We start from the raw sequence: 55,902 nt of genomic DNA on the forward strand, positions 1-55,902 counted from the left end.
CCCTCTATCGAGGGCGCGCGCAAGAACCTGGCGAGCTCTCTCGATTCCCTGCTAGCGCACAATATGGACGGTTCGAAGGTGATAGCGGTTAGCCTCGCTTCGATTGACCGCCGAGCCCGAGATCGGCTCAAGGGCGCTGCGAGCGCCCGCGGCTTCGTCCTCGTGCAGACATACGATCGAAACTACTTTGGCGATCGCCTGCTCCGCCTCGGTGACTGGCGCGAGAAGCTCCTGGGTCTCCGTAGTGGCCCATACGCGCTGTCCTCGAAATCGCCGCGCGCCGTCTCAGTGACGCAGGACGATTTGGTTGGCCGAGAGGACCTCGTGGCGCGAATCGCCCAGGCAAATGGGGATGTGATCGTGGTCGGCCCGCCAGGGATTGGCAAGACAGCAGTCGTGGAAGCAGTCCAGGGCATCCGATTCATCGCGGACGAGGAGGCGACGACTGCGCAACTTCTAGGAGACATCATTGACGATGCGCCAACGGTGATCGCTGTCGATGATGCCGCGCGGATCACTACGATGCTTGCCCGACTCGACACGCTCCGGCGGGCTGAAAAGCTTCGATACCGTATAGTCGCCATCTGCTGGCCACAGCAGCTTGAAGAAATCGCGAATCATCTTCCCGGTGCGGAGCCAGTCGTGATCGATCCGCTCCCCCGGAGTTTCATTGGGGAGATCTGTCGCAGTCGCGGCATCCGGCGTCATGACCTCGTGGGACGCGTCGTCCTGCAAGCCCACGGTCGTCCAGGGTGGGCTGTCCGGCTGATCGAGACGTTTCTCGCCGACAAGACACGCAGCGACTTCTTCACTGGGCAAGCCGTCAACGGATGGGTCCGCGCCTACTTGCTCAGAGCTGGACTGCCCGCTGATTCGCTTTCGCTACTTTCGGTACTGAGCATGGTCGAGTACGTCGAGACAGACGATGTAGATCATCTCGCCAATCTGCTCGGCATGACCAGGCGTGAGCTCGCCGCCGCAGTCAACGCGCTCGCCGCTGGCGGTCTACTCGACGTTGAGGATGGACGCAACCAGACACTTCGCTACTCGGTCGTGCCTCCTCAAGTGCGCGCAAACCTGATCGCCGACGCCTATCTCGGCGAATTCATCCCCATCATCAGCGCTCGGACGCTCTACGACAGCTGGCCTGACCGACGTCTCGCAATCGCAGCGGGCATGGCGCACGCAGCGCGTGTGAGTGGCATGCACGACCATCCCCTAGTCACCGAGATCGCCCTCGCCGGACTAGTCGACGCAGCGCTTCCAGGTGATACTGGCCGCCTCATCCAGCATTGCCTGCTGCTCAACACGCCTACGGCGTCAGCCGCACTCGACGTTGTTGAGCGGGCCGTAGCCTCGATCAGCGTCGAGCACGCGACAAATCACTATGCTCTCGCCGTGATTGGCGGCCATGAACCGACGGCAACTGCACGATTCCTCGAATCTGTGCTGACTGGAGCATCGGTGACCACGAAAGTTGCCGGCTCCAGTGTCCAACGATTCGTGCAAGGTGTCCGCCAATTTGGCCCCGTCCCAGAGCCCGATATTGAAACCCTCCTGCGAACGGCAAGAGATGCGCAACGCTGGGCCTCTACTCACTCAAGCTTGCGCTCCGGGGAACTTCACGCGCAGATGGTCGCGGCTCTGCTCGCTCCTGTCTTCGACGCCACTTATCAGGCCCCCGATGCCGTCATGTCGATCAGTATGATCAGCGGTGTCCACAGCGTAGCGGGTATGGACACACTAGTCAGCGAAATCTGGCACCCATACTGCGCGGCCATCCCCGGGCAGCTCAGCCCCGGAGCAGCCCTCTCGTTGATCGCACTCGTCGGTGCGTGGGCACGTGCGGGGCGGGGGCACGGGGTGGCCCATAACGGAAAGATTCCTCGTGCCCAGCAGACAAGAGCGCGAGTGCACGGACGCTCTATCGGCAGATGGGTTCGCGACCATCTTCCGGATAACCCGTTCATCCGAGACAAGTTTCGCCGTAACGCGCTCCTGCTCGGCCTTGATCTTGTTGAGCCCGATTCCCTTGTCGCACGACTACTGCCGCCGCGCCACAAATCAGCGGACCGGTTGTCGGCGTTCGAAGAGCAAGCCACAGCAATCCGTTCGGCCATTGCGGATATGTCGATCGCTGAGGTTATGAACGAGGTCGTGATGCTCAAGCGCTACGAAGCTGAGGCACTGGGTGCGTCCGGCAGCCTTTGGAGGGTATGGCGCGCCGTCACCGACCTCCACGAAGATCTCTTACCTTGGCTCGGCGCCATTGAGTCGGCAGACCTTCTTGACGACGCCGCAGAACTAATCGGAGCTGCACACACACGATCCCAACTCAGCCGTGCTCGAATCAGCGAGTATATGGGGCACCCTGCCCTTCGTGGCGCTTTGGTGAGCGCAGCCCTGACAGGCGACGCCGAACATAGCGCGATCATCATGGCTGACATACTTCCGACTGACCTTCTCGGGTTCGAGTACGACATGGGTCGCATTGCGCCGACCGCGCTTCATGGTCTTCTCGGGCATGACAACGACGTGACGGCGGCGACCGCCGCTCTTCTAATGGCGGACCCTGAGCACGCAGAGCTCGTTGGGCTCAGACCCAGTACTCACGAATTATGGCGTTGCGCGGCATCCAAAATACGTCTGCCCTTTGCCGGCGCGACCACGGACACCGCTGCCCACTTACGCGGTCTCGCTTCTCTCGCACCCGATCTCTACGCCGAGTTGCTGCTCCGGCCCGATGCCACTGATCTAGACATCGGATATCAGATCCCGTGGAATGACGTCCAGCTGTCGGCCCCAGATCTACCAGGCAGCCTACGCAGGGCAATCTACCTTCACTGGCGAGAAAGCGTCGTATCGCACTATGCCCTTGCAGCCGTCACTGGCGCTGACATTGACTGGCTGCGAGGGTGCGTCGAGGACGGCATTGTCACGCCTAGTGCCGCGACTTGGCTGCAAGGTAGTGATGGTCCCGAGCCAACACTCGAGGAAATTGCTGCGCTCCTCATCCCGCACGGAGTCGCACCGCTCGCCATTGCGACGTCGATCGAACTGGGCACGCAGTGGGGAGAGGACTATGAACGAATCGAGACATACCTTGACCGATTCAACGGGATGTCCGACCATCAGGATGAAGGTGTCCGGGCAATGAGCGTGGCGGCCGTCGCTCACTACACTCCTAAGCTCGAGAAGGCACGCGCAGATGCTCGCCGACGTGCAATCTGACACAGCCTACGTAAGTGAAATCAAGCAGATCGCTACCTTCGCTCAACCGCATCCACACCGGCAACCGAGACCATTCCCCACGAGCCCCACCGGGCCACCGCGCTTATCACCGCTTCCTGCCGTTCTACTTCTCCATCATCTATCCCTTCTCATTTCAGCCCCTCTTCTCGCCTGTGCCACTGCCACCCCTTTACTTCCCAACCTCCGTCAGACAGCAACGATGTTTGGGGGAGGTTGGGAAGCGCGCTCTGCGCGGGGGTGGCGGTGGCACAGGCGAGAAGAGGGACAAACCGTTCCATTACCTATTCCCGCCCGAGGAATAGGTAATGGAATATCCACAAGCATTGAACCGAATGCGGAAATTCGATCCAGAGTCGAGCACACAACCTGCTTCCGTGCACTGCAGGGGGCCAAATACATGCCCCCTACGGGCGCCGCTCAGATGTCTCCCGTCCGTTACAGAATTGACCAGAGGGATCAGAGTCGAACCGCGGCGACGATAGCGTTTGGCGACAGGTAGCGGAGAAGGCAGAGGTGGCTAGAGATGGCAGGCAGCGTGACCCCGTACAGCACCTCGCAAGGCAAGCGATACCGCGTGCGGTACCGGAAGCCGGATCGCGCCCAGACGGACAAGCGGGGGTTCAAGACCAAGCGCGAGGCCGAGCTGTTCCTCGCCTCAGTGACGGTGTCAAAGGCGGCCGGTGACTACATTGATCCAGCTCTGGCTCGCGTCTAGGTCGGCGATCTCGCTCCTCTGTGGCTGCGCTCGAAGTTTTGGTGCTCAAGCCGTCGTCGTCAAAGCCGCTTGAGGTCGCATGGGGCGTTCATGTGTCAGAGCGATGGGGGCACCGCGAAATCTCCACCATCGTTCCCTCCGAGGTGCAGGTCTGGGTGAGCGAGCTGGCGGGTCGCCGGTCGCCTTCCGTGGTGATCCGAGCGCACGGAGTGCTCGCGGGCATCCTCGACATGGCCGTCATTGACCGTCGCCTTCCCCGGAACCCGGCGCGCGGAGTGAAGCTGCCCCGCAAGACCGGGAAGCTGAATCGCGTCTACCTCAGCCACGACCAAGTTCATACGCTCGCCGGCCTGTCTGCGCATCCGACGCTCGTGCTTTGCCTCGCCTACACCGGCATCCGTTGGGGAGAGGTGACCGCGCTGCGCGTTCGGCACATCAACTTCCTTCGGCGCCGGCTGAACGTCGAGGAGAACGCTGTGAAGGTTGGCGCCATCATCCACCTCGGCACGACCAAGGGGCATGAGCGTCGATCCGTGCCCTACCCGGAGCTGCTCAGCGCGGGCCTAGCCGAACAGTGCGCCGACAAGGGGCCCACGCAGCTCGTGTTCGGTGGCGGCACCTTCCACATGAAGTCGCCGGACTCCGTCGACGGATGGTTCGTGAACGCCGTCCGCCGCGCGCAACAGGCCAACCCCGACTTCCCCTTCCTCACCCCGCACGACCTTCGGCACACGGCCGCGTCGCTCGCGATCAGCAGCGGTGCGAACGTGAAAGCGGTGCAGCGGATGCTCGGCCACGCCTCGGCCGCTATGACCCTCGACACCTACGGGGATCTGTTCGACGACGACCTCGAGCTGGTGGCCGCAAAGATGCAGGACGCAGCACGCGAGGCGAGTGTCGGCAAGAGCTGGGCGATCAACCTGGCGTAAGCGAGTGCCGCGGGACTCGACATCTCTACCGCCGTGGCGAATCACTCGCCTTTCCTCCCCAGTGCTTACAAAATAACATTTGGGTGTAATATTAGAAGCGCGAGTGAGGAGGTAAAGCTATGCGTGCTGTTGATGCTCTGGAAGTTCTCGAACTGCTCGGTTCGACGCAGCGCGGTCTCGTGACGACCGCTCAGGCTCGCGAATCGGGCCTGTCGGGCGTAGACCTGACCCGCCTTACCGACTCCGGGAAGCTTCTCCGTGTCCGCCACGGCGTTTATGCGCTGCCCTCAGCGGGCGTGGACCGGCTGCAAGACTTGCGTGGGGCATGGCTAGCGGCCACGGCGAATGGGGACGTCGTCGTTTCTGGCGCCTCTGCGGCCGTTGTGCATCGGCTTGGTGACCTTGTCCCCGCGGCCCACGAGTTCACTGCCCCGGTGCGACGCCAGAGCACGCTGCCAGATCTCCGCTTCCATCGCGCCGAGTTGACAGACAACGATGTGACCGTGGTCGACGGGCTTCCGGTGACCACGGTGGTGCGTACGGCCGCTGACCTCGCGGCGGCGTCGCTGGATTCCGATCACCTCGCCAGCGTTCTCTCTGCCGCGGTCGAGGATCAGGATGTCGACGTAGAGGAACTCGCGCGGGCGCTCTCCCCATACGCCACGCGCTACGGGTTCGATTCGGGGCGAGCGCTTCTCGCAGAGGTCGCACCCGGATACCTGGCATCAGCACTCCGCAGCGTTGTTCGCGCGGCGGTCACTCGCTCACCCCAGTTTCGTAAGCAAGCTTTGAAGCTTCTCGAAGAATCAGATGGCGCGAAGACGCTGGTGTCACTCCTCGAGCAACGTTTTGCGTCATAGAGCGCCCCAACATTGGAGGAGATACAAGTGACGCTAACAACAGTGCAGTTGGCGAACCTCGCGCGGTCGCTTCGGTCAAAGCTGAACAACGAAGCACGTCGGCGTGGTGTCACCGCGGATGTCATAAGGAAGCAATACATCTTCACGGTCTTCCTGAGCAGGTTGTTTTCTACGAAGCCGCAACCACCATGGATCCTCCTCGGCGGGAACGCGCTGCTCATTCGCACCGGCACTGGACGCTTCACACAGGACATCGACCTGGCCCGCGAAAGCGAGTGGAAAACGACCGAAGACGCACGTGCCGAACTGCAATCACTCGCTGACGCCAGCGCAGACAGGGATCCATTCAGCTTCGTGATCGTCTCAGTCGAACCGCACTCTGATCCTGACCCGGACGGATACGGTGCGAAGACGGCGAAGGCGAGGGTGCAGGCACTCCTCGGCACCCAGGCCTTCGAGACGTTCACCATCGACCTCACCGAAAGGCGTCACGTCGATGCACCCGTCGACCAGGTGCCCCTCCGCGCGATCATCGACCACGACACCCTCGCTGATCTCCCTTCTGTGCCGACTACTCCGCTCGAGAACCATCTGGCCGATAAGGTGTGCGCGATGTACGAGCGACACGGGAGCGCCGGCGACTCGCCCTCCACCCGCTACCGCGACCTCGCCGACATCGTTCGGATTCTGGACGTCGGCCCCATCGATGCCGCTCGCCTCAAGGAAGTGCTCGACCGCGAATCGGGTCGGCGGAGCACCACCCTACCGAGCCGCATGGAGGCGCCTGCCGAAGAATGGCGGACCGCGTTTCCCCGCCAGGCACGAACGTTCGCTGAATACCCGAGCAAGCTCTATGAACTTGAGGCCTCGCTCGACGAGACACGGCCGTGCCTGGATCCCATTCTTTCCGGCGAGCGGACCTCCGGCACGTGGGATCGTGAGAAGCGCACCTGGTTCGACTGACACCGCACACGGCCGAGTATGGGCAAAGTGTGGGCAAACACGATATCGGAGCGAGAGTGGAAGGCTCCAGATCCGCGGAATCACGCGGATCTGAGCACCTGGCAGAACGGTGCCCCTGGAGGGACTCGAACCCCCAACCCTTTCCTTAGGACGGAACTGCTCTTCCATTGAGCTACAGAGGCTGACGTGTCGAGTTTAGCGGCCCGGCAGGGGTAGCGGCGCTAGACGACTGGTCTATTCGGGCGTAGGGTGGGGTGCATGACCCTCACCGCCAAAGCCGAGCAGACCCGCGGCTCGATCCTCGCCACCGGCGAGGAGCTGATGCTCGCGAAGGGCTTCACCGGCGTCGGCTTGCAGGAGATCCTCACCACCTGCGGCGTGCCGAAGGGCTCGTTCTACCACTACTTCTCCTCGAAGGAGGGCTTCGGCGTCGCCGTGCTCGAGCGCTACGTCGAGACCTACCTCACCGCGGTCGACGCCCTGCTCGCCCGGCCGGGCACGGGGCGCGAGCGCATCCGCCTGCTCGGCGACGCCTGGGCCGCGCGGGCGGGCAGCGCCTCGGCCGGGCGGTGCCTCGTGGTGCAGCTCTCCGCCGAGGTCTCGGGCTTCTCCGAGCGGATGCGCGTCGCCCTCGCCGACGGCGTCGCCGCCCTCGTGGCGCTGTTCGCCGACGTCGTCGCCGAGGGCCAGGCCGACGGCTCGATCGCCGCCGGGGCATCGGCCCGCGAGCTCGCCGAGGCGCTCTACCAGCTCTGGCTCGGAGCCGCCCTGCTCGACCGCCTCGCCCGCGACGGCTCCCCCTTCACGGCGGCCCTCGCCGCCACCGACCGCCTGCTCAACCACCCCTGACCCACCCGAACCCGAACCCGAACCCGACGAGCCAAGAACCGACCCCCAAGGAGACCCCCATGCGCGCCCTCACCCACGCCACCTTCGGCGATGCCACCGACGTCCTCGACGTCACCGAGCTGCCCACCCCCGAGCCCGGGGCCGGCGAGGTGCGCGTGCGCACCGTGCTCTCCCCCATCCACAACCACGACCTCTGGACGATCCGCGGCACCTACGGCTTCAAGCCCGAGCTGCCCGCGCAGTCCGGCACCGAGGCCGTGGGTGTCGTCGACGCGCTCGGCGAAGGCGTCGACACCCTGAGCGTCGGCCAGCGCGTGGCCACCGGCGGCACCTTCGGTGTCTGGAGCGAGTACTTCGTCACCAAGGCGGCCGGCCTCATCCCCGTGCCCGACGCGATCAGCGACGAGACCGCCGCGCAGCTCGTCTCGATGCCGTTCAGCGCCCTGAGCCTGCTCGACTTCCTCGAGGTGGAGGAGGGCGACTGGATCCTGCAGAACACCGCGAACGGCGCCGTCGGCAAGCTGCTGGCCCAGTTCGCCGCCGCGCGCGGGGTGCGCGTGCTCGGGCTCGTGCGCCGTGACGCGGGTGTCGACGAGCTGGCGCGGGTGGGCATCCACGACGTCGTGTCGACCGAGCACGACGGCTGGCGCGACCGGGTGGCCGAGCTGCTCGACGGCGCGAGCCCGCGGGCGGCCGTCGACTCGGTGGGCGGGGCCTCGGCCGGCGAGCTGCTGTCGCTCCTCGGCGAGAACGGCACGCTCGTCTCGTTCGGCGCGATGGAGTCGGGTCAGCTGCAGATCTCGTCGGGCGACCTGATCTTCAAGCAGGCCACCGTGAAGGGGTTCTGGGGCAGCACCGTCAGCCGCGAGATGGAGCCCGCCAAGCGCAACGCCCTGTTCGGCGAGCTGCTCCAGCGCGTCGGCTCGGGCGAGGTCGAGCTGCCCGTCGAGGCCGTCTACCCGATCGAGCAGGGCCGCGAGGCCGCAGGCGCGAGTGCGGTGCCCGGTCGCCGCGGCAAGATCCTGCTCAGCTTCTGACGACGAGCGGATGCGCGGCCGCCGCCCGAGCGAGCACCACCGCTCAGGCGGCCACCGCCCGCGCCACCGCGACCCGAACCGGCACCACCGCTCAGGCGGCCACCGCGAGGAACGGATCCCACGCCGGCTCGACCCGCTCCGCGCCCTTCACGGTCCAGCCGGCCTGGTGCGGCATCCGCGGCGCGAACCGCAGCGACCACCCCATCTCGGCCGGCGTGCGATCGCCCTTCACGTTGTTGCAGCGCAGGCAGCAGGCCACGAGGTTCTCCCAGGTGTCCTTCCCGCCCCGCGAGCGCGGCTGCACGTGGTCGATCGTGCTGGCCGACGCCCCGCAGTACCCGCAGCGCTGCGAGTCGCGCCGCAGCACGCCCCGGCGTGAGACGGGCATCATCCGATTCGTGGGCACCCGCACATAGCGGGTCAGCAGGATGACGGCCGGTCGGTCGAAGTCGGTGGCGATCCCGTGCACCGGATGCTCGGCATCCCGTGCCAGCACCCGGGCCTTGTCGTTCAGCACGAGCACCAGGGCCCGTTTGAACGACACGACGCCCAGCGGCTCATATCCTGCGTTGAGTACCAGTGTTCGCATGCTCTCCCTTTCGAAGAGACCTGGACGGCTTCCAGGTGTTCGACGTGCATCCGCTCATCAGGCGAACGGGGAGACGGGAGGGCACAAAAAAAGGCGCCGTCATGATGACAGCGCCTTACTCTCAGAACCGGGTATCTGGCTCTGACTCAGCCCACTCGTGTGCCGGCGGACGCGCAGCACGAGGCGATCCGTGGTGGGGATGCTCCTGCCCTGCGTCATCAGGCTCTCCGGGTTCTCGAGACGATCAGAGCGCCAGGATACGACAGAATCGGCGCGCCACCTACAGGTAGCGCGCCGATTCAGGTGCCGGAAACGAAGTGTTCACACTCCGAGAGCGGATGCCCGCCGGTGGATCAGGCCGACTAGACGATCCGCACGAAGTAGTAGCTGCCCCAGAGCGGCCGGTGCTCGACGTAGCGACCCCAGTCGGGCGAGTCGATCGATCCGCCGGCGCCGTCGTAGATGCCGACGTGACCGATCGGCCAGATGATCAGGTCGCCGGCCTGTGCATCGGCGGGCGAGATCGGGATGCCCAGCGCGGCCTGGTTGCTCACGAGGCGCGGCAGGTAGATGCCGAACTGACCGAAGACGTACTGGGTGAGGCCGTCGCAGCCGAAGCTGGTGTCGGGGCTCGCTCCGCTGCCGTAGGGCACCTTGCCGACGAACTGCTCGGCGTACTCCACGACGGCGGCGCCGCTGTAGGCGCCCGACGGCGGGTTCACGGTGAAGGCGCTCGAGGCAGCTCCACCCTTTTCCGCCGCGGCGGCGGCTGCGGTGGCGGCCGAGGCTGCGGCGGCCTCGCGGGCGGCGGCGGCCTGCGTGGCGGCGACCGCGGCGGCGGCGCGCTCACGGCTGGCCTGCAGCTCCTCGGGCGTGGGAGCAGTGTAGTTGTCGCGGCTCACGGCCAGGGCGGCCGAGGCGTCGGGCACCACGAGCGTCTGGTTTCCGGCGAGCTCGCCGTCGGTGGCGACACCGGACTCGAAGTTGCCGCCGCCGCCGAAGGCGTAGGCCGGCAGGGCCATGGTGGCCACCAGAGCGGCGGCGAAGGTCATGACGACCGCGCGCCCGGCGCTCTTCTTCGACGGCTTCGCGATCCGCGGCATCCGGATGCCCGGCCGCTGCGTCGCGACGGGAGCCGGCTTCTTCACCTCGAGCGCGGTCGTGGTGGCCTTCGCTTGGGCGCCCGGCGTCGGAACGGCGAGCACCATGTCCTTCGAGGGAGCGGCGACCGCGGTGTTCGCTGCGATCGAGTTCTGAGCCTCGAGTTCCCGCAGTCGGCGCCGGGTCATCGGCTGTTCGGGTCGGTCGTTGTCGGGGTTCTGCTCGTTGTCGAGCGAATCACCAAGTGGGGCCAAGATTGTTTCCTCCGGCACCTCTCGCAGCAAGGGCAGCTGCTCCCGTCCACACCGAGTCCGTGTGCAGTCAGCGGCCAAGAGACGGGAATCGAGGTGTCTTGGCCCGTGTCCGTCGCCATTCGGGGGCCGGCGGACTCGTTAGAGAATACGGGAGGGGGGTGGCTTTGTCACCTTGAAACGGGGTGTTTTTAACATTTCGGTAACGCCCCGTGCACAGCGACCGGCTAGATGCCAACGAATATATGGCTTGCGACCTCATTGGGCAGTTCGATGCCCTCGTCGAAACCTTCGACCTCTACAAGAACGTAGGAGCCCACCGCGGTGAAGGCGGCCGTGTTGCCCGGCACCACACCGGCCTGCTTCAGCTGCAGCAGCAGCTCGGGGTCGACCTGCGCGGGCTCGCCGAGGCGGCGGATGATCTTGGTCTGCGGCCCGACGGCACCGTGCACGAGCGTGACGATGTTGACGACACCGCGGGTGAAGGGGATCGACTCCTCGTCGCCGAACGCGTCGAGACCCGGGATGGGGTTGCCGTAGGGCGACTCGGTGGGGTGGTCGAGCATCTCCAGGATGCGCCGCTCCACCTGCTCGCTCATCACGTGCTCCCACCGGCACGCCTCGTCGTGCACGAGCTCCCACTCGAGGCCGATGACGTCGCTCAGGAGGCGCTCGGCGAGCCGGTGCTTGCGCATGACGGAGATGGCCTTCTTGCGGCCGACCTCGGTGAGTTCGAGGTGGCGGTCGAGCGAGACGACGACCAGTCCGTCGCGCTCCATGCGGCCGACGGTCTGGGACACGGTGGGGCCCGAGTGCCCGAGGCGCTCCGAGATGCGGGCGCGCAGGGGGTTGATGTTCTCCTCCTCGAGTTCGAGGATGGTGCGGAGATACATCTCGGTGGTGTCGATCAGATCTGCCAAGTGAATACTCCTTGCGGCCATGTGAGGCGTACCTAACCCAGCCTAGTGTTTCGCCGCGACATCGAGGCGGGTGCCCGCGTCGATACTATGGTGCCCATGGCCGAGATCCAGATTCCCACCGACCGACTGCCCGTAGACGGACGCTTCGGCTGCGGCCCCTCGAAGGTGCGCCCCGGTCAGCTCGAAGACCTGCTCACCCGCGGCGCCTCGCTGCTCGGCACGAGCCACCGCCAGGCGCCGGTGAAGAACCTCGTCGGCTCGGTGCGCGAGGGCCTCTCGTCGCTGTTCTCGCTGCCCGAGGGCTACGAGGTCGTGCTCGGCAACGGCGGCTCGACCGCGTTCTGGGATGCGGCCTCGTTCGGGTTGATCCAGAAGCGGGCCGAGAACCTGTCGTTCGGCGAGTTCGGCTCGAAGTTCGCCGCCGCCGCCGGGGCTCCCTGGCTCGAGGCGCCGCACGTGGTGAAGTCCGAGGCGGGCTCGCGCGGCGAGATCGTGGTGCTCGAGGGCGTCGACGTGTACGCCTGGCCGCACAACGAGACGTCCACCGGCGTGATGGCCCCGGTGCGCCGGGTGCACGGTGACGAGGGCGCGCTGACCGTCGTCGACGCCACGAGCGCCGCGGGCGGCATCGACTTCGACGCGGCCGAGGCCGACGTCTACTACTTCGCCCCGCAGAAGAACTTCGCCTCCGACGGCGGCCTCTGGTTCGCGCTGATGTCGCCGGCAGCGCTCGAGCGGGTCGAGACGGTCGCGGCGTCCGGGCGGTACATCCCCGAGTTCCTCAGCCTGAAGAACGCCGTCGACAACTCGCGGCTGAATCAGACGCTGAACACCCCGGCCATCGCGACCCTCGTCATGCTCGATGACCAGGTCTCGTGGATCAACGGCAACGGCGGCCTGTCCTGGGCCTCCGCCCGCACGGCGGAGTCGTCGGGCTCGCTCTACGAGTGGGCCGAGAGCACCTCGTTCGCCCGCCCGTTCGTGACGAACCCCGACCACCGTTCGCAGGTCGTCGTGACGATCGACTTCGACGACTCGGTCGACGCCGCCGCCGTGGCCAAGGTGCTGCGGCAGAACGGCATCGTCGACACGGAGCCCTACCGCAAGCTCGGCCGCAACCAGCTGCGCGTGGCGACGTTCGTCGCGATCGAGCCGTCCGACGTGAAGCAGCTCATCGCCGCGATCGACTACGTGGTGGAGGCCCTGGCGGCCTGACCCGCCGGTGGGCCGCCCTCGGGCGGCCCGCCGTCAGCGGTCACCAGCGACCGGGGCCCTCCGCGTGGGGATCGTCGAGATCCTCGTCCGAGTCGGCGTCGTCCGAGTCGTCGTCATCGTCCGAGTCGTCGTCGTCGTCCGAGTCGTCGTCGTCCGAGGCTTCGAGCTCGGCGTCATCGGTCACGTGGTCGTCGATGTCGATGCCGTCGTCGAGGTCGAGCACGTCGTCCGCGTCGTCGAGGTCGTCCTCCGCCTCGTCGTCGTCGTCGTCCGAATCCTCGTCGGACTCGTCGTCGTCTGCGTCGTCGTCGTCATCCGCGTCGTCGCCGGCCTGGGCCGCCGCGAGCTCCTGAGCCAGCTGGTACTCGGCGAGACGCTCCGACCAGGGCAGCCAGTCGGGGGCCACGAGGGCGCCCTCGCCCGGCAGCAGCTCCACCTCGAGCACCGACGGCGCGGACTCGGCGTCGACGCGGCCGAGCGTGACCGTCCAGTGCCAGCCGGGGTAGCCCGGCAGCCGGGTGGCGAAGAAGATGCTCAGCACGTGATCCTCTTCGGCGCGATGCCCGATCACCTCGCCGACGGTCGCGCCGGGCGTGATCTCCCGCAGCGCACTGCGAGCCAGCTCAACGGCCTTCAGCAGCACCTCGTCCACGACGGGCTCGGGCGCGGGATCGACGGAGGCCGCCGACTCGTCACCGTCGCCGGGAGCGGCGGCGGGAGCATCCGTCATCACGCGTCCAGCTCGTCGGCGACCTTGCGCAGCAGGGCCGCGATCTTGCGGCTGTGGGCGTTGTCGGGGTAGCGGCCGCGCTTGAGGTTGCCGCCGATCGAGTCGAGCACCTTCACCAGGTCTTCGATGATGACCGCCATGTCGTCGGCGGGCTTGCGCGACATCTTCACGAGGCTCGGGGGCGCCTCGAGCACCCGCACCGAGAGCGCCTGAGCGCCGCGCTTGCCGTCGGCGATGCCGAACTCGAGCTTGGTGCCCGCCTTGACGGTCGTCCCCGCAGGCAGGGCGGACGCGTGCAGGAACACTTCTTGGCCGTCATCGCTGCTGATGAAGCCGAAGCCCTTCTCGTCGTCGTAGAACTTGACCTTGCCGGTGGGCATCGTGCATCTCCTCGTGTAATCGGCCCGAATACCGCTCGTGGCCGACCACCAGCCTACCCGTGCCGGTATCCTCGGACTGTGAGCGATGCCGAGAACACCCCGCCCAGCCGAGTGCAGCGGTCGCTGACCTTCATGATCGCCGCGGTCATCGGTCTCTCGGTGCTCGCATTCGTCGCGCTGCTGATCGGCCTGGCCACGCAGACGCTGAACTACGACCTGCAGATCTGGCAGGTCGTCTTCTTCGTGCCGTACTTCGGTCTGCCCATCGGCTTCGTGCTGATCTTCGTGCTGCTCATCATCAGCATCCGCCGTCGCCGGCAGGATGCCCGCGGGAGTAAATGAGCGATCCGCTCCCGCTCGCCCGCCGGCTCACCCGCCTCGACGACGACGCGCTCATCACGCTGCTGCTGACCCGGCAGCCACCCCCTCGCGAGCTCCGCGACTTCTTCGACCTCGCCGACGCGCTGCTCGACCCCGCCTCGATCCGCCCGGCCCTGCGCACCCTGCCGCGCACCGAGCTCGAGCGCCTCGCGTCCGGTGCCGCGCCCGCCGACCTCGACACGGCGGTCGCCCTGGCCCTCGTCGTGCCGGATGCGGAGGCCGGCCCGAGCGTTCCCCCCGAGGTCGCCGAAACGGCCGGGCTGGTGCTGGCCGAGCATCCGCTGCCCGACGCGCCAGGGGCTCAGGATGCGCCGCCCGCCCCCGAGGGCGACGACACCGCCGAGGTGCCCGAACCCGTCGCCGCGACCGCCCGCGAGCGCGCCTTCACCGCGATCACCGCCGTCGCCGAGCTCGTGCAGCAGCTGCGCGTCGCCCCGGCCCGGGTGCGCGCCCGCGGCGGCGTCTCGGTCGCCGAGGAGAAGCGCCTCGCCCCCCTGCTCTCGCTCGAGCCCGAGGCGGTCGGTCCGCTGGCCGAGGTCGCCGTCGCCGCAGGCCTCGCAGCGGTCGACGGCGAGGAGCTGCTCTCGACCGAGAGCGCCGACGCCTGGAGCACCCTCACCCCCGGTGGGCGCTGGCTCGCGCTGGCCGGCCGCTGGCTCGACGGGCTGCCCGCTCCACTGCCCGAGCACCTGCGCACCGCCCGGGTGACCGCTGCCACCGCGCTGGACGCCGCCTACCCGGCCGCCGACGAGCCGATGCACACGGCGCTGCTCGACGCCGCCGAACGCGGCGAGCTGCTCGGCGTCTGGGCCTCGGGCCGGCTCACCCTCTTCGGCCGCACCCTCTTCGAGAGCGCCACCGACACCGCCCCCGGCGCGCTCGACGCCGAGCTGCCGCCCGAGGTCGACCAGGTCTACCTCCAGCACGACCTCTCGGTGATCGCCCCCGGCCCGCTCTCCCCCGCGCTCGACGCCCGGCTCCGCCTCGCCGCCGACCTCGAGAACCGCGGCGTGGCCTCCGCGTACCGCATCTCGCAGCCGAGCATCGACCGCGCGCTGTCCTCGGGCGAGACCGAGGAGTCGCTCCGGGAGTTCCTCGGGGCGCTGTCGCTGACCGGCATCCCGCAGGCCGTCGACTACCTGCTCACCGAGGGCGCCCGCCGCCACGGCCTCGTGCGGGTCGTCTCCCGGCCCGCGAGCGAGCTGCACCGCAGCACCGCCGGCGACGAGCCGCCCCGCACCCTCGTGCAGAGCGCCGACCCGTCCCTGCTGACCGCGCTGGCCGCCGACCAGGCGCTCTCGGCGCTCGGCCTCCGCCGCGACGGCGACGGGGCGCTGGCCACCCGGGCGACCCCCGCATCCGCCTACTGGCTGCTGCTGGACGCCCGCTACCCCGTCATCGCCGAGGACGCCGACGGCCGCGTGCGCCTGATGCGCCGCGCCCGCGTGCTGCCCGCCCGCCCCGCGGCGAGCGCCGACACCGCGCCCACCGCCCCGGCCGCGGTCACCGACCTCGTGCTGCGCCTGCGCGACGCGGCCCGCCGCACCCCCGACGACGCCGACGCCTGGACGGCCCGCCTGCTCGACCGCGCAGTGCGCGCCCGCACCCCCGTCACCATCGGCGTGCGGATGCCCGACGGCAGCACCACGCGCCTCGACGTCACCCCGCTGAGCCTCGCCAACGGTCGGCTCCGGGTCTCCGACGAGCGCGCCGGCGTCGAGCGCACGGTGCCCGTGGCGAACATCGTCGAGCTCACCGCGATCTGAGCCATCCCGTGGGTTCCGCCCCGAGCTCACGGCGCTCTGCCAGTCCCCGGCGACCGCTCCGCCCCACGCCGCCGTAGACTTGACGACTATGCCCGACGGCCCTCTCATCGTCCAAAGCGACCGCACCGTGCTGCTCGAGGTCGCGCATCCGCAGGCCGACGCCGCCCGCCACGAGCTCGCGGTGTTCGCCGAGCTCGAGCGCGCGCCCGAGCACATCCACACCTATCGCATCACCCGCCTCGGCCTCTGGAACGCCCGGGCCGCCGGCCACCGCGCCGACGAGATCCTCGCCACGCTCGAGAGCTACTCGAAGTTCGCGGTGCCCCAGTCGGTGACCATGGAGATCGTCGAGACCATCGGCCGCTACGGCAAGCTCGTGATCGAGCGCCGCCCCGACGGCGTCCTCACCCTGCGCTCCACCGACCCGGCCATGCTGACCGAGATCACCCGCGGCAAGAAGGTCGCGCCGCTCCTGACCGAGAAGAACGACGACGGCACCTGGAGCATCGAGGCCTGGGCCCGCGGGCAGCTCAAGCAGGAGCTGATCAAGCTCGGCTGGCCCGCCGACGACCTGGCCGGATTCACCCCCGGCACCCCGCACGAGATCGACCTCGACGAGACCAGCTGGCACCTGCGCGGCTACCAGCAGCAGGCCGTCGACAACTTCGCGGAGCACGGCTCCGGGGTGGTCGTGCTGCCCTGCGGCGCGGGCAAGACCCTCGTGGGGGCCGCGGCGATGGCGGCGGTGAAGACGAACACGCTCATCCTGGTCACGAACACGGTGTCGGCGAGGCAGTGGCGCGCCGAGCTGCTGAAGCGCACGAGCCTGACCGAGGAGGAGATCGGCGAGTACTCGGGCCAGCTCAAGGAGATCAAGCCGGTCACCATCGCGACCTACCAGATCCTCACCGCCAAGCGCGGCGGCAAGTACGCCCACCTCGAGCTGCTCGACGCCCTCGACTGGGGCCTCGTGGTCTACGACGAGGTGCACCTGCTGCCCGCCCCGGTGTTCAAGCTCACCGCCGACCTGCAGGCCCGCCGCCGTCTCGGCCTCACCGCCACGCTCGTGCGGGAGGACGGCCGCGAGAGCGACGTCTTCAGCCTGATCGGCCCCAAGCGCTTCGACGCCCCGTGGAAGGAGATCGAGGCCCAGGGCTACATCTCCCCCGCCGAGTGCTTCGAGGTGCGGGTCGACCTGCCCTTCGACGAGCGGATGATCTACGCCGCCGCCTCGGACGACGAGCGCTACCGGCTCGCCGCCACCGCGCCCGCCAAGCTCGACGCCACGAAGCGGCTCATCGAGCAGCACCGCGGGGAACGCATCCTGGTCATCGGGCAGTACCTGGACCAGCTGGAGCAGCTCTCCACCGCGCTCGGCGCCCCGCAGATCACGGGCGCGACGCCGGTGCCCGAGCGGGAGCGGCTGTTCCAGGCCTTCCGCGACGGGGAGGAGAAGATCCTCGTGGTGTCGAAGGTCGCGAACTTCTCGATCGACCTGCCGGAGGCGAGCGTGGCGATCCAGGTCTCGGGCTCGTTCGGCTCGCGCCAGGAGGAGGCCCAGCGCCTCGGCCGCCTGCTGCGGCCGAAGGAGTCGGGCCTGTCGGCGAGCTTCTACACGCTCGTCGCGCGGGACACCGTCGACCAGGAGTTCGCCCAGAACCGCCAGCGCTTCCTGGCCGAGCAGGGCTACGCGTACACGATCCTCGACGCGGAGGCCGCGGCCGCGTAGGGCGCTCGGCGGCACGGCCCCGCTCTAGCCGCCGTGCCGCCAGCTCCCAGGTTGCGCCCAGCGAACCCGCAGATACTAGGAGCATGACCGGTCCTCGCATCCTGATCGTCGACGACGAACCCAACATCCGCGACCTGCTCACCACGAGCCTCCGCTTCGCCGGCTTCGCCGTGCGCGCGGTCTCCAACGGCGCGCAGACCATCTCGGCGGTGCTCGAGGAGGAGCCCGACCTGATCATCCTCGACGTGATGCTGCCCGACATGAACGGCTTCGGCGTCACCAAGCGCCTGCGCGCGGCCGGCTACACCGCACCCATCCTCTTCCTCACGGCGAAGGACGACACCGAAGACAAGATCACCGGCCTCACCGTCGGCGGCGACGACTACGTCACCAAGCCGTTCAGCCTCGACGAGATCGTGGCGCGCATCAAGGCCATCCTCCGCCGCACCATGCAGGCCGACGAAGACGCGATCATCCGCGCCGGCGAGCTCACCATGGATCAGGACACCCACGAGGTCTTCGTCGGCGACACCGCCATCGAGCTCTCGCCCACCGAGTTCAAGCTGCTGCGCTACCTGATGCTGAACCCGAACCGGGTGCTGTCGAAGGCGCAGATCCTCGACCACGTCTGGGAGTACGACTTCAACGGCGACGCCGGCATCGTCGAGAGCTACATCTCGTACCTGCGCCGCAAGCTCGACGCGCACACCGAGGAGTCCCTCATCCAGACCAAGCGCGGCTTCGGGTACATGCTGAAGGTGAGCAAGGCGTAGCCTTTCCCTCAGCATGCACGCCATTCTGAGGCAGTGGAACTCCATCTCCCTGCGCACCAAGATCACGGGTGTGACGGTCCTGATGCTGACCTTCGGGCTGGTGGTCTCGGGCGTCGGCACCATGGTGGTGCTGCGCACGTACCTCCTGCAGCAGGTCGACTCGCAGCTCGACCAGGCGAGCGCCGACCCCTCCCCCTTCCTCGGGCCGAACGCGTCGAGCACGTCGTTCAACATCCAGGACATCACCTCGGCGCCTGACGACTACTTCGTCGGGCTGCTCGACGCCTCGGGCAACCTGATCGTCAGCAACTGGGCCGACCGCGACTCGGGCACGATGCCGGCCGCGCTCGTCGACCTCGACACGGCGAACCAGCTGGGCGGAAAGGTCTTTACGGTCGACTCGGTCGACCACACGGCCGAGTGGCACGCCGTCACGACGATGGTCGAGCTGTTCGGCGGCGACGGGTTCGGCACGGTGGTGATCGCGAAGTCGCTGGTCGAGACCGAGAAGACGACGGCGACCTATCTGTCGATCTTCCTCGCCTTCGGCATCGGCGTGGTCATCCTGGGCGCCATGCTGACGCGACTGCTCGTGACCTCGACCTTCGGGCCGTTGCGGGAGGTCGAGCGCACGGCCGCGGCCATCGCCGACGGCGGAGACTTCAGCCGCCGCATGTCCGACGCCATGCCCGAGACCGAGGTCGGGCGCCTGAACCGCTCCCTCAACACCATGCTCTCGCGCATCGACAGCGCCTTCGCCGACCGTGCCCGCACGATCGACCAGATGCGGCGCTTCGTCGGCGACGCCTCGCACGAGCTGCGCACCCCGCTCGTCTCGGTGCGTGGCTATGCCGAGCTCTACCGCATGGGTGCGCTGCAGACGCCCGACGACGTCGCCCAGGCGATGGACCGCATCGAGAAGGAGGCGATCCGCATGGGCACCCTCGTCGAGGACCTCCTCGAGCTGGCCCGCCTCGACGAGACCCGGCCCCTGCAGCTCGCCCCCGTCGACCTGCTGCCCCTCTCGATCGATGCGGCATCGGATGCGCGTGCCGCGAGCCCGGGCCGCGAGGTCACCGTGCGCACCCCCGTCGGCCCGCCTGCCGTGCCCTTCAGCCCGGTGCTCGAGGTGCCGCCCGCCGAGGAGGCCGACCTGCTCGCCGAGGAACCCGCGCCCGGCTCGCCGTACCAGCCGCTGGACGGCGAGGAACCGCCTCCCGCCGGCGCCGCCAAGCCCTCGCTGTACGTGTCGGCGGAGCCGCGGGAGCCATCGACCGGCTCGCTCTACACGACCGGACCGGTCGAGCCTGTGACGCCGACGGCGCCAGAGCCTGTCGCGGAGACGGCCACTCCGGCTTCCCTCGAGATGGCCCCCGATGAGCTGGCCCCCGAGGCGGTCGCACCTCAAGAACCTGTTGCGCCCGCTGCGGCGGCGGAGCCCACGCCACCCCCGGCCGTCGGCAAGCCCGCGCGCGCGTGGGGGCTTCAGCGCGGTGGTTCGGCCTTCGCCTCGGGTCAGTCGGCCGCCCGCTCGGCCGGGTCGTCGGCTGCCGCCCCCGACGGCGCGGCCGGCACGCCGACCGACGCCACCGGGCCGATCGGCACGCCCGCGCGCAAGGGCGCCTCGGCGTCGGTGCGGTCGTCGGCAAACGCGGCCATGGCGCGGCTGCGGCGTCGGCCGAAGACGGCGGGCGGAGCATCCGGAGACCCCGCCCTCGACGGCACCGACGAGTTCGCCGCGACCGGTGAGATCGAGCTGGCGCCCGCGGTGCGGCCGATCGTGCTGGCCGAGGAGAACAAGATCCGGCAGGTGCTGACGAACCTGATCGGCAACGCGCTGCGCTTCACCGACGCCGACAGCCCGATCGAGCTCGTGGTGCAGGTCGACGAGGCCGCGGGGGTCGCGATGGTGGACATCGTGGACCACGGCGACGGGATCCCGCCGCAGATCCGCGAGAAGATCTTCCAGCGCTTCTGGCGCGCCGACTCCTCGCGCACCCGCGAGACGGGCGGCTCGGGCCTCGGCCTCGCGATCGTCTCGTCGATCGTGGCGGCGCACCACGGCACCGTGCAGGCCCTCGAGACCCCGGGCGGCGGCGCCACCTTCCGCGTCACCCTCCCCCTCATGGACGCCCCCGCCACCGCCGCGCCGGCGGCAGCCCCCGCTTCGACTTCGGCCCCGCGCTAGCCGCATCCATCGCTCCGGCCAGAGTCGGTAAACGAGATTTCATCAGCTGTTTCTGATAGAATCTCAGTATGAGTTCAGTCGCCCGCCTCCACGAGATCGCCGCCGAGCTGTGCGGCGATTCCGTGGCGGGCGAGGCCGGTCTCATCGATCACGAGCTGCTCGAATTGATGGCCGCGCACGAGGTCGTGGCGCGGGCGGTAGCGGCCCGGCAGGTTCGGCTCGCCGGGGAGGTCGGGGTGCGGTCTCGGTCGGAGCTGGGCGACGAGGGCCTGAGCCGGTCGCAGAACTTCACGACGCCGGTCGCGCTGGTCGCGAAGGTCACGGGCGCGTCGGCGCGGGCGTGCAAGGCGCGGCTCGAGCTCGGGCGCACACTGCGGGGCGCGGTGCTTCTGGGTGGGGGCGAGGGGCCGGCGCCGTTCCCGGCGGTCGCCCGCGTGCTCGATCAGGGCGTGCTCGGGGTTGAGGCCGCATCGGCAATCGTGAAGCAGTGCAGTGTGCTCGCTGACCGCGGGTGCTCAGCCGATGTGGTGTCCCTCGCTGAGGAGACTCTCGTCGATCAGACACTCTCGTGCCGGCTGACCGCGGATGAGACGTTTCGGGCTGCGATCCATCTGCGCGAGGTGCTGGACCCTGATGGGGCCGAACCCCGTGACGAGGTGCTGCAGATGCAGCGATCACTGACCATCGCGCAGGCCCCGGATGGAATGTACCGGGGGACGTTCGCGCTCACACCCGAGCAGGGCGGGGTGTGGATGTCGAGCATCCGGGCGATGCAGAGCCCTCGCGTGGTCGGGCCACGGTTCGTCGATGGGGACGAATACGTGATCGCCGATGGCCGCACGCAGACGCAGAAGAACGCCGACACCGTCACCGAGCTGATCGCCCGCGCCGCCGGGGCGGACGACATGCCCCGCATCAACGGGGCCATCGCCACCGTCAACGTGCACATGACCCTCGACGACCTCGAAAAGGGTCGGGGAGTCGGGTGGATTGACGGTATCGACCAGCCCGTCCCCGCCTCGACCGTGGCGCAGTTGCGATGCTCGTCGCCGATCGCGGCGACGCTGTTCGGCGACAAGGGTGAGGTGCTCTTCCACGGCAAGGCGAAGCGCCTCTTCACTGCGGCGCAGAACAGGGCACTAGCCGCCCGGGACGGCGGCTGCGTGTGGCCCAGCTGCGACCGCCCGCCCTCGTTCTGCGAGACACATCATGCGAACGGGTGGGTTTCGGACGATCATCCGCCCGGAAGAACCGACATCGACAACGGCGTGCTCCTCTGCCACTTCCACCACTCGCATCTGCACAAGTCACCGTGGAAACTGACGATGCAGGAAGGCACACCTCATCTGATTCCGCCGAGGTGGGTCGACACGGAGCAGAAGCCGATTCCGACCACTCGTCGACGCACCATCCAGCGACCCGCCGCCTGACCCGGCCACGGTATCCGAGGGCAAGCGCGAAGCGCGCGGCAGCACACCCGGCTGCCGCGCGCTGACGCGCTTGCCCGAGATGGTCATGGCCGGGTCGACGAGGTCAGGAACGGGATGAGGGCTTTCGGCGAGCTGGGCGGGGGGACGCAGAAGGGCGGCTCCCGGAGGAGCCGCCCTGTGCGGTGGTGCGTGCGGCGCGAGCCGCGGGTGGGGTGACGCGGCGTGGACCGCGGCACCCCGTGCGGACTAGAAGTCCATGCCGCCCGTGGGGTCGCCAGCCGGAGCCGGGTTCTTCTCGGGCTTGTCGGCGACGACGACCTCGGTGGTGAGGAAGAGGCCGGCGATCGACGCGGCGTTCTGCAGCGCCGAGCGGGTGACCTTGGCCGGGTCGATGATGCCGGCGGCCAGGAGGTCGACGTACTCACCGGTCGCGGCGTTCAGGCCCCAGCCGTAGTCGAGGTCGCGCACCTTGGCGGCGACGACGCCCGGCTCCATGCCGGCGTTGAAGGCGATCTGCTTCAGGGGCGCCTCGATGGCGACCTTGACGATGTTCGCACCCGTGGCCTCGTCACCGACGAGGTCGAGGTTCGCGAACGCGGTCTTGCCGGCCTGGATGAGGGCGACGCCACCACCGGCGACGATGCCCTCCTCGACGGCTGCCTTGGCGTTGCGCACGGCGTCTTCGATGCGGTGCTTGCGCTCCTTCAGCTCGACCTCGGTGGCGGCACCGGCCTTGATGACCGCGACACCGCCGGCGAGCTTGGCGAGGCGCTCCTGGAGCTTCTCGCGGTCGTAGTCGCTGTCGGTGTTCTCGATCTCGGCACGGATCTGAGCCACGCGACCGGCGATGGCGTCGGCGTCGCCGGCACCCTCGACGATGGTGGTCTCGTCCTTCGTGATGACGACCTTGCGAGCCTGGCCGAGCAGGTCGAGGGAGACGTTCTCGAGCTTGAGGCCGACCTCCTCGGAGATGACCTGGCCGCCGGTGAGGATCGCGATGTCCTGCAGCTGCGCCTTGCGACGGTCGCCGAAGCCGGGGGCCTTGACGGCGACCGACTTGAAGATGCCGCGGATCTTGTTCACGACGAGCGTGGCCAGGGCCTCGCCGTCGACGTCCTCGGCGATGATGAGGAGCTGCTTGCCCGTCTGGATGACCTTGTCGACGATCGGCAGCAGGTCCTTGATGTTCGAGACCTTCGAGTTGACGATCAGGATGTAGGGGTCTTCGAAGACCGCTTCCTGGCGCTCGGGGTCGGTGACGAAGTACGCCGACAGGTAGCCCTTGTCGAAGCGCATGCCCTCGGTCAGCTCGAGCTCGGTGCCGAAGGTGTTCGACTCCTCGACGGTGACGACACCCTCCTTGCCGACCTTGTCGATGGCCTCGGCGATGATGGCGCCGATCTCGGGGTCGGCGGCGGAGATCGACGCGGTGGCGGCGATCTCTTCCTTCGTCTCGATCTCCTTGGCGTTCTTGATCAGCTCGGCGGAGACGGCCGCGACGGCCTTCTCGATGCCCTTCTTCAGGCTGATGGGGTCGGCGCCGGCGGCCACGTTGCGGAGGCCCTCCTTGACGAGCGCCTGCGCGAGCACGGTCGCGGTGGTGGTTCCGTCGCCCGCGACGTCGTCGGTCTTCTTGGCGACCTCCTTGACGAGCTCGGCACCGATCTTCTCGTAGGGGTCGTCGAGCTCGATCTCCTTGGCGATGGACACGCCGTCGTTGGTGATCGTGGGGGCGCCCCACTTCTTCTCGAGGACGACGTTGCGGCCGCGCGGGCCGAGCGTGACCTTGACGGCGTCGGCGAGCGTGTTCAGGCCACGCTCGAGGCCGCGGCGGGCCTCTTCATCGAAAGCAATGATCTTTGCCATGTGTGTTTCTCGTCCTCCCTGGACGTCATCAAAGATTCAGCGGTTAGCACTCGAACTTCATGAGTGCTAAATCAATATTGGCACTCGGGGTGCGCGAGTGCAAGTGAACCTGTGACGACGCCGGGCATGACGAAACGCCCCGGCCGAACGGGCGGCGGGGCGTTTCGCTGAATCGAAGCGTTCAGGCCAGGCGGACCGATTCCGCCTGCGGGCCCTTCGAGCCCGTGCCGACCTCGAAGACGACCTGCTGGCCCTCCTCGAGGACCTTGTAGCCGCTCATGTCGATCGCCGAGTAGTGCACGAACACGTCCTGCCCGCCCCCGTCGACCGTGATGAAGCCGAAGCCCTTCTCAGCGTTGAACCACTTCACGGTTCCGTTCGCCATCGTTACTCCCAAGTGCTGTGTATCCGCAGAAGTGACACTGTTGCCACGCCCATTTCCAGATACTAATCACTGGTCCGGCGAGCACGACGGCCGATCCGGGTGAATTCGACACATCGTGACCGCAACTCAACACGGTCGAAACCTGCGCGAAACAACGGGGCCCGAGAACCGGGTCCAGGATGCCCGCCGGCACGACGCCGGCGGCCCCCGCTACTCGACCGGAGCCTCCTCGGCCGGAGCCTCTTCGGGCGGCGCCTCCTCGACCGGGGCGGCGGTGTCGGTCAGCCCCGGTCCGGCGTAGTCGGTGCCCAGCACCGCCGTGAGGTCGGCGCCCGGGAACGAGGTGTTCAGCTCGATCGGCACGCCGCCGAGCAGCTGCGCGAGCCCGAGGGCCGCCCCCTCGTTGGCCGGGTCGGCGTAGTAGACGGTGGTGGTGGCGAAGTCGGTGGTGCTGGCGTTCGCGCGCGATCCGACGTTCCAGCCGCCCGCGACCGCGGCGTCACCCACGCGGGTGGCGAGGCCGACGATCTCGGTGCCGTTCAGCACGGTGACCGACTTGGTGCCGTCGGTGACGGGCGCGACGGTGGGGGTCGCGGTCGGCGCCTCGGTGGCGGCCTCCGACGAGCCGGCGCCTCCCAGCGCATCCGTGAACTGGTTGTTGTTGTCGATGATCGCGAGGTAGCCGATGCCGGCCCCCACGAGCAGCACCGTCGCGAGCGCCGCCCAGGCGAGCACGCGCCAGCCGCGACCGCGCGGCACGGGGCCGCGGTGCGCGCCGACGCGCCCGGTGGGGGCGGGAAGGCGGTCGAAGCTGTCCTCGGGGAAACGTGGCATGGAGCGGCAGGGTCCTAGTCGTCGCGCGACAGCAGTCGGGCCGAGCGCGCAGCGAGACGCGCCTCCCGAACCCGCTGAAGCCTCTTGATGAGCATCGGGTCGTGTGCGAGAGCGGCCGGGGAGTCGATCAGCGCACCGAGAAGTTGATAGTAGCGGGCGGAGGAGAGGCCGAAGGTCTTGCGGATCGCCTGCTCCTTGGCACCGGCGTGGCGCCACCAGCTGCGTTCGAAGACGAGGATGCGGATGTCGCGCTCGCTGAGCTCCATGCCCTGCCCTCCTGTTCCGATCCGGACATCATATTGGCGGGTACCTCAACGACCGCCGATAGCCGCGCGGCACCCAGACAATCCTGCGATGATCGTTCGCGGCCCCCGATCACCCGATCCCGTTCAGCAGGAGCATCATGAGCTACCAGGTTTCCAAGTCCGACGACGAGTGGCGCGAGGAGCTCTCCGCCGAGGAGTTCGCCGTGCTGCGACAGGCCGCCACCGAGCGCCCCTGGACGGGCGAGCTGCTCGACGAGCACCGCGAGGGCGTCTACCGCTGCAAGGCCTGCTCGGCCGAGCTCTTCCGCAGCGAGACCAAGTTCGACTCGCACTGCGGCTGGCCGAGCTTCTACGACCCGGCCGGCTCCGACGCCGTCGAGCTGATCGAGGACCGCTCGCTCGGCATGGTGCGCACCGAGGTGCGCTGCGCCCGCTGCGGCTCGCACCTCGGCCACCTCTTCGACGACGCGCCCCAGACGCCCACCGGCGACCGCTACTGCATGAACTCCGTCTCGCTGACCTTCGACGGGGTGGCGTAGCCGTGCCCGGTGTCAGAGAGGCGATGCTCGCCCGGCGCTCGTCGTCGCGGGTGACGGATGCCGCGCCCAGCCCCGCGCAGGTGGCCGCGGCCGTCGAGGCGGCCGGCCAACTCGCCGACCACAGCGGCCTGCGCCCGTGGCGGGTCATCGAGCTGCGCGCCGACGGCATCAGCCGCCTGGGCCGTGGCCTCGCCGAGGCCGACGGCGCGAAGGACAAGGACGTCGAGAAGTTCGTGGCGAAGGCGCACCGCGCCCCGCTCGTGCTGGCGATCGTCGTGTCGTACGCCCCGAAGCACAAGGTGCCGAAGTGGGAGCAGGAGGCCGTGGCCGCCGGAGTCGCGCACAACCTCTCCCTCGTGCTCGACGACGAGGGCTGGGGCGTGTTCTGGCGCACCGGCGAGCACACCCGCGCCAAGGCCGTGAAGAAGGCCCACCGACTCGGCAAGAACGAGGAGCTGCTCGGCTGGCTGTACGTGGGAGGCGTGCCGCCCCGCGGTCGCAAACCCCGCGGGAAGGGGCGCATCCGCGTCTCGGAGCACCTCTCGACGCTCTGACGGCCGTAGGCTGGTGGCACTGTGACCGATCTTGATCGTGCTCCGGTCGACGACGACTCCCTCCTTCCTGCGGACGGCTCCGCCGCTCAGGACCTCCCCGCCGGGCCGGCGCTCGTCGACGTGCCCGCGACCAGGCGCTGGCTCGCCATCCTCGCCCTCGCGCTCGGCGGCTTCGGCATCGGCGTCACCGAGTTCGTCACGATGGGCCTGCTGCCGAACATCGCGGCCGACCTGCTGCCCGGCCAGTACGCCGTCGACGCGGCCGGCGCCAACGCGAACGCGGGCCTGCTCGTCTCGGCCTACGCGCTCGGCGTCGTGGTGGGCGCCCCCACGATCGCCGCGGCGGCCGCCCGCTGGCCCCGAAAGCGCCTGCTGCTCGTGCTCGTGGCGGTGTTCGTGGTGGGCAACCTGCTCTCGGCGATCCTGCCCTCGTTCGGCCTGGTGCTCGCCGCGCGCTTCGTCAGCGCCCTGCCGCACGGCGCCTACTTCGGCATCGCCTCGCTCGTCGCCGCCTCGCTGATGGGTCCCGACAAGCGCGCCCGCGGCGTCGCCTTCGTGCTCGGCGGCCTCACCATCGCGAACGTGGTCGGCGTGCCGTTCGGCACCTTCCTCGGCCAGAACTTCGGCTGGCGCAGCGCCTACCTGATGGTCGGCGTCATCTTCGCGGTGACGCTCGTCGCGATCGCGCTGACCGTGCCGTTCCGCCCGGGCGACCCCACGGCGACGATGCGCAACGAGCTGAAGGCGTTCACCCGGCTGCAGGTCTGGCTGACGCTCGCGGTCGGCTCGATCGGTTTCGGCGGGGTCTTCGCCGTCTACACCTACGTCGCGCCCGTGGTCACCGACGTCACCCGGCAGGGCGACGGCTTCGTGCCCTGGGTGCTCGTGGCCTTCGGCATCGGCATGACGATCGGCAACGCCCTCGCCGGCTGGCTGACCGACCGCTCGGTGAAGCGCTCGCTCGTCATCGGCATCCTCGGCACCGGGCTCTCGGTGCTCGCCTTCGCCCTGACCGCGCACACCGTCGTCGGCCTGATCGTCTCGATCTTCTTCGTCGGCGCCTTCGCCGGCTCGTGCTCGCCCGCCATCCAGACCCGTCTGATGGACGTCTCGCACAACGCGCAGACCATCGCCGCCGCGCTGAACCACTCGGCGCTGAACATCGGCAACACCCTGGGCGCGTTCCTCGGCGGCGTGGCCATCGCCGCGGGCTTCGGCTACCTCTCCCCGGCCTACGTGGGCGTGGGGCTGGCGGCGCTCGGGTTCGTCGCGCTGCTGGTGTCGTTCGCGGTCGACCGGGCCCGCAGCCGGGCCTGAGCCCCCTACTGGTCGCTGTCGGGGTCGATGAGCTCGGGGTCGCCGCCCGGCCGCACCTCGGCGTCGTCGCGCACGTCGATGCGGGTGGTGCCGTCCGACGTCGTCGAGACGTCGATGCGCGGGGCCGCGTCGGCCTCCGTCGCGTCGGGGGCACTGGTCAGCTGATCGTGGCGCTTCTCGGCGTCGGTGGGTTCGCGCATGGGTCAAGTCAACCCCGGTGAGCGGATGCGCGCACGGACGCGGCCCCGAGCATCCGCTCTCGTACCCCCCGAACGCGCTACTCGATCTCACAGCAACCGTTCACACGCCTGCAATGATCGTGTCGCTGAGGCGACGTAATCTGGCGTCATGCCTTCGACGACGAGACGTCGCCGGAGGCGACGCGACTCCAGCCGCTACTACGTGAACCCGCAGCGCGATCACGCCCTGCGCATCGGCAAGATCGTGCTCGTGGTGGTGATGGGCCTCGTCGCCGTCGGCCTCGTGGTCATGGCCATGTACGGCGACCGCATCCTGAGCTGACCGGGCGATCTCCCGAGCGGATGCTCGTGGGGCCGGCCACGGGACTCGAACCCGTAACCCCCGCTTTACAAGAGCGGTGCGCTACCAATTGCGCCAGGCCGGCTGGGGTGGAACACCTCATTGTAGCGACGCGCGACGACGGCCGCCCGGCGCACCGGACGGCCGTGGCGCGTTCGCTCAGCCCGCGGTGGGGGCGGGAGTCGGCGTGGCGGTCGAGTAGGCCTCGCCCGAGACCTGCACGACGAAGGCGCTGAACGCGTCGGGGTCGGTGAGGGAGCCCGTGTACTTCTCGCCGTTCACGAGCACCGTCGGGGTGCCGGTGACCTTGGCCTCGTCGGTGTCGGGCAGCGGACCCTCGAGGGCGCGCGAAGTGGAGTCGGCGACCCAGCCCCGGAAGGAGGTGTCGTCGATGCACGACTCGATGTCGCCCTGCGCGGTGACCTTGGCCTCGCCCGCGAGGTCTTTCAGCTTCTGGTTGTCGAGACCCTCGGTGTTCTCGGCGGGCTGGTTCTGGAACAGCAGCGAGTTGTAGTCCCAGAACTGGTCGGGCGAGTAGTTCGCGACGCAGGCGGCGGCGTTGGCCGAGCGCGTTGAGTACTTCGAGCCGAGCGAGGAGCGGTCGAGGATCGACAGCGGGTGGATCTCGACGGTGGCGGCTCCCGACTGGATCCACTCCCCCATCTGCGTGTTGTTCGTGGCCTCGAACTGGCCGCAGTAGGGGCACATGTAGTCGAGGTAGACGCGGATGTCGACCGTGCCGGAGGCGGGGTCGTTGACCGTCGGCACCGGGTCTTCGCCCGCGGCGAGGGCGGGGGTCGTCTCGGCGACGAAGCCGGTGCCGATCTGGATGCCGTCGCTCGCCATGTTCTGCGGGCCGGGGCCGGCCGGGCGGATGGTCGACACGATCACGAGGGCGACACCGACGATGATCGCGATGACGACGACGCTGAGGGAGGAGATCAGGATGGCGCGGTTGCGCACCTCTTTCTTGCGCTGCTCCTCGCGGAGCTGCTTCGCCTTCTCCCGGGCGGCCTCACGTCGCTGGTTCTTGGACTGACGATCTCCGGATCCGTCGATGGTCATGCGTGTTGACTCCGTGTGATGGTGTGCGAGTGCGGCCTGGCAGGACGGCCGGCGACCACTCAAGGATAGTAGGAAGCCTGTCTGGGAACTCGCCACAGGGTGGCTGTACGCCACAGCTGTGCGAGAATGTCCGATGGACCTTCATCGACGAAGGCCCGGCACCATCCATCACAACGGATCGTCCGGCACGTACCTGCCGGTGAAGGAGAAATGACCATGGCATCTGTCACGTTCGACAAGGCGTCCCGCGTCTACCCCGGCGCCACCCGCGCGTCGGTCGACAAGCTCGACCTCCAGGTCGCCGACGGCGAGTTCCTCGTGCTCGTCGGCCCCTCCGGCTGCGGCAAGTCCACCTCGCTGCGCATGCTCGCCGGCCTCGAAGAGGTCAACGAGGGCCGCATCCTGATCGGTGACCGCGACGTCACCGACATCCCCCCGAAAGACCGCGACATCGCGATGGTCTTCCAGAACTACGCCCTCTACCCCCACATGACCGTCGCCGAGAACATGGGCTTCGCGCTCAAGATCGCCGGCGTCGGCAAGGACGAGCGCGCCGCCCGCGTGCTCGAGGCCGCGAAGCTGCTCGACCTCGAGCCCTACCTCAGCCGCAAGCCCAAGGCCCTCTCCGGTGGTCAGCGTCAGCGCGTCGCGATGGGCCGCGCGATCGTGCGTCAGCCCCAGGTGTTCCTGATGGACGAGCCGCTGTCCAACCTCGACGCCAAGCTGCGCGTGCAGACCCGCACCCAGATCGCGTCGCTCCAGCGCCGCCTGGGCGTCACCACCGTCTACGTCACCCACGACCAGACCGAGGCCCTCACCATGGGCGACCGCATCGCCGTGCTCAAGGACGGCCTCCTCCAGCAGGTCGGCACCCCCCGCGACCTCTACGAGAAGCCCAACAACGTCTTCGTCGCCGGCTTCATCGGCTCCCCCGCCATGAACCTCTTCCACGCCGACCTGGCCGACGGCGGCGTGCGCTTCGGCACCTCGGTCGTGCCGGTCGACCGCGAGACGCTCGCCAGCACCAAGGGCACCAGCGCCACCATCGGCGTTCGTCCCGAGGACATCGTGCTCTCCTCCACCCCGGGCGAGGGCCTCGAGGTCACGGTCGACCTGATCGAGGAGCTCGGCGCCGACGGCTACCTCTACGGCCACTCCGAGATCGACGGCAAGCGCACCGACATCGTCACCCGCGTCGACGGCCGCTCGCACCCCTTCGTCGGCGACAAGGTGTACCTCACCGCTGCCCCGAACCACGTGCACCTGTTCGACCTCGAGTCGGGCGAGCGCATGGGCAACAAGGCCATCGTCTGACCTGCCCGATCCTGATCGACTCTGCCGTGGCTCCCAGGGGCCACGGCAGAGTCGTCTGACCACCACGAGACGGATGAGCCCCATGAGCACCTCCCTGAACATCACCTCGGCCACGGCCGACCCGGCGCTGCTCGACCTGCCCTGGGAGCTTCCGCTCGACGACTGGGCCGACGAGTACATCGCCGCCCTGCCCAAGGGCATCTCGCGCCACCTCGTGCGCTTCGCCCACCTCTCGGGCCACGTGATCGCCATCAAGGAGACCACCGACGAGATGGCCAAGCGGGAGTACGAGATGCTGCGCACCCTGCAGCGCCTCGACGTGCCCTGCGTCGACCCGCTCGCGGTCGTCACGAACCGCCGCACCTTCGACGGCGACGTGCTCAACTCGGCGCTGGTCACCCGGCACCTGAAGTTCTCGCTCCCCTATCGCGCGCTGTTCTCGCAGCAGCTGCGCCCCGACACCGCGACCCGGCTCGTCGACGCCCTCGCGGTGCTGCTCGTGCGCCTGCACGTGATCGGCTTCTTCTGGGGCGACGTCTCGCTCTCGAACACCCTCTTCCGGCGCGACGCCGGCGCCTTCGCGGCCTACCTCGTCGACGCCGAGACCGGCCAGCTCTACGAGGGCGGGCTCTCCAACGGCCAGCGCGAGAACGACCTCGAGATCGCCCGCGTGAACATCGCCGGCGAGCTGATGGACCTCGAGGCCGGCGGCCGCATCGACGAGGAGCTCGACCCGATCACCGTCTCGAACGGCATCGTCGCGGCCTACCGCTCGCTCTGGAAGGAGCTCACCGGCTCCGAGTCGTTCAGCAGCTCCGAGCGCTGGCGCATCAACGAGCGCGTCGACCGCCTGAACGACCTCGGCTTCGACATCGAGGAGCTCGCGATCAAGACCACCGAGGGTGGCACGACCGTGCGCATCCAGCCCAAGGTGGTGGATGCGGGGCACCACCAGCGCCGCCTGCTGCGCCTCACCGGGCTCGACGCCCAGGAGAACCAGGCCCGGCGCCTCCTGAACGACCTCGACTCCTACACGGCCAAGTACGGCCGCAAGGCGTACGACGAGGAGATGCTCGCGCACGAGTGGCTCGCCAAGGTGTTCGAGCCGGTCATCCGCGCCATCCCCCGCGACCTCAAGGGCAAGCTCGAACCGGCCGAGATCTTCCACCAGCTGCTCGAGCACCGCTGGTACATGAGCCAGGAGCAGAACCGCGACGTGCCGCTGGCCGAGGCCCTCTCGTCCTACGTCGAGGACATCCTGCGCCACCGACGCGACGAGGCCACCGTGATCGAGCCCCCGACCGGGGCGATCACGATGGCCATCGCGGTGCAGGACGCCGCCTCCGACGACGAGGACTGGCGCCTGAAGGTCTAGCCCTTCTTCAGGGTGCGCTGGCGCGCGATCTCGTAGAGGGTGACCGAGGCCGCGATGCCGGCGTTCAGCGACTCGGTGCCCGAGGAGATCGGGATCGAGACGATGGCGTCGCAGGTCTCGGTGACGAGGCGCGACAGGCCCTTGCCCTCGTTGCCCACGACGATCACGATCGGGCCCTGGGCGAAGTCGAGGCCCGGCAGCTCGACGTCGCCGTCGCCGTCGAGGCCCACCACGAACACGCCCGCGGCCTTGAAGGCCTTGAGGGTCTGGGTGAGGTTCGACGCCATGGCGACGGGCGTGCGGGCGGCGGCGCCGGCCGAGGTCTTCCAGGCCGAGGCGGTGACGCCCACCGAGCGACGCTGGGGGACGATCACGCCGTGGCCGCCGAACGCGGCGGTCGAGCGGATGATCGCCCCGAGGTTGCGCGGGTCGGTGATGCCGTCCAGTGCCACGAACAGCGGCGTCTGCCCCTTGCGCGTGACCTGGTCGAGCAGGGTCTCCGGGTGGGCGTACTCGTACGGCGGCACCTTGAGGGCGAGCCCCTGGTGCACGGCGTCGTGGCCGGAGAGCCGGTCGAGCTCGGGGCGCATGACCTCCATCACGGGGATGCCGCGCTTGTTCGCCAGCGACAGCGCCTCCTTGACGCGCTCGTCGACCTCCACGCGGAACGCCACGTACAGCGCCGTCGCGGGGATGTGCGCGCGCAGCGCCTCGACCACCGAGTTGCGCCCGGTGACCATCTCGCTGTCGTCGGCCTTCTTGACGCGGCGGGCGGGCGCGGTGCGCGGAGCATCCTGTCCCCGCTCGGAGGACGAGCGGGCGCCGGGCCGGCCCTTGCCGCCGGCCGCGGCGAAGCGGTCGCGCGCGGCCTTGGCCTTGCCCGCGGGGTGGTACGGCCGGTCTTCGGCCTTGGGCGTGGGCTTCTTGCCCTCGAGCGCCTGGCGCCCCTGCCCGCCCGAGCCGACGGCGCGGCCCTTGCTGCTCTTGCGTACGGCTCCGGCCCGCGAGGGGCGTGCCGATCCTGATTTAGCCATCGAGACTCCAGTGCGCGCCCGTGGGCGTGTCTTCTATCGAGATCCCCGCTTGTCCGAGTTCGTCCCGGATGCGGTCCGCGGTGGTGAAATCGCGGCTCTTGCGTGCCGTCTCACGGTCGGAGACGAGTCGTTCGACGAGGGCGCCGAGCGCGCGCTCGGCCCCGCTGTCGGTTCGGGAGGCCCACTCGGGGGCCAGGGGGTTGATGCCGAGCACCTCGGTCATGGCGAGCACCTGGCCGAGCAGCGTGGCCGCCTCGGCGAAGTCCTCGTCGTCGAGGGCGGCGTTGCCGCGGCGCACGGTCTCGTGGATGACCGCGATCGCCTGGGGCACGCTGAGGTCGTCGTCCATCGCCTCGCGGAACTCCTCGGGCACGACCAGCACGGCGGTGCCCTGGAAGCGGGTGCCCTCGAGCCGGCGCTCGGCGCGCTCGAGGAAGCCCTCGATGCGCGAGACCGCGGCCTCGGCCTCCTCCAGCGCCCCCTCGTGGTACTCGAGGGTGGAGCGGTAGTGGGCGGCACCGAGGTAGTAGCGCAGCACCACGGGGCGGGCCGAGTCGATCAGCTCGGCCGCGAAGATCGAGTTGCCGAGCGACTTCGACATCTTCTGTCCGGTGACGGCCACCAGGCCGTTGTGGATCCAGAGGTTGGCGAACGGGTCGCCCGCCGCGTGCGACTGGGCCAGCTCGTTCTCGTGGTGCGGGAAGCGCAGGTCGAGGCCGCCGCCGTGGATGTCGAACTGCGGCCCGAGGTACTTCGTGGACATCGCGGAGCACTCGATGTGCCAGCCGGGGCGGCCGGCGCCCCACGGGCTCGACCAGGCGGCCGACTGCGGCTCGCCCTCCTTGTGCCCCTTCCACAGGGCGAAGTCGCGCACGTCGCGCTTGCCGCGGGAGTCGGAGTCGCCGGCCGGAGCCATGTCGTCGAGCTTCTGCCGGGTGAGCTCGCCGTAGGACGGCCACGACGCGGTGTCGAAGTAGACGTCGCCGGTGCCGTCGTCGGTGGCGTAGGCGTGGCCGTTCTCGATCAGCCGCGCGATGATCGCCTGCATCTCGGAGATGGAGGCGGTGGCCCGCGGCTCGTAGGTGGGCGGCAGCACGCCGATGGCGCTGTAGGCGGCCGTGAACTCGAGCTCGACGCGGTAGGCCAGCGCCCACCACTCCTCGGTGGTGCCCGCGGCGTTCATCAGGATCTTGTCGTCGATGTCGGTGACGTTGCGCACGAAGGTGACCACGTAGCCGTTGTGGTCGAACCAGCGGCGCAGCTGGTCGTAGACGAGTGCCGAGCGCAGGTGACCGATGTGCGGGGACGACTGCACGGTGGGGCCGCACACGTAGATACCGACCCGGCCCGGCACGATGGGCGAGAAGTCGGTGAGCGCGTGGGCCTTCGAGTCGTAGAGTCGGATGGTCACCCCCACAGTTTAGAGGGACGGCCCGCTCAGCTGCTGCGTGTGACGCAGACGACGAGCGCCGTCGCAATGGCAGTGAGCCCCTCGCCCCGCCCGACGGAGCCGAGCCCGTCGGTCGTGGTCGCCGAGACGCTCACGGGGGCTCCGAGCACGGCCGACAGCAGCGCGTCGGCCTCGGCCTTCCGCGGCGAGAAGCGCGGACGGTTGCCGATCAGCTGCACCGAGACGTTGCCGACCGTGAAGCCCTCGTCCGCGAGGATCCGGCGCGTGCGGCGGAGGAAGACCTCGCCGTGCGCGCCCGCCAGCTCGGGGTCGGCCGTGCCGAAGCGGCTGCCGAGGTCGCCGAGGCCGCTCGCGCCGAGCAGGGCGTCGCAGATGGCGTGCGCCACGACGTCGCCGTCGCTGTGCCCCGAGAGGCCCCGCTCCCCCGGCCAGAACAGGCCGGCGAGCCAGAGCTCCTCGCCCTCGTCGGCCGAGAACGCGTGGGCGTCGACGCCGACGCCGGTGCGCACGGCCGGGAGGCTCCGCCGAAGCAGGTCCTCGGCGCGGCCGAGGTCGTCGGCCGTGGTGATCTTGAACGAGCGGCCGTCGCCGGCCACCACGGAGACGGGGTGCCCGGCCTCGCGCAGCAGGGCGGCGTCGTCGGTGAAGTCGCCCGCCGCGAGCCGATAGGCCTCGACCAGCTGATCGAGCGGGAAGCCCTGGGGCGTCTGCACGGCGGTGAGGGTGGAGCGGTCGATCGTGTCGCGCACGGTGCCGTCGGCGGCGACGCCCTTGATGGTGTCGGTGACCGGCAGCCCCGGGATGACGCCGTGACCGGTCTGCCGCACGGCGGCGACCACCCGGTCGAAGACCTCGGGTGGGGTGAAGGCGCGGGCCGCGTCGTGCACCAGCACGATCTCGGTGCCCTCGGGCACGACCGCGAGCCCGGCGGTGACCGACTGCTGACGGGTGCCGCCGCCCGCGACGACCCGGGCGTCGAGCCCGGCGGCCGTCTCGGCGACCAGCGCTTCGGGCACGACGACCACGATCGACGCCGCCTCGGCCATGCCGCGCACCGAGTCGAGCGAGCGCGACAGGATGGTGCGGCCGCCGATCTCGACGAAGGCCTTGGGCCGGTTGAGCCCGAGTCGCGTGCCTGAGCCGGCCGCGACGACGACGACCGCGACCGAGGGGGTGCCCGGCACTGCTAGGAGGCCAGGACCTCGTCGAGGACGAGCGACGCCTTCTCCTCGTCGGTCTTCTCGGCGAGCGCGAGCTCGGAGATGAGGATCTGACGGGCCTTCGCGAGCATTCGCTTCTCGCCGGCCGAGAGCCCGCGATCCTGATCGCGGCGCCAGAGGTCGCGCACGACCTCGCTGACCTTGATGACGTCGCCGGAGGCGAGCTTCTCGAGGTTGGCCTTGTACCGGCGCGACCAGTTGGTGGGCTCCTCGGTGAAGGGAGCGCGCAGCACCTCGAACACCTTGTCGAGGCCCTCGCGGCCGATGACGTCACGCACGCCGACCAGGTCGACGTTCTCGGCGGGCACCTCGATGGTCAGATCGCCCTGCGTGACACGGAGCTTCAGGTAGATCTTCTCTTCGCCCTTGATGACCCGGGTCTTCACCTCGGAGATCGTTGCGGCTCCGTGGTGGGGGTAAACGACAGTCTCGCCGACCTCAAAAAGCATGTATGGATGTCCTTCCGTGACCTCTAGGATACCACAGCGGGCATGTACTAAGGGTGTCCTAACCAGCCCCTCCCCGCCGCCGCGTTGTAGGGTGAAGTCAAAGCGTCTACGCCTCTGGAGGGTCTTGTGAGAGCTCGGTTCGCGGCATCCGTTCTGACGGCCGCACTCGTCGTCACCGGTACGGCCGGGTGCGCCTTCATCACGCCCCAGGTGACCGGTGAGATCAAGCAGGTCACCGACGGCGTCAACACCACAATCGGCGACGTCGACGTGCGCAACGCGACGCTGATCAGCGACACCGGCGAGCTCGCCAGCCTGCTGGTCTCGTTCGTCAACAACACCGACCAGCAGCAGTCGGTCACGGTGCAGTACGAGGACGGCTCGACCGGTGAGCGCGTCTCCCAGGAGGTCGAGCTCGACGGCGACGCCGACAACGTCGGCACCATCACGAGCTTCGGCGGCAGCGACTCCGAGCAGATCCTGCTCGAGAACGTCACGGCGCCCGGGAGCCTGTTCCCCGTCTACTTCCAGTACGGCGACACCGAGGGCGAGCAGATCATGGTGCCCGTGCTGAACACCTCGCTGCCCGAGTACGAGGGCCTGGCGCCCACCGCGACGCCCACGCCGACCCCCACCGTCGCGCTGCCGACCCCGACCGTGGTGCCGACCCCGGCCCCGACCGGCACCGCCGACGAGACCGAGCAGAGCCCCGAGGGCGAGTAGCCCCCAGGGCCCGCCCGTGAGGCCTAGGCCTCGAAGCGGTAGCCGAGCCCGCGCACGGTCACGAGCAGCGTCGGCTCCGACGGCGTCTTCTCGATCTTCGAGCGGATGCGCTTGATGTGCACGTCGAGCGTCTTGGTGTCCCCGAAGTAGTCGGAGCCCCAGACCCGGTCGATCAGCTGCCCGCGGGTGAGCACGCGCCCGGCGTTCCGCAGCAGCAGCTCGAGCAGCTCGAATTCCTTCAGCGGCATGGAGACCTCGGTGCCGTCGACCGCGACCGTGTGCCGCTCGACGTCCATCGACACCGGGCCGGCCTTGAGCATCGGCTCGGCGGCGTCGAGCACCTCCAGCTGACGCCGCATGACGGCACGGATGCGCGCCAGCAGCTCCCGCGTCGAGTACGGCTTGGTGACGTAGTCGTCGGCGCCGAGCTCCAGGCCCACGACGATGTCGATCTCCGAGTCCTTCGCCGTCAGCATGATGATCGGCACCGAGGAGCGGGTGCGGATCTCACGGCAGACCTCGGTGCCCGGGATGCCGGGGATCATCAGGTCGAGCAGGATGATGTCGACGCCGCCGCGGTCGAACTCGCTGAGCGCGCTCGGGCCGTCGGGGGCGACGGTCACGCCGTACCCCTCGCGACGCAGCAGGTAGCTGAGCGGCTCGCTCAGCGCGGCCTCGTCTTCGACCAGCAGGATGTGGGTCATCGCTTCTCTCCTTGCAGGGCGGCTGCGGAGTTCGAGGCCTCCGGCAGCCGGATGGTGAACGTCGAGCCCTGGCCGATCTGCGACCAGGCCCGGATGTCGCCGCCGTGGTTCTGCACCACGTGCTTGACGATGCTGAGGCCGAGTCCGGTGCCGCCCGTGTTGCGCGAGCGCGCCTGGTCGACCCGGAAGAAGCGCTCGAAGACACGGGGCAGGTCGTCCTCGGGGATGCCGATGCCCTGATCGGTGATTGAGAGCTCGACGACCCCCTCCTCCAGCCGCACGCCGATGCCGATGCGCGAGCCGTCGGGCGAGTACTGGATGGCGTTGGCGATGAGGTTGTTCACCGCGAGGGTGAGCAGCGTCTCGTCGCCGTCGATGACGACGTGCTTCTTGCCGCCGACCGCGAGGGTCATGCCCCGGGCGTCGGCCGCGACGTGGTTCTGGTCGACCGCGTTCGAGATGATGCCGTCGAGTTCGAGGCGCTTCGCGGTGCTCAGCACATCCGTCGCCTGCAAGCGTGACAGCTCGATGATCTCGCGGGTGATCTGGGAGAGCCGGGTGGCCTCGGTGCCCATGCGCCTGGCGAAGCGGCGCACCTGCTCCGGGTCGTCGGAGGCCGGCTCGAGCGCCTCGGCGAGCAGCGAGATCGCGCCGATCGGCGTCTTCAGCTCGTGGCTGATGTTGGCGATGAAGTCCCGCCGGGTCTCCTCGAGACGATACGAGTCGGTGCGGTCGTCGGCGAGCACCACGACGTAGCGGCTGCCCAGCCTGGCGACGCGCACGTCGAGGTGGATCAGGGCCTCGCCGAAGGGTCCGCGGGCCAGGGTGATCTCCTGTTTGACGGGCTCGCCCGTGCGCCGCACGCGGGCGACGAGCTGGTCGATCTCCGGATGCACGAGCACCTGGTTCGACACGAGGCCGTACGTGTAGGCGGCCGACGAGGCCTTCACGACGTTGTTCGAGGGGTCGAGCACGAGCCCCGCCGACTCGATCGCGTCGATCACCTGATCGACGCCGTCGGGGACGGCACTCGAGGTCGCCGCGACGGCATCGCTCCCGCGCCGCTCGGCGACGTGCAGGAGGGCCATGAAACCTGCTCCGACGACCAGGCCGAGTGCCACGGACAACAGCACCAACCAGCCTGTTTCCATGCTGACTACACTAGTGAGTCCGATCGGGGCCAGACTGAGGTCGGGGGCCGCAGCGGCTTCGCTTCGGCGACTGTTCAACTGACCGGCACCTGACGTTAACCTCCCCCCGGGAGGATGGATCCGTCGCCTGCCGATCGCGGCGGTGCGCCGCGCGCACGCGTGGTCCATGTCCGACGTGTCCGCCGTACCCAAGAAAGGACCACACGCATGCGTGAGGTATTCCAGCAAGAGCTGCGCGAGGTTCAGGATCGTCTCGTCGAGATCTCCGAGCTCGTGACCATCGCCATCACGAACGCCACCGCGGCGTTCAACGAGTCGAACGTCACCCTGGCCGAGAAGGTCATCGCCGAGGACCCCAAGATCGACGCCCTGGCCTCGAGCCTGGACGAGCTGGCCATCAACATCCTCGCGCTGCAGCAGCCCGTCGCCCGCGACCTGCGCATCGTCGTGACCGCCCTGCGGGTGAGCGCCTCGCTCGAGCGGATGGGCGACATCGCCGAGCACATCGCCCAGCTGGCGCGCTACCGCTACCCCGACAAGGTCGTGAAGAAGAGCCTTCGCCAGACCTTCGCCGAGATGGGCCGGCTCGACGTCGAGATCGCGAAGAAGCTCACCGTGCTGCTGAAGACCGAAGACCTGGCGCTCGCCGACGAGATGCGCAACGACGACGACGCGATCGACGAGCTGCACGTCAGCGTCTTCGACGCGGTGCTCGGCGCGCACTGGAAGGGCGAGGCGGTCGACACGGTCGACGTCACCCTCGCCAGCCGGTACCACGAGCGCTTCGCCGACCACGCGGTCTCGATCGCCAAGAAGGTGCAGTACCTCGCCACCGGCGAGTGGGTCGGCTCCTCCAACCCCTGAGTCGGACGACGCTGATTCACCGTCCGTTCACGGAAGAAGCCCCGGCCGCATCAGCGGGCCGGGGCTTCTTCGTGTCCGAGCGGGGCTCGGGGGCTACTTCTTGCCCTGGGCGGCGACCGCGGCGGCGCCCGCGGCGGCGGCTTCGGGGTCGAGGTACTCGGCCGGCCCGACGGGCACGAACGACTCGTCGAGACGGTAGACGAGCGGGATGCCCGTGGGGATGTTCAGCTCGGCGATGTCGTCGTCGCTGATGCCGTCGAGGTGCTTCACGAGGGCGCGCAGCGAGTTGCCGTGCGCGGTGACGAGCACGGTCTTGCCGAGGGCGAGGTCGCCCGTGATGTCGCTCTCCCAGTAGGGCAGCATGCGGTCGATGACGTCCTTCAGGCACTCCGTGCGGGGCACGGCGTCGCCGAGGTCGGCGTAGCGCGGGTCGCCGACCTGCGAGTACTGGTCGTCGTCGGCGATGGGGGGCGGCGGCACGTCGAAGGAGCGGCGCCAGGTCTGGAACTGCTCGGGGCCGTACTCGGCGAGCGTCTGCGCCTTGTCCTTGCCCTGCAGGGCGCCGTAGTGACGCTCGTTCAGGCGCCAGGACCGCTTGACGTCGACCCAGAGGCGGTCGGCCACCTCGAGCGCGAGGTCGGCGGTCTGGATCGCGCGGGTCAGGCGCGAGGTGTACAGCACGTCGGGCAGCAGCCCCGACTCGGCGAGCAGCTCGCCGGCGCGCTTGGCCTCGGCGACGCCCTGCTCGCTGAGCTTCACGTCGACCCAGCCGGTGAACAGGTTCTTCTGGTTCCAGTCGCTGTTGCCGTGGCGCAGCAGGATGAGGGTGTAGGGCTCTGTTGGCATGGGTCCATCCTATCCAGGGGGCTCGGCCTATCCAGGGGGCCCGGGCGGGCATCCGCTCGTGCTTGGATGGTGGCATGCCGATCGGTGCCGTCACCCGGGGAACGACCGGCACCAACCGTCTGCGTCGCGTCGACCGCTTCATCGGCACCCTGCCCGTGCTCCGGCAGAGCGACGATCCGCTGGTGGTCGACCTCGGCTACGGCGCGAGCGGGGTCACCGCGTTCGAGCTGCAGGCCCGGCTCGCGGGCATCCGGCCCGAGGTCGAGGTGATCGGCTTCGAGATCGCGCCCGAACGGGTCGCCACCGCCACCGCTCAGCTCAAGGACGTGCGCGACGGCCGTACCCCGTTCGACCGCGACGCCCGGGTGTCGTTCGCCGTCGGCGGCTTCGAGGTGCCGCTGCCGGCGGGGCGCGACGCCGCGGTCATCCGCGCGTTCAACGTGCTGCGCCAGTACGACGAGAGCGCGGTGCCCGATGCCTGGCAGCGGATGCTCGGCCGCCTGCAGCCCGGTGGGCGCCTCGTCGAGGGCACCTGCAACGAGGTCGGCCGGGTGGCGAGCTGGGTCACGCTCGCGCCGGAGGGGCCGGAGAGCTTCACGGTGTCGTTGCGGCTGGCGGAGCTCGAGCATCCGTCGATCGTCGCGGAGCGACTGCCCAAGGCGCTGATCCACCGCAACGTGCCCGGCGAGAAGGTGCACCGCTTCCTGGCCGACCTCGACCGCTTCTGGCAGCACAACGCCGCGCTCGGCAGCTACGGGCCGGTGCAGCGCTGGGTCGCGACGGTCGGCGCGATGGCCGTCGCCGGCTGGTCGGTGCGCACGCCGAAGCGCCGGCAGCGACTGGGCGAGCTCACCGTCGACTGGGCCGACGTGGCTCCCCTGGCCTGAGCCGTCCTACTTGATCGGGAGCTCGATCTCCTGGTCGCCGACGCGCACGGTGAGGGGCTCGGCGGTGGTGACGTCGTCAGGCGTCCAGAACACCGAGGTGTGGGGCACGAAGTCCATGGTGCAGGGGCCGCTCGAGATGGGGCGGGTGGTGATCTCGACCACGTTGCCCTCGTTCTCGGGCTCGACCACGTCGATGCGCGAGCCGACCACGGGGCAGCTCGAGCTGCCCGAGATGGCCACGGCGATCTGCGAGCCCTCCTGCAGCCAGAAGGCCTGCAGACCCTGGTCGGCGCCGCCCTCGGACTCGGTGGCGATCTCCTCCTCGTCGGGGAGGCCGGAGAAGTTCTGGGTGGGACCGGTCTCGGTGCACCCGGTCAGCACGAACGCGAAGGCGGTGGCGACGAGAACGGCGGGAACGAGCTTTCGCATCTGCATGGCTCTACGGTATCGAATCCGCGGGCCTCACGTGGTGATGTCGGGCAGGGTGCGCCGGGCCTCCTCGAGGGGCATGCCGCTGGCCGCCAGGAGATCGAGCACGAGCGGCCGGATGGACAGCACGAGCGCCGCCTCGGCGAAGGGCTGACCCGGCGTCAGCACCCGCGGGTCGAGCCGGATGGCGACGAGCACGAGGCTCTGCCGCACCACGGGCCGCAGCTCCGGCCGGTCGATGCTCTGCCCGAGCAGGGCGGTGGCGCTGAGGACCGCCGCGAGCAGCTCGGCCAGCTCGGGGCGCGGATGCCCGTCGCCCAGCACGCTCAGCCGCCGGCTGATGACGCGGAGGTTCCGCGCCGCGTGGTCGAGGTGCAGCTGCATCGTCTGCAGCTCGGCCAGCTCGGCCCGGTGCCGCCGGAGGAACGGCGAGATGCGCGCGATGGCGACGGCCGAGTCGAGCGAGCCACGCCACTGCTCCACGAGCACCTGCGTGCCGCGGGCCCGGCTGAGCACGAGCTCCGCGGTGTGCTGGTCGCCGATCCGCAGCACGGTGACGAGCGAGGACAGGATGGCGGTGAATGCGGCGAAGAACTTCAGCCCCTCGCGGCGGGCCGCCCGGCGCGGGTCCCGCGGGATGAGCGCGGTGCAGGCCAGTGCGACGAGTCCGCCGAGCACCGCGTCGACGGTGCGGGTGAAGGGCCCGCCGGCGGGCACCGGCATCAGGGAGACGAGCGAGGCCTGCACGGCGGCGAGGATCGGCAGCCCCGGCACCGGCGACAGGAACCGGGTGACCGTGAGCGCCACCAGCACCGTCACGGCGAACTGCCAGAGCCCCTGGCCGGCCAGGAGCAGGATGACCTCGCTGAGCGCGATGCCGACGGTCATCGCCACGGCCGTCTCGGCGACGCGGCGCGGCCGCGCGTCGAGCACCAGCCCGAGACTCGACAGCGTCACCGTCACGGCTGCGATCGGGTACGGGTGGGCGAGCACGAAGTGGGCGAGCGCGTAGGCGATCGTGACGGCGACGGCGAGCTGCAGCAGCGCGGGTCCGCTCGCGACGGTGCGCTCGGCCGAGGCGCGCGTCATCGCGGCCCAGCGCGCGGACAGCGGCAGGGTGTCGTCGTCGGCGGCCGGCGCGGTCACTACCGCGTGCGGGCGCCCAGGCGCGGCAGCCGCACCCGGCCGACCGCTGCGCCGGCGTCGGGCCCCACGATCGTGTCGGCCGAGGCGGCGACGTCGCCGGCCTCGGTGCGCACGACGAGCGGCTCGCCCTCGGGCGCCTGGCGGCGCAGCACCGCGAGCGCTATGGGGCCCCACTCGTGGTGGTTGCCCACCGAGGTCACGTGGCCGAGCGGCTCGGGGGCCTCGTCGGCCGGCAGGCCGGCGTCGGCGGCGAGCAGCACCGGGTCGCCCGCGGCGGGCAGCACCGCGTCGGAGCCGTCGAGCTGCAGGTGCACGAGGCGGCGCGGCGGGTGGCCGAGGTTGTGCACCTTCGCCACCGTCTCCTGGCCGCGGTAGCAGCCCTTCGCGAGGTGCACGGCCGACCGCATCCAGTCCAGCTCGTGCGGGATGCTGCGCTCGTCGACCTCGGTCGAGAGCCGCGGGCGCCAGGCCGCGATGCGCAGCGCCTCGGCGGCCAGCACCCCGGCGGCCTTCAGCTCGCCCCGGCGCACCGCGTCGGTCAGCGTCTCCAGCTGCGCGCGGGGCACGAGGCCCTCGCGCCAGAACCAGTCGGCGCCCGGGTGCTCGGCGGTCTGCGCGTACTGCACGCCCCCGGCGACGACCTCGGGCCACGGGTCGGCCCAGACGAGCGGATGCCCGCCGCCCTCGGCCAGGGCGGAGACGAGCACCGGCGCGACGCCCTCGAGCGCCCCCGGCCCCGCAGCGAGCCAGCCGATCGTGGCGAACTCGGCGCTGCGGTCGGCGATCTCGACCCGGAGCATGAAGCGCATGCGCTGCAGCCACTGCTCGAGCGGCTCCGTCTCGCTCGCGTCGACGAGGAGCCAGGCGGTCTCGCCGTCGTCGACCACGCGGATGGCGTGCTCGATCCGGCCGTTGGCCGACAGCAGCAGGGTCTCGGCCGACTCCCCCGGGGCGAGCCCGGTGAGACGCTGGCTGGTGACGGAGTCGAGCCAGGAGAGGCGGTCGGGCCCTGAGACCGAGATCACCCCCCGAGCGGAGAGGTCGACGACGGCCGGGGCGGCGGAGGTTCGACCCGTGCGGGCGGCATCGAGCATCCGCTGCTCGGAGACGGGGTTGCCGTAGTGGGCGGCGACGCCCGCGTCGGGGCCGGTGGCGGCGACGGCGCCGGGCAGGCTGAGGAAGGGTGAGGCGACGCGGAGCGTCACGGCTCAGTCGACCTTCGCGAGCCGGGCCGAGGCGTGGGTGCGGAGGTCTTGGCCGAGCGCCGCGATGTCCCACGCCCAGAGGAGGTGGTTGTCGACGAGCCCGTAGAGGCGGGTGGCGGCCGCGTACTCCTTGGCGGAGCGGGTGCGCACGACCGCGTCGGTGGCGAGGTCGATGCGCGGGCCCTTGACCTGGCCGAGGTAGAGCTCGCTGACACCGGTGGGGTGCACGAGGGCGACCTCGATGTCGAAGCCTTCGGCCGCGTTGCGGAGCGTCTCGACCGACTGGGCCGTGTTGAAGGGGCGCGGGCCCTCACCGGGGAGCATGCCGGGGCCGGCGTCACCCTCGATGTGCAGCCGGGCGAGCCGCCAGAAACCGGTCTCGGCGGTGAGCGGAGTGGGCTCGGTCTCGTCGCCCTGGGGCAGCAGCCAGCTCGAGGAGCTGTAGTTCAGGAACGGCAGGCCGTCGTGGCTGAAGCTGATTCGCTGGCCGAATTCGCGCGAGACGCGGGTGGGCTCGGTGCCCTCCTCGGCGTCGGCCGGCGGGTCGATGGCGTAGTCGATGACGCCGGTGCCCTCCCACACGCCGATGAGCCAGGAGAGGGGGACCAGTTCGGCGGGGAGCCCTGTCGGGATCTCGATCACGGTCGAGCCTCGCCGGTCAGCGCTGGCCGCGGAAGAGTTTGTAGATGACGACCCCCGAGGTCCAGGCGATCGCGAGACTCGCGAGCCCGAGAAGGCCGATGAACAGGAGTTCGAGCGCGACGTAGGACATGCCTAGATCTTAGCCCCCGCGGCGAAGGCCAGGGGCGCGAGCACCACCGTCGCCAGGGCCAGGATGACGACCGCGCCGCCGAGGCTGGCCGAGACCCGGTCGACGAAGCCCTTGCGCACCGGCACGAGCAGCTGGATGCCGAAGGTGACGACCAGGGCGAGGCCGAGCACCACGGGGAGGAAGACGAGGAAGCTCGAGGGCGGCACGAACAGGCCGACGGCGAGGACGGCCACGAGGGACAGGATCCACACCGGCACTACGCTTCTCATGAGCAGACTCATACCCGCCATTCTGCCCGAGTAGTATGAAGCGCAGGCATTCTCTGGAGGATCTTACGTGGCGCAGTTGTTGATCCTGACCTCCACGGTCGACCGCGAGGTCCTCCCCGCGCTGTCACTGCTCAGCCACCGCACCCGTCAGATCCCCGCGGAGCCCTCGCAGCTCGTGAACACCCCGAACAGCGATCTCATCTTCGTCGACGCCCGGCACGACCTCGCCTCGGCCCGTTCGCTCTGCAAGATCCTCAGCACCACCGGCATCGGCGTGCCCGTCGTGCTCATCCTCACCGAGGGCGGGCTCACCGCCGTCAGCGCCGAGTGGGGCGCCGCCGACGTGGTGCTCGAGTCGGCCGGACCGGCAGAGGTCGACACGCGCATCCGGCTCGCCATCGGCCGTCAGGTGCAGGATCAGTCGACCTCGAAGATCCAGGCCTCGGGCGTCGTCATCGACGAGGCCAGCTACTCGGCCCGGGTGCACGGCCGGCCGCTCGACCTCACCTTCAAGGAGTTCGAGCTGCTGCGCTTCTTCGCGATGCACCCCTCCCGGGTGTTCACGCGGGAGCAGCTGCTCAGCGAGGTCTGGGGCTACGACTACTTCGGCGGCACCCGCACGGTCGACGTGCACGTGCGGCGCCTCCGCGCGAAGCTCGGCGACCTCGAGTCGTTGATCGGCACCGTGCGCAACGTCGGCTACCGGTTCAACTTCTTCGAGGACGACAATGACCGACTCGCTCACACTCTCGGTCAGTAGCCCCGACGAGGCGCGGGAGCCGTTCCTCCGGCTCGTCGCCCGGGCGGAGCTCGTCGACGGGCAGCATCCGTTCAACGATCAGGCGCAGATCGACGCGGGCAAGGGCGCCCGCTCGCTGCTGCTCGCCGAGCGCGGCGGCACCGTGGTCGGCGCGGCGATCGTGGGCCAGGGCGAGCTCGAGTTCGTGATCGACCCCGAGTGGCGTGAGGAGGGCCTCGGCCGCCAGCTGCTCGACATCGTGCTGCGCAACAACGCCCAGGGCCCGCTGCTCGCTTGGGCCCACGGTGACCACCCCGCCAGCCGCCGGCTCGCCCTGACGCACCGCTTCGACGCCGTGCGCACGCTGCTGCAGCTGCGCCGGGAGCTCTCGCCCACCGCCCCCGCGCCGCGCACCGAGATCCCCGCGGGCTTCGAGGTCGTGCCCTACCGCGGCGGGCGCGACGCCGACGACTGGGTCGAGCTGAATGCCCGCGTCTTCGCCGGGCACGCCGAGCAGGGCTCGATCACCGCCGACGACCTGCGCTTCCGCCAGTCGGAGAGCTGGTTCGACCCCGACGACTTCCTGCTGCTGCGCGACGACCGAGGCCGCCTGGTGGGCTACAACTGGCTGAAGATCGAGCCGGGCGACAGCGTCGGCGAGATCTACGTGGTCGGCGTCGAGGAGGGGCATGCGGGCCAGGGTCTCGGCCGGCACCTGATGAACGCGGGGCTCAACCGGCTCGCCGACCGCGGCTGCACCCAGGCCGCGCTCTACGTCGACGCCGACAACACCCGCGCCGTCGCGCTCTACCGCTCGCTCGGCTTCACCGACCACACGATCGACGTGCAGTACGCGCAGCGCAGCGCGCGACGATCGGCGCGGTAGCACCGTGGCCCGGCGGCTGGTCCCTTTTCTCGGTCTCGTCGTCGGCGCCCTGCTGCTCGTCACCGGGCTCGCTCCGGTCGTCGCCCCGGTCGCCGCCCCCGCGGCGAGCGCGGCGGGTGCCGTCGCGCGCCCGTTCGCTTCGCACCCCGTACCGCGCGCCCCCGGGTCGGCGAACGCACCGGGTGGCACCGAGGCGGCCGACTCCGCGACCGCCGCCGCCTACGACGCCTGGAGGGCCCGCTACCTGAAGGCCGGCTGCGGCGACGGCCGCTACTACGTCGACGCCTCGACCGCGACGCCGTACCTCGTGGTCTCCGAGGGCCAGGGCTATGGGATGGTCGTGACCGCCCTGATGGCCGGGCACGACGCGAAGGCGCGCACCGTCTTCGACGGCCTGTACCGCTACGTGCTCGACCACCCCAGCTCGGGCGACCCGCAGCTGATGGCGTGGCACCAGCTCCCCGACTGCAGCGACGAGCCCGAGAACGACAGCTCGGCGAGCGACGGCGACCTCGACATCGCCTACGCGCTGCTGCTCGCCGACACGCAGTGGGGGTCGGACGGCGCCGCCTCCGGCAGCTTCGACTACGCCGCCGAGGCGCGGCGGGTGATCGCGGCGATCAAGCGGAGCGCGATGAACCCCGACACGGCGCTGCCGCTGCTCGGCGACTGGGTCGGGCCCGACAGCCCCAAGCGTGACGGCGTGCGCACCTCCGACTTGATGGTCGGCCACTTCCGCGCCTTCCAGACGGCGACCGGCGACCCGGTCTGGGGCGAGGCGGCCACGGCGGCGCTCGATCTGATCGAGACCCTGCAGCGCACGGCCGCCCCGGCGACCGGGCTGCTGCCCGACTTCGCGGTCGGCACCGCGACGACCCCCGTGCCGGCGCCCGCGAAGTACCTCGAATCGGTTCACGACGGAGAATTCGGCTACAACGCCTGCCGCACGCCCTGGCGGCTCGCCTCCTCCGCCCTGCTCGCGGGCGACACCCGCGCGGCCGCCGCGGCCGGCCGCCTGGCGGGCTGGGCGGTCTCGGCGACGAACGGCGACCCGTCCCGACTCCGGGCCGGCTACGCACTCGACGGCACCGCGACCGCCGACTTCGCCGACCTCGCCTTCCTCGCACCGATGACCGCCGGAGCCTCGGTCTCGTCGAGCCGGCAGAGGTGGGTCGACGCGGGCTGGGCGCTGCTTAAGTCGCAGCCCTCGGCCGGGTACTACTCCGACACGCTCCGCCTGCAGGCGATGCTCCTGATCTCGGGCAACGCCTGGCAGCCGAGCACGCGGGCGCCGGCCGGGGTGCAGCGCATCGGCGGTGCCGACCGCTTCGCCGTCTCCGCGGCCATCTCCGCCGCGTCCTTCCCGCGCGGCACCCCGACCGTCTACGTCGCCTCGGGCGAGAACTTCCCCGACGCCCTCTCCGCCTCCGCGGCCGCCGGCGCCGTCGGCGGGCCGGTGCTGCTGGTGCGCCGGGATGCGCTGCCGCCGGAGGTCGCGACCGAGCTGAATCGGCTCGCGCCCGCGCAGATCGTGCTCCTCGGGGGTGAGAACTCGGTGGGCGCCGCCGTGAAGCAGGCGCTGGCGGCCGTCGCGCCGGTCACCCGCATCGGCGGCGCCGACCGCTTCGAGGTCTCGGCGGCCGTGGCGAAGGCCGCCTTCCCGCGCGGCGCGGGCACGGTCTACGTCGCCTCGGGCGAGACCTTCCCCGACGCCCTCGCCGGCTCGGCCGCCGCCGGCCACGACCGCGGCCCCGTGCTGCTCGTGCGTCGCGACGGCGTGCCGGAGCCCATCCGAGCCGAGCTGGGGCGCCTGAAGCCGACGTCGATCGTGCTGCTCGGCGGTCCCGACGCGGTCTCGGAGACGACGAGGGCGGCGCTCGCGACGATCGCCCCCGTGTCCCGCGTCGCCGGCGCCGACCGCTTCGTCGTGGCCGCGTCGCTCTCGGCCCGGGTCTTCCCCTCCCCCGGAACCCCCACCGTCTACGTCGCGTCCGGCGCCACCTTCCCCGACGCCCTCTCGGGCTCCGCGGCCGCGATCGCCGTCGGCGCTCCCGTGCTCCTCGTCACCCGCGACGCGATCCCCGCCGCCATCGCGGCCGAGCTGAAGCGCCTGAAGCCCGCCCGCATCGTCGTGCTCGGCGGAACCGCCCCGGTCTCCGCCGCCACCGAGGCCGCCCTGCGCGCCTACCTCGGGTCGGCCGGCTGACCCGTTCATCCGCTGGACACGTCGTGGGTGACATGATGTCTGCATGGACGACGACATCATCTCGCTCGACGCCGGCGTCGTGACCGACTTCGACGACGACTACGACGAGGCCGCCCCGCAGACCCCCGGCGAGCCGCTGCCCGAGGGCCGCTACCTCGACCGCGAGCTGAGCTGGCTCGCCTTCAACACCCGCGTGCTCGAGCTCGCCGAGGACCCGACGGTGCCGGTGCTCGAACGCGCCAACTTCCTCGCCATCTTCGCCTCGAACCTCGACGAGTTCTTCATGGTGCGGGTCGCGGGGCTGAAGCGCCGCATCCTGACCGACCTCGCGGTGCCCACGAACGTCGGCCGCCGTCCGACGGACGTGCTGCAGGACATCTCGATCAAGGCGCACGAGCTGCAGGCCCGGCACGCGGCGGCCTACCAGGACCTCGTGCGTCCGGCACTGGCGGAGGCGGGCATCCGCATCGCCACCTACGACGAGCTCGACGAGGCCGACCGCGTCAACCTGCGCGACATCTTCTCGAACCAGATCTTCCCGGTGCTGATGCCGCTCGCGGTCGACCCCGCGCATCCGTTCCCCTACATCTCGGGGCTCTCGCTCAACCTCTCGGTGCGCGTGCGCAACGCCAAGACCGGCAAGGAGGAGTTCGCGCGCCTGAAGGTGCCGCAGGTGCTCAGCCGCTTCATCCGGGTCGACCACCGCGAGACCTCCGACGAGGTGCGCTTCATCACGCTCGAAGACCTCATCTCCAACCACCTGGGCGACCTGTTCCCCGGCATGGAGATCGTGGAGCACCACGTCTTCCGCGTCACCCGCAACGAGGACGTCGAGGTCGAGGAGGACGAGACCGAGAACCTGCTGCAGGCGCTCGAGAAGGAGCTGCTGCGCCGGCGCTTCGGCCCGCCCATCCGTCTCGAGGTCAGCGACGACATGGACCCGGTGACCCTCGAGCTGATCGTACGCGAGCTCGACATCACCGAGCAGGAGGTCTACCGGCTGCCGTCGCCGCTGGATCTCGGGGGCCTGTTCGACCTCACGCGCATCCCCCGGCCCGACCTGAAGTACCCCAAGCACGTGCCCACCACGGCCGCCGCGCTGCTGCCGCCGGAGCCGAACGCGAAGCCCGACATCTTCAAGGCGATCTCGCGCGGCGACATCCTGCTGCACCACCCCTACGAGTCGTTCGCGACGAGCGTGCAGGCCTTCCTCGAGCAGGCCGCCGCCGACCCGAACGTGCTGGCCATCAAGCAGACGCTCTACCGCACGAGCGGCGACTCCCCCATCGTCGAGGCGCTGATCGACGCGGCCGAGGCCGGCAAGCAGGTGCTCGCGCTGGTCGAGATCAAGGCCCGCTTCGACGAGCAGGCCAACATCTCCTGGGCGCGCAAGCTCGAGAAGGCCGGCGTGCACGTCGTCTACGGCCTGGTGGGCCTCAAGACCCACTGCAAGCTCGCGCTCGTCATCCGCCAGGAGAAGGGCCGGCTGAAGAGCTACAGCCACATCGGCACGGGCAACTACAACCCCAAGACCTCGCGCATCTACGAAGACCTCGGGCTGCTGACCGCCGACGACCAGGTGGGCAAAGACCTCACCCGGCTGTTCAACGAGCTCTCGGGCTACGCGATCGAGAAGAAGTTCAAGCGCCTGCTCGTGGCACCGCTCCACCTCCGCAAGGGCCTGCTCAAACGCATCGCCGTCGAGGCCGAGAACGCGCGCAAGGGGCTGCCGTCGGGCATCCGCATCAAGCTGAACTCGATCGTCGACGAGGCCATCATCGACGGGCTCTACCGGGCCAGCCAGGCCGGTGTGCCGATCGACCTCTGGGTGCGCGGCATCTGCGCCCTGAAGCCGGGCCAGGAGGGCCTCAGCGAGACGATCCGGGTGCGCTCGATCCTCGGCCGCTACCTCGAGCACTCGCGCATCTTCTCCTTCGTCAACGACGGCGACCCCCAGGTCTACATCGGCAGCGCCGACATGATGCACCGCAACCTCGACCGCCGCGTCGAGGCCCTGGTGCGGCTCGTCGACCCCGGCCACCTGAAGGAGATCGACACGCTGTTCGAGATGGCCATGAGCGAGAACACCTCGTCGTGGGCCCTCGACGCCACCGGCGCCTGGAGCCGCTCCGAGTTCGACGCCGAGGGCGCCCCGCTGATCGACCTGCAGGACGCGCTGATGCACATCGTCAGCCGCCGCAAGCGCCCGGGCACCACGCGGTGACGGTCTTCGCCGCGGGGGCGGTGTGCTGGCGGGTCGTCGACGGCAAGGTGAAGGTGCTGGTCATCCACCGCTCCGCCCACCGCGACGTCTCGCTGCCCAAGGGCAAGGTCGACCCCGGCGAGACCCTGCCGCAGACGGCGGTGCGCGAGGTCGTCGAGGAGACCGGGCTCGCCGTCACCCTCGGCGTGCCGCTCGGCATGACGAACTACACCATGCCCAACGGCCGCGAGAAGGTCGTGCACTACTGGGCCGCCGAGGTCACCGACGCCGCCGTGCTCGCCTCCTCGTTCCTGCCGAACGGCGAGGTGGCGGCCCTGGAGTGGCTGCCCATCCGCAAGGCCCTCTCTGCCCTCACCTACGAGCGCGACGCCGAGATCGTCGAGCGGTTCCGGATGCTCGTCGACGAGGGTGTCACGCGCACCTTCGCCGTGATCGCCCTCCGTCACGCCAAGGCCGTGCCGCCCTACCAGTTCGACGGGCCCGACGCCTCCCGGCACCTCACCGAACGCGGACGGGGCGAGGCGAAGTCGATCGTCCCCGCCCTCGCGAGCTTCGGCCCCGCCCGCATCGTCAGCTCCACCGCCAAGCGCTGCCGGCAGACCGTCGAGCCGCTGTCCAAGGCGCTGCACCTCGACGTGAAGACGACGGATGCGATCAGCCAGGACGCGTTCGAGGCGGGCGACGACGGCATCCGCGAGGTGGTCGGCAAGCGCATCCGCAAGCGCGTCACCACCGTGCTCTGCAGCCACGGCCCGGTGCTGCCCGAGATCGTGCGCGAGGTCGCGCTGGCCACGGGCACCGCGTCGCGGGTGAGCGCCTCCCGCGCGGGCGACCTGCCTGTGGCGGGGTTCTCGGTGCTGCACCTCTCGGTCGATCGGCCCGGATCGGGCATCATCGCGATCGAGACGCACGTCCCGCAGTAGTTCCGTCACGAGGAAACCCGGCTGTTCACCTTCCGTTCACCCCTGGGCGGCAGGCTCTTAAGCCGCGGCGCTTAGCGTCTCAGACGGGCCCGCACCGGCCCGACCTGACATCACTCCGAAAGGGAGATTCCTCGTGAAGCTCAAGCGCTATGCCGCCCCCGCGGTCATCGCCATCACCGCAGCCCTCGCCCTGAGCGCCTGCGCCTCGAACGAAGGCGGCGCGCCCGCCGCCGGCGGCTCCTCCGACGCCGCCACCACCTCGGCACTCTCCGGCACGCTGACCGGCATCGGCGCCTCCTCGCAGGGCTCGGCCCAGGAGGCCTGGATCGCCGCCTTCCAGACCGCGAACCCCGACGTCACCGTCAACTACGACCCCCAGGGCTCCGGCGCCGGCCGCGAGAGCTTCATCTCCGGTGCCGCCGCCTTCGCCGGCTCCGACTCGGCGCTGAGCGACGACGAGCTGGCCGGCGAGTTCGCCAGCTGCGCTCCCGACACCAAGGCCATCGACATCCCGGTCTACATCTCCCCGATCGCCGTCGTGTTCAACGTCGAGGGCGTGACCGACCTGAACCTCGACGCGGCCACCATCGCGAACATCTTCTCGGGCAAGATCACCACCTGGAACGACCCGGCCATCGCCGCGCTGAACGCCGACGCGACGCTGCCCTCCGCCCCGATCACCGCCGTTCACCGTTCGGACGACTCGGGCACCACCAAGAACTTCACCGACTACCTCGGCAAGGTCGCCCCCGAGGCGTGGGCCGAGAAGGCCGCCGACACCTTCCCCTTCCAGTCGGGTGAGGGCGCTCAGGGCACCTCCGGTGTCATCCAGGCCGTCACCAACGGCGTGAACACCATCGGCTACGCCGACGCCTCGAAGGCCGGTGACCTCGGTGTCGCCAAGCTCAAGGTCGGCGACGAGTTCGTCGAGTACACCGCCGAGGGTGCTGCCGCCGTCGTCGAGGGCTCGCCGATCGTCGAGGGCCGCGAGGCGAACGACATCGCCATCGCGCTCGACCGCTCCACCACCGACCCGACCCACTACCCGCTGGTGCTCGTCTCCTACGCGATCGCCTGCCAGGAGTACGCCGACGCCGCCCAGGGCGAGCTCGTGAAGGCCTACATCGGCTACCTCGCCTCGGAGGACGGCCAGTCGGTCGCCGCCGAGTCGGCCGGTGCCGCGCCGCTCTCGGCCGACCTGTCGTCGAAGGTCGCCGCCGCGATCGAGACCATCAAGTAACACCGCTTGTCACCTCTGTCCGGTTCCGGTCCCGCCCGCGGGATCCGGAACCGGACAGAACCGGGTCAGGGCCCATCCCGAACCCCGCTCCACACCAGCACCCGATGACTCCTCACCCAGGACGACAGGAGACGAGCTCCATGACCACCGCCCCCGTCAAGCCGGCCGCACCCCCGCGGCTCAAGGCCAAGCAACGGCCGGGAGACCGCATCTTCTCGACCGCCACGGTCGTCGCGGGCTCGCTCATCCTCGTCACCCTCGCCGCGGTCACGATCTTCCTGATCGCGCAGAGCATCCCCGCCTTCACCGCGCAGCCCGACGACCTCAAGGGCGGCGCCGAGAACTTCTGGGCCTACGTCGGCCCGCTGGTGTTCGGCACCATCTGGGCGGCGTTCCTCGCCCTGCTGATCGCCGTGCCGCTCGCGATCGGGATCGCCCTCTTCATCTCGCACTACGCGCCCCGCCGGCTCGCCCAGGGCCTCGGCTACGTGATCGACCTGCTGGCCGCCGTGCCCAGCGTGGTCTTCGGCCTCTGGGGCATCACGGTGCTCGCACCGTTCGTCCAGCCCTTCTGGTCGACCCTGGTCGACCTCTTCGGCTGGTTCCCGCTGTTCGCCGGCCCCGTCTCGGGCACCGGCCGCACCATCCTCACCGTCGCCATCGTGCTGGCCGTCATGATCCTGCCGATCATCACCGCCCTCAGCCGCGAGATCTTCCTGCAGACGCCGAAGCTGCACGAGGAGGCCGCGCTCGCCCTCGGCGCCACCCGCTGGGAGATGATCCGCACGGCGGTGCTGCCGTTCGGCCGCCCCGGCATCGTCTCGGCCTCCATGCTCGGCCTCGGCCGCGCCCTCGGCGAGACCATGGCCGTGGCCATGGTGCTCTCGCCCCAGGTGCTGATCTCCTTCGCCCTGCTGCAGTCGACGAACCCCACCACGATCGCCGCGAACATCGCCCTGAACTTCCCCGAGGCCCACGGCGTCGGCGTGAACGTGCTGATCGCGACCGGCCTGATCCTGTTCGTCATCACCTTCGCGGTGAACTTCATCGCCCGCGCCATCGTCAACCGCCGCAAGGCCTTCTCGGGAGCCAACTAGTCATGACGACGACCACCACTCCCCCCACGCGGCCGGCGGAACCCATCGCCAACTCGCTCACCACGGGCATCCTGCCCAAGTACGTGCCCTGGCTGCTGCTCGTCACCAGCTGGGTCATCGTCGGCTCGGTCTTCGTGATCCTGATGGCCGCCGGCGTCAACGAGAACTTCAACGTCGTCGGGGCCGTGTTCTTCGGCACCGCGCTCTGGGTGATCGTCAACTACGTCGTCTCCCGGGTCTACGAGGGCCCCCGCCCCGCGATGAACCGCTTCGTCACCTCGCTGGTGACACTGGCCTTCGTGATCGCGCTGCTGCCCCTGATCTCGCTGCTCTACACGGTCATCTCCAACGGCATCCCCCGCTTCGACCTGCCGTTCTTCAGCGAGTCGATGCGCAACGTGGTCGGCGAGGGCGGCGGCGCGCTGCACGCCATCGTCGGCACGCTCGAGATCACCGGCATGGCCACGCTGATCTCGGTGCCGGTGGGCCTGCTCACCGCCATCTACCTCGTCGAGTACGGGCGCGGCCACCTCGCCCGCTCGATCACCTTCCTCGTCGACGTGATGACGGGCATCCCCTCGATCGTCGCCGGTCTGTTCGCCTTCGCGTTCTTCGCGCTCATCCTGAACCAGCCGGGCATCCGCTTCGGCTTCGGCGGCGCCGTCGCGCTGTCGGTGCTGATGATCCCGGTGGTCGTGCGCTCCAGCGAGGAGATGCTGAAGCTGGTGCCGAACGAGCTGCGCGAGGCCGCCTACGCCCTCGGCGTGCCGAAGTGGCTCACCATCGTCAAGGTGGTGCTGCCCACCTCGATCGCCGGCATCACGACCGGTGTGATGCTCGCCATCTCCCGCGTCATCGGCGAGACCGCCCCGCTGCTGATCATCGCCGGCTTCACGCAGAGCATGAACTACAACCTGTTCAACGAGCGCATGATGACGCTGCCGGTGTTCGTCTACACGCAGTACGCGAACCAGGGCACGGATGCCCAGGCCTACCTCGACCGCGCGTGGGCCGGTGCCCTCACCCTCGTCGTGATCGTGATGGCCCTGAACCTCGTGGCGCGCATCGTCGCCAAGGTCTTCTCCCCCAAGCTCGGCCGCTGACGCGGCCTGTCGAACCCACCGCAACCCGAAGGAACTCGAGTGTCCAAGCGCATCGAAGTCAACGATCTCAACGTCTACTACAGCAGCTTCCTGGCCGTCGAGGGCGTCTCGCTCACGATCGAGCCCCGCACCGTCACCGCCTTCATCGGCCCGTCGGGCTGCGGCAAGTCGACCTTCCTCCGCACGCTGAACCGCATGCACGAGGTCATCCCCGGCGCCCACGTCGAGGGCGAGGTGCTGATCGACGGCAACAACCTCTAC

Annotated in this window: 55 protein-coding genes and 2 tRNA genes (2 of these 57 running past the window's edge); 32 read left to right on the top strand and 25 right to left on the bottom strand. The window is 69.7% G+C overall.

Annotation, left to right across the window (positions count from 1 at the left end; all coding sequences use genetic code 11):
- From ITJ64_RS01885 to ITJ64_RS01900, 5 genes are all read left to right on the top strand, one after another.
- Nucleotides 1-3,231, top strand: partial view of an ATP-binding protein gene (locus ITJ64_RS01885; protein ID WP_194679114.1) — the 3' portion only. 18 nt of this gene lie to the left of the window's left edge; only the last 3,231 of its 3,249 coding nucleotides appear in the window; its start codon lies off the left edge, out of view; the stop codon is at nt 3,229-3,231.
- 556 nt (nt 3,232-3,787) lie between these two features.
- Entirely contained in the window at nt 3,788-3,967 is a 180-nt protein-coding gene (locus ITJ64_RS18745; protein ID WP_370544991.1) for an Arm DNA-binding domain-containing protein, read from the top strand.
- 20 nt (nt 3,968-3,987) lie between these two features.
- Nucleotides 3,988-4,896, top strand: coding sequence for a tyrosine-type recombinase/integrase (locus ITJ64_RS18750; RefSeq protein ID WP_370544992.1), 909 nt, complete (start codon nt 3,988-3,990; stop codon nt 4,894-4,896).
- A 119-nt stretch (nt 4,897-5,015) separates the two neighbouring features.
- Complete coding sequence (locus ITJ64_RS01895; RefSeq protein ID WP_194679116.1) at nt 5,016-5,756, top strand: type IV toxin-antitoxin system AbiEi family antitoxin domain-containing protein; 741 nt, start codon at nt 5,016-5,018, stop codon at nt 5,754-5,756.
- 27 nt (nt 5,757-5,783) lie between these two features.
- Nucleotides 5,784-6,719, top strand: coding sequence for a nucleotidyl transferase AbiEii/AbiGii toxin family protein (locus ITJ64_RS01900; RefSeq protein ID WP_194679118.1), 936 nt, complete (start codon nt 5,784-5,786; stop codon nt 6,717-6,719).
- A gap of 110 nt (nt 6,720-6,829) precedes the next feature.
- Here ITJ64_RS01900 and ITJ64_RS01905 read toward each other — a convergent pair.
- A tRNA-Arg gene (locus tag ITJ64_RS01905) sits at nt 6,830-6,901 on the bottom strand.
- A gap of 76 nt (nt 6,902-6,977) precedes the next feature.
- On the opposite strand from ITJ64_RS01905, the gene ITJ64_RS01910 reads away from it, so the two are divergent.
- Both ITJ64_RS01910 and ITJ64_RS01915 read left to right on the top strand, forming a co-directional pair.
- On the top strand, nt 6,978-7,568 hold the full coding sequence (locus ITJ64_RS01910) for a TetR/AcrR family transcriptional regulator (RefSeq protein ID WP_194679120.1): 591 nt from the start codon (nt 6,978-6,980) through the stop codon (nt 7,566-7,568).
- Between the two features lie 59 nt (nt 7,569-7,627).
- The gene (locus ITJ64_RS01915) at nt 7,628-8,605 is read left to right on the top strand and encodes a zinc-binding dehydrogenase (protein WP_194679122.1); all 978 of its coding nucleotides are present in this window, start codon (nt 7,628-7,630) and stop codon (nt 8,603-8,605) included.
- Nucleotides 8,606-8,696: 91 nt separating this feature from the next.
- Here ITJ64_RS01915 and ITJ64_RS01920 read toward each other — a convergent pair whose 3' ends face one another.
- The 3 genes from ITJ64_RS01920 to ITJ64_RS01930 form a co-directional block, all read right to left on the bottom strand.
- Complete coding sequence (locus ITJ64_RS01920) at nt 8,697-9,194, bottom strand: HNH endonuclease (RefSeq protein ID WP_194679124.1); 498 nt, start codon at nt 9,192-9,194, stop codon at nt 8,697-8,699.
- A 362-nt stretch (nt 9,195-9,556) separates the two neighbouring features.
- Nucleotides 9,557-10,549 carry a C40 family peptidase gene (locus ITJ64_RS01925; protein ID WP_194679126.1) on the bottom strand — a complete coding sequence of 331 codons (993 nt, stop codon included), beginning with the start codon at nt 10,547-10,549 and terminating at the stop codon, nt 9,557-9,559.
- 224 nt (nt 10,550-10,773) lie between these two features.
- Nucleotides 10,774-11,466: a metal-dependent transcriptional regulator gene (locus ITJ64_RS01930; RefSeq protein ID WP_194679127.1), complete on the bottom strand. Its 693-nt coding sequence runs from the start codon at nt 11,464-11,466 to the stop codon at nt 10,774-10,776.
- Nucleotides 11,467-11,562: 96 nt separating this feature from the next.
- Here ITJ64_RS01930 and serC point away from each other — a divergent pair, with 96 nt between their 5' ends.
- Nucleotides 11,563-12,681, top strand: coding sequence for a phosphoserine transaminase (gene serC, locus ITJ64_RS01935; RefSeq protein WP_194679129.1), 1,119 nt, complete (start codon nt 11,563-11,565; stop codon nt 12,679-12,681).
- 40 nt (nt 12,682-12,721) lie between these two features.
- Here the strand turns inward: serC and ITJ64_RS01940 are convergent, their stop codons facing one another.
- Both ITJ64_RS01940 and ITJ64_RS01945 read right to left on the bottom strand, forming a co-directional pair.
- Nucleotides 12,722-13,411, bottom strand: a complete 690-nt coding sequence (locus tag ITJ64_RS01940; protein ID WP_194679130.1) for a DUF3027 domain-containing protein — start codon at nt 13,409-13,411, stop codon at nt 12,722-12,724.
- Nucleotides 13,411-13,791 carry a cold-shock protein gene (locus tag ITJ64_RS01945; protein WP_173183535.1) on the bottom strand — a complete coding sequence of 127 codons (381 nt, stop codon included), beginning with the start codon at nt 13,789-13,791 and terminating at the stop codon, nt 13,411-13,413. The genes ITJ64_RS01940 and ITJ64_RS01945 overlap by 1 nt, the downstream gene beginning before the upstream one ends.
- A gap of 78 nt (nt 13,792-13,869) precedes the next feature.
- Between ITJ64_RS01945 and ITJ64_RS01950 the strand changes: the two genes are divergently transcribed.
- The 6 genes from ITJ64_RS01950 (at nt 13,870) to ITJ64_RS01980 (ending at nt 22,058) form a co-directional block, all read left to right on the top strand.
- Entirely contained in the window at nt 13,870-14,133 is a 264-nt protein-coding gene (locus ITJ64_RS01950; RefSeq protein WP_173183534.1) for a hypothetical protein, read from the top strand.
- A complete protein-coding gene (locus ITJ64_RS01955) occupies nt 14,130-15,938 on the top strand; it encodes a helicase-associated domain-containing protein (RefSeq protein ID WP_194679132.1) in 1,809 nt (602 codons plus the stop codon). Before ITJ64_RS01950 ends, ITJ64_RS01955 begins: the two co-directional genes overlap by 4 nt.
- Nucleotides 15,939-16,026: 88 nt before the next feature.
- On the top strand, nt 16,027-17,667 hold the full coding sequence (locus ITJ64_RS01960; protein ID WP_194679134.1) for a DNA repair helicase XPB: 1,641 nt from the start codon (nt 16,027-16,029) through the stop codon (nt 17,665-17,667).
- An 83-nt stretch (nt 17,668-17,750) separates the two neighbouring features.
- Nucleotides 17,751-18,440, top strand: a complete 690-nt coding sequence (locus ITJ64_RS01965) for a response regulator transcription factor (protein WP_066040896.1) — start codon at nt 17,751-17,753, stop codon at nt 18,438-18,440.
- A gap of 13 nt (nt 18,441-18,453) precedes the next feature.
- Complete coding sequence (locus ITJ64_RS18755) at nt 18,454-20,628, top strand: ATP-binding protein (protein ID WP_228507623.1); 2,175 nt, start codon at nt 18,454-18,456, stop codon at nt 20,626-20,628.
- Nucleotides 20,629-20,696: 68 nt separating this feature from the next.
- Nucleotides 20,697-22,058, top strand: coding sequence for an HNH endonuclease signature motif containing protein (locus ITJ64_RS01980; RefSeq protein WP_194679136.1), 1,362 nt, complete (start codon nt 20,697-20,699; stop codon nt 22,056-22,058).
- A gap of 246 nt (nt 22,059-22,304) precedes the next feature.
- Here the strand turns inward: ITJ64_RS01980 and groL are convergent, their stop codons facing one another.
- The 4 genes from groL to ITJ64_RS02000 form a co-directional block, all read right to left on the bottom strand.
- A complete protein-coding gene (gene groL, locus ITJ64_RS01985) occupies nt 22,305-23,924 on the bottom strand; it encodes a chaperonin GroEL (RefSeq protein ID WP_194679138.1) in 1,620 nt (539 codons plus the stop codon).
- 181 nt (nt 23,925-24,105) lie between these two features.
- On the bottom strand, nt 24,106-24,309 hold the full coding sequence (locus ITJ64_RS01990) for a cold-shock protein (protein ID WP_173183529.1): 204 nt from the start codon (nt 24,307-24,309) through the stop codon (nt 24,106-24,108).
- 210 nt (nt 24,310-24,519) lie between these two features.
- Entirely contained in the window at nt 24,520-25,143 is a 624-nt protein-coding gene (locus tag ITJ64_RS01995) for a LytR C-terminal domain-containing protein (RefSeq protein ID WP_194679140.1), read from the bottom strand.
- Nucleotides 25,144-25,157: 14 nt separating this feature from the next.
- Nucleotides 25,158-25,409 (bottom strand): DUF3263 domain-containing protein, encoded by a 252-nt coding sequence (locus ITJ64_RS02000; RefSeq protein WP_173183527.1) that lies wholly within the window; start codon nt 25,407-25,409, stop codon nt 25,158-25,160.
- 137 nt (nt 25,410-25,546) lie between these two features.
- Between ITJ64_RS02000 and msrB the strand changes: the two genes are divergently transcribed.
- The 3 genes from msrB to ITJ64_RS02015 all read left to right on the top strand — a co-directional run bounded on the left by msrB (nt 25,547) and on the right by ITJ64_RS02015 (nt 27,819).
- Nucleotides 25,547-25,948 carry a peptide-methionine (R)-S-oxide reductase MsrB gene (gene msrB, locus ITJ64_RS02005; protein ID WP_194679142.1) on the top strand — a complete coding sequence of 134 codons (402 nt, stop codon included), beginning with the start codon at nt 25,547-25,549 and terminating at the stop codon, nt 25,946-25,948.
- A gap of 2 nt (nt 25,949-25,950) precedes the next feature.
- Nucleotides 25,951-26,502, top strand: coding sequence for a nitroreductase family protein (locus ITJ64_RS02010; RefSeq protein ID WP_370544993.1), 552 nt, complete (start codon nt 25,951-25,953; stop codon nt 26,500-26,502).
- Between the two features lie 120 nt (nt 26,503-26,622).
- The gene (locus tag ITJ64_RS02015; protein ID WP_370545142.1) at nt 26,623-27,819 is read left to right on the top strand and encodes an MFS transporter; all 1,197 of its coding nucleotides are present in this window, start codon (nt 26,623-26,625) and stop codon (nt 27,817-27,819) included.
- A 5-nt stretch (nt 27,820-27,824) separates the two neighbouring features.
- Here the strand turns inward: ITJ64_RS02015 and ITJ64_RS02020 are convergent, their stop codons facing one another.
- The gene (locus ITJ64_RS02020; protein WP_194679145.1) at nt 27,825-28,019 is read right to left on the bottom strand and encodes a multidrug transporter; all 195 of its coding nucleotides are present in this window, start codon (nt 28,017-28,019) and stop codon (nt 27,825-27,827) included.
- Between the two features lie 148 nt (nt 28,020-28,167).
- On the opposite strand from ITJ64_RS02020, the gene ITJ64_RS02025 reads away from it, so the two are divergent.
- Nucleotides 28,168-28,341, top strand: a complete 174-nt coding sequence (locus ITJ64_RS02025) for a hypothetical protein (RefSeq protein WP_194679147.1) — start codon at nt 28,168-28,170, stop codon at nt 28,339-28,341.
- A gap of 27 nt (nt 28,342-28,368) precedes the next feature.
- On the opposite strand, the gene ITJ64_RS02030 is transcribed toward ITJ64_RS02025, so the two are convergent.
- Together ITJ64_RS02030 and ITJ64_RS02035 are read right to left on the bottom strand one after the other, a co-directional pair.
- Nucleotides 28,369-28,444, bottom strand: a tRNA-Thr gene (locus ITJ64_RS02030).
- 74 nt (nt 28,445-28,518) lie between these two features.
- On the bottom strand, nt 28,519-29,424 hold the full coding sequence (locus ITJ64_RS02035; protein WP_194679149.1) for a thioredoxin domain-containing protein: 906 nt from the start codon (nt 29,422-29,424) through the stop codon (nt 28,519-28,521).
- A 216-nt stretch (nt 29,425-29,640) separates the two neighbouring features.
- On the opposite strand from ITJ64_RS02035, the gene ITJ64_RS02040 reads away from it, so the two are divergent.
- On the top strand, nt 29,641-30,738 hold the full coding sequence (locus tag ITJ64_RS02040) for an ABC transporter ATP-binding protein (RefSeq protein WP_194679150.1): 1,098 nt from the start codon (nt 29,641-29,643) through the stop codon (nt 30,736-30,738).
- 82 nt (nt 30,739-30,820) lie between these two features.
- Nucleotides 30,821-32,113, top strand: a complete 1,293-nt coding sequence (locus tag ITJ64_RS02045; protein ID WP_194679152.1) for a DUF4032 domain-containing protein — start codon at nt 30,821-30,823, stop codon at nt 32,111-32,113.
- On the opposite strand, the gene rlmB is transcribed toward ITJ64_RS02045, so the two are convergent.
- Genes rlmB through ITJ64_RS02065 form a run of 4 tightly spaced genes read right to left on the bottom strand, consistent with a single transcriptional unit; the run spans nt 32,110 to nt 36,227 of the window.
- Nucleotides 32,110-33,147 (bottom strand): 23S rRNA (guanosine(2251)-2'-O)-methyltransferase RlmB, encoded by a 1,038-nt coding sequence (gene rlmB, locus ITJ64_RS02050; RefSeq protein WP_194679154.1) that lies wholly within the window; start codon nt 33,145-33,147, stop codon nt 32,110-32,112. The two genes, ITJ64_RS02045 and rlmB, sit on opposite strands and share 4 nt — an antisense overlap.
- Nucleotides 33,140-34,558: a cysteine--tRNA ligase gene (cysS, locus tag ITJ64_RS02055; protein ID WP_194679156.1), complete on the bottom strand. Its 1,419-nt coding sequence runs from the start codon at nt 34,556-34,558 to the stop codon at nt 33,140-33,142. Before cysS ends, rlmB begins: the two co-directional genes overlap by 8 nt.
- Nucleotides 34,559-34,584: 26 nt before the next feature.
- The gene (ispD, locus tag ITJ64_RS02060; protein ID WP_194679158.1) at nt 34,585-35,742 is read right to left on the bottom strand and encodes a 2-C-methyl-D-erythritol 4-phosphate cytidylyltransferase; all 1,158 of its coding nucleotides are present in this window, start codon (nt 35,740-35,742) and stop codon (nt 34,585-34,587) included.
- Nucleotides 35,743-35,744: 2 nt separating this feature from the next.
- Nucleotides 35,745-36,227 carry a CarD family transcriptional regulator gene (locus tag ITJ64_RS02065; RefSeq protein ID WP_171703727.1) on the bottom strand — a complete coding sequence of 161 codons (483 nt, stop codon included), beginning with the start codon at nt 36,225-36,227 and terminating at the stop codon, nt 35,745-35,747.
- A gap of 126 nt (nt 36,228-36,353) precedes the next feature.
- On the opposite strand from ITJ64_RS02065, the gene ITJ64_RS02070 reads away from it, so the two are divergent.
- Complete coding sequence (locus tag ITJ64_RS02070) at nt 36,354-36,950, top strand: hypothetical protein (protein ID WP_194679160.1); 597 nt, start codon at nt 36,354-36,356, stop codon at nt 36,948-36,950.
- 23 nt (nt 36,951-36,973) lie between these two features.
- Here ITJ64_RS02070 and ITJ64_RS02075 read toward each other — a convergent pair whose 3' ends face one another.
- A complete protein-coding gene (locus ITJ64_RS02075) occupies nt 36,974-37,654 on the bottom strand; it encodes a response regulator transcription factor (protein WP_173183516.1) in 681 nt (226 codons plus the stop codon).
- Nucleotides 37,651-38,742 (bottom strand): sensor histidine kinase, encoded by a 1,092-nt coding sequence (locus tag ITJ64_RS02080; protein ID WP_370544994.1) that lies wholly within the window; start codon nt 38,740-38,742, stop codon nt 37,651-37,653. The genes ITJ64_RS02075 and ITJ64_RS02080 overlap by 4 nt, the downstream gene beginning before the upstream one ends.
- A 270-nt stretch (nt 38,743-39,012) precedes the next feature.
- Between ITJ64_RS02080 and phoU the strand changes: the two genes are divergently transcribed.
- On the top strand, nt 39,013-39,669 hold the full coding sequence (gene phoU / locus ITJ64_RS02085) for a phosphate signaling complex protein PhoU (protein ID WP_194679163.1): 657 nt from the start codon (nt 39,013-39,015) through the stop codon (nt 39,667-39,669).
- 93 nt (nt 39,670-39,762) lie between these two features.
- Here phoU and ITJ64_RS02090 read toward each other — a convergent pair whose 3' ends face one another.
- Nucleotides 39,763-40,515: a phosphoglyceromutase gene (locus tag ITJ64_RS02090; protein WP_173183513.1), complete on the bottom strand. Its 753-nt coding sequence runs from the start codon at nt 40,513-40,515 to the stop codon at nt 39,763-39,765.
- Nucleotides 40,516-40,589: 74 nt separating this feature from the next.
- Here ITJ64_RS02090 and ITJ64_RS02095 point away from each other — a divergent pair, with 74 nt between their 5' ends.
- Nucleotides 40,590-41,402 (top strand): class I SAM-dependent methyltransferase, encoded by an 813-nt coding sequence (locus ITJ64_RS02095; protein ID WP_194679165.1) that lies wholly within the window; start codon nt 40,590-40,592, stop codon nt 41,400-41,402.
- Between the two features lie 6 nt (nt 41,403-41,408).
- On the opposite strand, the gene ITJ64_RS02100 is transcribed toward ITJ64_RS02095, so the two are convergent.
- The 5 genes from ITJ64_RS02100 to ITJ64_RS02120 form a co-directional block, all read right to left on the bottom strand.
- The gene (locus ITJ64_RS02100) at nt 41,409-41,837 is read right to left on the bottom strand and encodes a hypothetical protein (protein ID WP_194679167.1); all 429 of its coding nucleotides are present in this window, start codon (nt 41,835-41,837) and stop codon (nt 41,409-41,411) included.
- A gap of 27 nt (nt 41,838-41,864) precedes the next feature.
- Nucleotides 41,865-42,977 carry an aromatic acid exporter family protein gene (locus ITJ64_RS02105; RefSeq protein ID WP_194679169.1) on the bottom strand — a complete coding sequence of 371 codons (1,113 nt, stop codon included), beginning with the start codon at nt 42,975-42,977 and terminating at the stop codon, nt 41,865-41,867.
- Nucleotides 42,977-44,182 (bottom strand): folate-binding protein YgfZ, encoded by a 1,206-nt coding sequence (locus ITJ64_RS02110; protein ID WP_194679170.1) that lies wholly within the window; start codon nt 44,180-44,182, stop codon nt 42,977-42,979. The genes ITJ64_RS02105 and ITJ64_RS02110 overlap by 1 nt, the downstream gene beginning before the upstream one ends.
- 3 nt (nt 44,183-44,185) lie before the next feature.
- Complete coding sequence (locus ITJ64_RS02115; protein WP_194679172.1) at nt 44,186-44,824, bottom strand: FABP family protein; 639 nt, start codon at nt 44,822-44,824, stop codon at nt 44,186-44,188.
- A 132-nt stretch (nt 44,825-44,956) separates the two neighbouring features.
- Nucleotides 44,957-45,223: a hypothetical protein gene (locus ITJ64_RS02120; protein WP_194679174.1), complete on the bottom strand. Its 267-nt coding sequence runs from the start codon at nt 45,221-45,223 to the stop codon at nt 44,957-44,959.
- Between the two features lie 67 nt (nt 45,224-45,290).
- Between ITJ64_RS02120 and ITJ64_RS02125 the strand changes: the two genes are divergently transcribed.
- The 9 genes from ITJ64_RS02125 to pstB all read left to right on the top strand — a co-directional run.
- Nucleotides 45,291-45,983, top strand: coding sequence for a response regulator transcription factor (locus ITJ64_RS02125; RefSeq protein ID WP_173183507.1), 693 nt, complete (start codon nt 45,291-45,293; stop codon nt 45,981-45,983).
- Entirely contained in the window at nt 45,952-46,848 is an 897-nt protein-coding gene (mshD, locus tag ITJ64_RS02130) for a mycothiol synthase (RefSeq protein ID WP_194679176.1), read from the top strand. The genes ITJ64_RS02125 and mshD overlap by 32 nt, the downstream gene beginning before the upstream one ends.
- A 4-nt stretch (nt 46,849-46,852) precedes the next feature.
- Nucleotides 46,853-49,054 carry a glycosyl hydrolase family 8 gene (locus tag ITJ64_RS02135; protein WP_194679177.1) on the top strand — a complete coding sequence of 734 codons (2,202 nt, stop codon included), beginning with the start codon at nt 46,853-46,855 and terminating at the stop codon, nt 49,052-49,054.
- Nucleotides 49,055-49,097: 43 nt separating this feature from the next.
- A complete protein-coding gene (locus ITJ64_RS02140) occupies nt 49,098-51,278 on the top strand; it encodes an RNA degradosome polyphosphate kinase (RefSeq protein WP_194679179.1) in 2,181 nt (726 codons plus the stop codon).
- A complete protein-coding gene (locus ITJ64_RS02145) occupies nt 51,275-52,201 on the top strand; it encodes an NUDIX hydrolase (RefSeq protein WP_194679180.1) in 927 nt (308 codons plus the stop codon). The genes ITJ64_RS02140 and ITJ64_RS02145 overlap by 4 nt, the downstream gene beginning before the upstream one ends.
- A 133-nt stretch (nt 52,202-52,334) precedes the next feature.
- Nucleotides 52,335-53,441 carry a phosphate ABC transporter substrate-binding protein PstS gene (pstS, locus tag ITJ64_RS02150; protein WP_194679181.1) on the top strand — a complete coding sequence of 369 codons (1,107 nt, stop codon included), beginning with the start codon at nt 52,335-52,337 and terminating at the stop codon, nt 53,439-53,441.
- A gap of 140 nt (nt 53,442-53,581) precedes the next feature.
- The gene (gene pstC / locus ITJ64_RS02155) at nt 53,582-54,538 is read left to right on the top strand and encodes a phosphate ABC transporter permease subunit PstC (RefSeq protein ID WP_194679182.1); all 957 of its coding nucleotides are present in this window, start codon (nt 53,582-53,584) and stop codon (nt 54,536-54,538) included.
- 2 nt (nt 54,539-54,540) lie between these two features.
- Complete coding sequence (gene pstA / locus ITJ64_RS02160) at nt 54,541-55,641, top strand: phosphate ABC transporter permease PstA (RefSeq protein WP_194679183.1); 1,101 nt, start codon at nt 54,541-54,543, stop codon at nt 55,639-55,641.
- 39 nt (nt 55,642-55,680) lie between these two features.
- Nucleotides 55,681-55,902: the 5' end (the start) of a phosphate ABC transporter ATP-binding protein PstB gene (gene pstB, locus ITJ64_RS02165; protein WP_194679184.1), read on the top strand. The gene runs 558 nt beyond the window's last position; only the first 222 of its 780 coding nucleotides appear in the window; it begins with the start codon at nt 55,681-55,683; the stop codon falls past the right edge of the window.

Origin of the sequence: Herbiconiux sp. VKM Ac-1786 (assembly GCF_015350805.1) — a bacterium.
Lineage (GTDB): Bacteria > Actinomycetota > Actinomycetes > Actinomycetales > Microbacteriaceae > Herbiconiux.

Bases quoted from the DNA above. Each gene is read 5' to 3' on its own strand.
- ITJ64_RS01895 (WP_194679116.1), top strand. From the start codon at position 5,016: ATGCGTGCTGTTGATGCTCTGGAAGTTCTCGAACTGCTCGGTTCGACG.
- ITJ64_RS01910 (WP_194679120.1), top strand. From the start codon at position 6,978: ATGACCCTCACCGCCAAAGCCGAGCAGACCCGCGGCTCGATCCTCGCC.
- ITJ64_RS01915 (WP_194679122.1), top strand. From the start codon at position 7,628: ATGCGCGCCCTCACCCACGCCACCTTCGGCGATGCCACCGACGTCCTC.
- ITJ64_RS01920 (WP_194679124.1), bottom strand. From the start codon at position 9,194: ATGCGAACACTGGTACTCAACGCAGGATATGAGCCGCTGGGCGTCGTG.
- serC (WP_194679129.1), top strand. From the start codon at position 11,563: ATGGCCGAGATCCAGATTCCCACCGACCGACTGCCCGTAGACGGACGC.
- ITJ64_RS01940 (WP_194679130.1), bottom strand. From the start codon at position 13,411: ATGACGGATGCTCCCGCCGCCGCTCCCGGCGACGGTGACGAGTCGGCG.
- ITJ64_RS01945 (WP_173183535.1), bottom strand. From the start codon at position 13,791: ATGCCCACCGGCAAGGTCAAGTTCTACGACGACGAGAAGGGCTTCGGC.
- ITJ64_RS01955 (WP_194679132.1), top strand. From the start codon at position 14,130: ATGAGCGATCCGCTCCCGCTCGCCCGCCGGCTCACCCGCCTCGACGAC.
- ITJ64_RS01960 (WP_194679134.1), top strand. From the start codon at position 16,027: ATGCCCGACGGCCCTCTCATCGTCCAAAGCGACCGCACCGTGCTGCTC.
- ITJ64_RS01965 (WP_066040896.1), top strand. From the start codon at position 17,751: ATGACCGGTCCTCGCATCCTGATCGTCGACGACGAACCCAACATCCGC.
- ITJ64_RS18755 (WP_228507623.1), top strand. From the start codon at position 18,454: ATGCACGCCATTCTGAGGCAGTGGAACTCCATCTCCCTGCGCACCAAG.
- ITJ64_RS01980 (WP_194679136.1), top strand. From the start codon at position 20,697: ATGAGTTCAGTCGCCCGCCTCCACGAGATCGCCGCCGAGCTGTGCGGC.
- groL (WP_194679138.1), bottom strand. From the start codon at position 23,924: ATGGCAAAGATCATTGCTTTCGATGAAGAGGCCCGCCGCGGCCTCGAG.
- ITJ64_RS01990 (WP_173183529.1), bottom strand. From the start codon at position 24,309: ATGGCGAACGGAACCGTGAAGTGGTTCAACGCTGAGAAGGGCTTCGGC.
- ITJ64_RS01995 (WP_194679140.1), bottom strand. From the start codon at position 25,143: ATGCCACGTTTCCCCGAGGACAGCTTCGACCGCCTTCCCGCCCCCACC.
- ITJ64_RS02000 (WP_173183527.1), bottom strand. From the start codon at position 25,409: ATGGAGCTCAGCGAGCGCGACATCCGCATCCTCGTCTTCGAACGCAGC.
- msrB (WP_194679142.1), top strand. From the start codon at position 25,547: ATGAGCTACCAGGTTTCCAAGTCCGACGACGAGTGGCGCGAGGAGCTC.
- ITJ64_RS02020 (WP_194679145.1), bottom strand. From the start codon at position 28,019: ATGCGCGAACCCACCGACGCCGAGAAGCGCCACGATCAGCTGACCAGT.
- ITJ64_RS02025 (WP_194679147.1), top strand. From the start codon at position 28,168: ATGCCTTCGACGACGAGACGTCGCCGGAGGCGACGCGACTCCAGCCGC.
- ITJ64_RS02035 (WP_194679149.1), bottom strand. From the start codon at position 29,424: ATGACCATCGACGGATCCGGAGATCGTCAGTCCAAGAACCAGCGACGT.
- ITJ64_RS02040 (WP_194679150.1), top strand. From the start codon at position 29,641: ATGGCATCTGTCACGTTCGACAAGGCGTCCCGCGTCTACCCCGGCGCC.
- ITJ64_RS02045 (WP_194679152.1), top strand. From the start codon at position 30,821: ATGAGCACCTCCCTGAACATCACCTCGGCCACGGCCGACCCGGCGCTG.
- rlmB (WP_194679154.1), bottom strand. From the start codon at position 33,147: ATGGCTAAATCAGGATCGGCACGCCCCTCGCGGGCCGGAGCCGTACGC.
- ITJ64_RS02065 (WP_171703727.1), bottom strand. From the start codon at position 36,227: ATGCTTTTTGAGGTCGGCGAGACTGTCGTTTACCCCCACCACGGAGCC.
- ITJ64_RS02075 (WP_173183516.1), bottom strand. From the start codon at position 37,654: ATGACCCACATCCTGCTGGTCGAAGACGAGGCCGCGCTGAGCGAGCCG.
- ITJ64_RS02080 (WP_370544994.1), bottom strand. From the start codon at position 38,742: ATGGCCCTCCTGCACGTCGCCGAGCGGCGCGGGAGCGATGCCGTCGCG.
- phoU (WP_194679163.1), top strand. From the start codon at position 39,013: ATGCGTGAGGTATTCCAGCAAGAGCTGCGCGAGGTTCAGGATCGTCTC.
- ITJ64_RS02090 (WP_173183513.1), bottom strand. From the start codon at position 40,515: ATGCCAACAGAGCCCTACACCCTCATCCTGCTGCGCCACGGCAACAGC.
- ITJ64_RS02095 (WP_194679165.1), top strand. From the start codon at position 40,590: ATGCCGATCGGTGCCGTCACCCGGGGAACGACCGGCACCAACCGTCTG.
- ITJ64_RS02100 (WP_194679167.1), bottom strand. From the start codon at position 41,837: ATGCAGATGCGAAAGCTCGTTCCCGCCGTTCTCGTCGCCACCGCCTTC.
- ITJ64_RS02120 (WP_194679174.1), bottom strand. From the start codon at position 45,223: ATGAGAAGCGTAGTGCCGGTGTGGATCCTGTCCCTCGTGGCCGTCCTC.
- mshD (WP_194679176.1), top strand. From the start codon at position 45,952: ATGACCGACTCGCTCACACTCTCGGTCAGTAGCCCCGACGAGGCGCGG.
- ITJ64_RS02140 (WP_194679179.1), top strand. From the start codon at position 49,098: ATGGACGACGACATCATCTCGCTCGACGCCGGCGTCGTGACCGACTTC.
- pstC (WP_194679182.1), top strand. From the start codon at position 53,582: ATGACCACCGCCCCCGTCAAGCCGGCCGCACCCCCGCGGCTCAAGGCC.
- pstA (WP_194679183.1), top strand. From the start codon at position 54,541: ATGACGACGACCACCACTCCCCCCACGCGGCCGGCGGAACCCATCGCC.